Consider the following 54,059-nt stretch of genomic DNA (forward strand, 5'->3'; position numbering starts at 1 on the left):
CGGCGATCCTGAGCTGCGCGGGATAGTCGCGCCGGATCAGCACCTCGGCGGTGGCGATATCGCCGACGTAAGCGTCGACCTTGCCGGAGGCCACCGCAGCCAGACCCTCGGCCGTGCTGGAGACCGGCATGACGTCGACCGACGACATGGGCGCGACCGCCGCCGAGACGGCACCCTGGGCAAGATTGGCGGCGATCCGGTGACCGCCGAGATCGTCGGGACCTGTCACCACGAAGGCATGCTCGCGGGTGACGATCACCACCGGAAGATCCAGGTAGGACACCGTGAAGCCGAAGCGTCTCGCCAGCGTGAGGTTGCTGGGTGATGCCGCAGGCAGCACATCGATCTCGCCCGCGGCAGCGCGTTCGATGGTGTCATGCCAATCGGAGGTGCTCACCGTCTCGGTACGTAGGCCAAGCACGCGGGTTGCTTCGCGCAGGTAGTCGATCGCCAGGCCTTCGGCGTTACCGCTCCGATCGATGAGCGAGAGGGGTGCGGCAGACGGATCGATACCGATGCGCAGCACGGGAAGTTGCTTCAGCCAGGCGCGCTCCGCGGCGCTCAGTGGCACGTCGACGGGGGTCGGTGCGGAACTTTCGTGTGGAACCTCGCGCGCCGTGGTCGACATCGCGAGTGAGTCCGTGGCGGCATGAAAGATCGCGACTTGCTCGTGCTGTCCTGTCTCCTCACGCGTCGTGTCGGCTGCGCTCGCCCCGGCGTGTCGTGTACACAAAAGGCCGCAAAAAATGGCCAATATTCTCAATAGCTTCATGGTGTTCCTTCAGCCACGAGCGGACGATTACTGTAATCTCCACGATGGTATGAATGAGTAGCACATCTCATGGAGAGCGGCTGCACACATCCGCTTGCGAGGGAAGACATGGTTCTGCGAACGATCATTGCCGACGATCACCCGGTAGTCCTGATGGGGGCTCGCGCCGCCCTGGAGGCAGGCGGTGATATCGAAGTGGTCGGTGAAGCGGCCAACGGCGACCGGCTTGTCGAACTGCTGGCGTCGCTTCCCTGCGATGTGGTCGTTACGGATTTCTCCATGCCGGGCGGGCGTCATGGCGACGGATTGTCGCTGATCGACCTCATTCGCCGGCGCTATCCGCGTCTTCCTGTCGTTGTGCTGACCATGGTCAACAATCCGGCCGTGCTGCAGACCATGCGCAGTCGTGGCGCCCTGGGCCTGTGCGACAAACGCGCACCCCTCAGGGAGGTCGCCGTGGCGGTGCGTTACGCCGCGGCCGGCCGTGCCTACATGAGCGACACGATTCGCCGCCAGTTCGACACCGGCGGCGTGCAGACCTCGGTCGACAGCGTGCGACTGTCGGCCCGGGAGATCGAGGTCGTCCGCCTCTACGTCGGCGGCATGTCGATCTCACAGATCGCCGAGCAGCTCAGTCGGAGCGTCAAGACGGTCAGCCGGCAGAAGCGCGACGCCATGCGCAAACTCGGCATCGATCACGACAGCCGGCTGTCCGAGTACGCACGCGAGCGCGGTATCGCCTCGTAACCCCTGCCGGAAGTCAGGGGGTGACCAACCGCCCATGCATCCCCTCGCCGAACGGACTAAACCATAGGTGCGCCGGGCGCATCGTACCCGGTGAACATCCGTTCCTGGGGAGAAAGGTCATGCGTCACTCGGTCATTGCCGGCACCGCCGCCATCGCCTTCGTGCTTGCTGCCTCGGCGGCGCAGGCCACGGGGATCAACTTCAGCACGGACACCTGTAAGCACGACTACTCGACGCCTTACGATGTCGATGTGACGCCGGCGGGTCTTTCCTTTCATCGCACCGACGGGGTGCCTGCCCAGGTATTCCTTCACGACGGCGCGCTTCGCGTCGATGGCAAGGCTGTCGCTGTGGCGGCGAAGGATGCCGAGGCCTTGCGGCGTTATGAAGCGGGTGTTCGTGCTCTGATGCCACAGGTCGCGGCGATCGCACGCGAGGGCGTGGAACTGGGCTTCTCGGCGATGACGACGGTCACGCTGTCGTTCGCCGACGGCGATCAGCGGGCAAGGATGCTGGAAAAGCTCAAGCGAAAGCAGGTCGACGCCTTGCGCGAGATCGACGAGGGCGTCGGCGCGGGTCACTGGTCGAGCGACCGCATGACCGAGACGGTCGCCGGGTCGGTCTCCGATTCGGTCGGCGAGCTGGTCGGCTCGGTCACCTCGAGCGCGGTGACTGCCGCCCTCTCGGGCGACGCGAGCAAGGTCGCCGCGCTACAGGCGCGGGCCGAGTCGCTGGATAAGTCGATGGATCGCGAGATGAACAAGCGTTCCAAGGCGCTCGAAGCGAAGGCCGATGCCATCTGCCCGCAGCTCAACGACCTCGCCGGGCTCCAGCAGGGCTGGACCGTGCGCCTGGGTAACGGCAAGCCGCTGGAGCTTATGACGATCAAGCCGAAAAGCGAACATCACGATCACGACAGCGATCATCACGGCGATAGCGACGAAAAGGTGGTCAGCTTCTGACGCCGCGGTCGAGCCAGGCGACGACGTTGCTGACGCTGTCGCCGTAGAACGTCCGGTACATCTCCTCGGTGACGTAACCGATGTGCGGCGTCGCCAGCACGTTGGGTAGCGTACGGAAGGGGTGGTCCGCGGCGAGCGGCTCGACCTCGAAGACATCCAAGGCCGCACCTGCCAGCCGGCCGTGTGACAAGGCGTCGATCAGTGCCTGCTCATCGACGATGGGGCCGCGCGAGCTGTTGATCAGTCGTGCCGTCCGCTTCATCTTGGCCAACTCAGCCGCACCGATCAGGCCGAGTGTGCGATCGCTCAGCCGGGTATGGATGCTGAGGAAGTCCGATTGCGCGAGCAGCGCGTCCTTCGATACCCGGCGGACGCCGACGGCATGGGCCGCTTCGTCGGTCAGGTTCTGGCTCCACGCGATCACCTGCATGCCGAACGCCTGGGCGATTCGTGCGACCTCGGTACCGATGCGGCCGAGACCGAGAATCCCGAGTGTCTTCTCACGCAGCTCGGTGCCGAGGCCGACCTGCCAATGCCCGGCGCGTACCGATGCCGCTTCGACGGCGATATTCCGTGCCAGGGCGAGGATCGCCGCCCACGTGAACTCGATCGTCGGCGTCGACGAATAGTTCGTATGCATGACCTCGACTCCGTGCTTCGCGGCGGCATCGAGATCGATCGACGCGTTGCCCCGACCTGTGGAGGCAATCAACCTGAGCCTGGGCAGGGCGGCGATCAGGGTCGCGGTCATCGGCGTGCGTTCGCGCATGACGCAGACGGCATCGAACGTCGCCAGCCTCTGCACGAGTTCGTCGTGCCCGGCGAGGTGGTCGTGGAAGACGACGATCTCTGCCCGGCCCGCCAGCGGCGACCAGTCCGCACTCTGCATCGCCACGTGTTGGTAATCGTCCAGCACGGCCAGTCGAATCATTTGTTCAGTCATTGCAAGTTCCTGGGTCAGGTCGGCTGGATGAGGTCCCAGCCGTTCCCGTAAAGATCGTCGAAAACGACGACGCTGCCATAGGATTCGTGTCGCGGTTCTTCGCGGAAACGGACGCCGTGTTCGCGCATGCGCGCATAGTCACCGGCAAAATCATCGGTATTCAGAAACAGGAAGACGCGACCGCCGCCCTGGCGGCCCACTTGCGCGCGTTGCTCGTCGGTGACCGCGCGTGCCAGGAGCAGGCGCGTGCCGTCCGAACCACGAGGCGCGACGGTCACCCAGCGCTTGCCGTCACCCATGTCGGTGTCTTCGATCAGCTGGAAATCGAGGGCGCCCGTGAAGAAGGCGATGGCCTCGTCGTAATCGTGGACGAGGAAGGCGATGGCACCGAGGGAAGGCATGGGAATCTCCGGAGTCGATTCCCAAGCATCCGCGCTCGACGCGACGTAGGCAAGGGAATCGTTCCGCGTCAGAGCGTCACGACACCGATCTGCGCTCCGCTCGCGTCGCGGGTTGAGCTTGAAGCGTCTTCTCAAGGCATTCTTGCAAGGATCGAAACAATCCTCAGGGTGCGGCGGCGTGCATCCGCCGGATCCGGACTGTGGAGCCCCCGGCGAACGTGATCACGAAGGTCGAGCCCTCGTGCTCCTGCTTGGTGACAGGCAGGGGATCGGCATTGGCGGCCGCCTCCAGTTCACTGCGGTGGTAGCGCACTTCCTCGCCATTGGGCGTGATGGTCATCGGAGGCCCGAGTCGCACGAAGCTGGTGAAGTGGGTAGCGCAGGTGTCGCAGTCAGGATGGCTGATTTCCGGCAGGCGCTTGGCCCAGATCCAGTATTTGTTCTCGTGGGGAATCTGGATGCGGCGGTCGTTGCCGCCGCCGATGGGGTGGCCCTCAACGGACGACCAGACGCGAACGATGCGCGAGGTGCTGCAGTCATCCGAGGCGCATTCCTGCAGCACGACGTAATCGTTGCCGTTGAGGTACTGCGGTTCGATGCTGAGCACGTCGCCCGCGACCAGCGCGGTCGCTGGAAAGACCACGCCGGGCATGCGCGGATCGGTCCTGAAGTCGCCCGACACGAGGTAGCCGCCGTGACTCTCGGTGTAGGCATCCGCGGTGACGGTGACTCGGGGGAGCTCGACACCGGAGGGCGCCGTAGCCTGTTGTCCCGACGCGGGTAGGGTCACAACGCCGAGAATCGACGAGAGGATGAGTATCCGAAGAAGAGGCATGGACGAATCTCCCTGATGTGCCGTGCGCATCCGTGCATGACACCACCGCACCCGCGAGCAAACAAGTCCGCAGGAACTTTCGAAGTCAAACTTGCAAGTTTGCCTTGTAAGTTGCTTTTCGCGACCCTACCGTAAGCCTATGGCCAAGCAAGCTTCCGTGTTTCCGGGCGTCGATGTCGCCGCCGCCGATCTGCTGACTGCCTGTGGGCAGCTCGTGCGTCGGCTTCGCGCAGAAACCAATAACCAGGAACTCAGCTGGTCGCAGCTGGCCGTGCTTGCGCGCCTCGAGGAGACCGGCCCCACGTCCATCGCCGACATGGCGCGCGCGGAGTCGGTAAAGCCGCAGTCGATGGGCGTGACGCTCTCGGTCATGGAAGACGAGGGGCTGGTCGAACGGACGCCGCATCCCACGGATGGCCGCCAGTTTCTTTTTGCTTTGACCAGCGCCGGCACCGAGGCCCGCCGTCGCGTTCGCGCCGCGAAACAGTCGTGGCTGGCTGGCGCGGTGGCCAACCTGACGCCGGACGAGCAGCGCGACTTGCTCATCGCCGCGGCCGTGATTCGCCGGCTCGCCGATTAGAGCACGCGGGATCCTGCGTGACATCCATCTTACTCCCACCTCCCTAAGGAACTCACCATGCCGCTCAGTCAACTCGATGCCAATGCAGCGTTGATCGTTGTCGACCTTCAAAAGGGCATCGTCGCGCTTCCCACGGTGCACGACACCGCGGACATCGTCGCGCGCTCTGCTTCGCTCGCGCGTGCGTTTCGCGCGTCGGGTCGCCCGGTCGTGCTGGTGCATGTCACCGGCGGCGCGCCGGGTCGTACCGACGCGGGCGCGCGTCCGTTTCCGTCGGATCCGTCGTTCATCGAATTCGTTCCGGAGATCGAGCGCGCACCGTCCGATCACATCGTCGAGAAGAAGCGCTGGGGCGCGTTCCATGGCACCGACCTCGACAGCTGGTTGCTTGGCAAGGGCGTGGAGCAGGTGGTCATCGTCGGTGTCGCCACCAGCATCGGCGTCGAGTCCACCGCGCGTTTCGCCAGCGAACACGGCTACAACGTGGTGGTCGTACCCGACGCGATGACCGATCTGGTCGCCAGCGCGCATGAGAACAGCGTCAACACGATCTTCCCGCGGATCGCTGAAACGACGACGACCGCGGAACTGCTCAAGACGATCGGCTGAGGATCAGCCTCCCCTCACGCTAAACCTGATGATCGTGCTCGTCGTCGGCCGCAAGGCCGGCGCCCGCACCCGCGGCGGCACCACCGGCCATGCCGGCACCCATGCCGCCGCCCATACCGCCACCGCCCATCCCGCCGCCACCGCCCTTGCCTCCGGCACCCTCGCGGCCATCGCCTTTGCCGCCTTCGGCCCGCGATTTACCGCCTGATCCGCTCGACGGGCGTGTCGGGCCCTGCTTGGGAATCACCACGCTCGACGGAATGGCATCCAGGTCGAGCACCTTGCGGATGAAGTCGCGCAGCGAGACCACGAGCTCGGCGGTATGCGTGGTCCGACCTTCGGCCAGTTCGGTCGCGGCACGCGCCGCCAGTTCCACTTGCTGCTCGGTGCCGAGCAGGATGATGTCCGAGAGAGCGGCTTCCACGGCATCGCGCACGCGACGTGCGCGCTCGTTGCCTTGCGCCGCAGCGGCGTCGATGGCCGTCTGTGCGGCATCCAGGCGCTTAAGGTCACGCAGGTGCGTGGGGTCGACGGCGAGATTGCCGGTGAACGAACCTCCCAGCGTCTTATAGGCCGCGATCAGCGTACGAAGACGCTCGTTGATCTGGCGATTCTCCCGCTCCCGTCGTTGCTGGATCGTCTGCATGGCGAGCAGCCGTATGCCCACGCCGATGAGCGTGATGACCGCCAGTCCGAAGAGGGTGGAGAGCAGGCCTTGCCAGGAGCTGAAGTCGAGGTTTCGCATGAGGGAAGCCTGAAATGGCCAGCGCGAAGCTAGCGTGAGTTCGACAGGCGGCTAGAAGGTGGGGACCACGCTTATCCAGCAAGCTGATGACGTGGATAGAGGGCGCGACTGACAGAAGAGCGTATCCATGAGGCCAATACTTACCGTCTCGCAAGAATTGAAAGCGAACAGCGGGTCGGATGCGCACGAACTACATAAGTCGTGATCGTGACCGGGCACTTGCGGGCGATCCTCTAAACCAAATGGAAGTACGCCATGAAATACTCTCTCGCAGTTATCGCACTTATTGCTGCATTTGCATCGCCGTCTGATTCACTTGCGCACCAGGCCGATCAAGCTCAGTCACGGGCAATCTCAGAACGTTTGCAATCCCCGCTTCGTAATCGTCACCAGCTTGATGCCTACTTGAAGACATCACCTGCATCGCCGTTGCACAAGCTTGGCCCGGCGAAGACGAAGGCGTTCGTAAACTCGCTAGTGTTCACAAGCAGGGGTGTTGGTTCTTATTCGAACGTCGATCTCGCTGGCCTGCCATCCGCCGATGCGCAAGAAATTCTCGGCCTGTTTGGTCTTCAGGACGACGTGGTCTCCGGAAGGTCGAAACGGTCGGTTGGAGCGGCCAGCGGCCGAAGCTTCATGAAGCGCCCGCCCCCGCGTTGGGGTAAGTCCTGCATCGTATTCCCAGGGGGTGCTGGCCCCCGATGCATTAATTCTCCGGGTTATCGTTGTTCGTATCTTTGTCACTGAGTGTGAGGTCGCGACGATGTGCCATCGAAAGCGCCTTTCAATCATCGCGTCAATTTCGTTCTCAGTTTCTACGACGTCGGGTATGGCGAGTGCGCTGGAAGATAAGCCAGGCTTTTGGTCGGACGTGTCAAAGATTACCGCAAGCGACTCAGGAAGCTCGGAGAAAGCATCGTCGATACGGTCCTTATTCAGCCAGAAGCTTCAGCCCGAACTCGCTGATAGGGCGGCTCAGCCCGATGACGCCCTTCATGATCTCTACCGTGCGGTTGAGACGGCGTACTTCTATGCCAGGACCAACGACTACGCAAGTCGATTGATTTATCGGAATGGGATGGAAGCTGTCCTCAGCGAGCTACATCGAAGGGGGGCTCAGGAGCCTGAAGAAGTGGACTCCTATCACGACGGCTTAGTAGTGGCGAGAGACTTTAAAGCAGCCGAGAAACTGAAGAATGATTTTGCTGGCCTCTCACTCCGCGACTATCGCAGGTTCAATCCACCAGCAAAGATTGATCGCTTGAGACCCTCGGCATTCACCGCTGATGGGGAGGGGCGGCTCGTTCTCTCGAATATCGATCTGCCTGACGACGGAGCCTACGTCGTGGTGGTCATCGGTTGCCACTTCGCAGAGGATTCTGCCCGCGAAATCTTGAAGAGCGAAGAACTGGCAACTTTTATGGGTAGCGATCGCGTCCTTTGGGTGTTCAGCGATCTGGAGTTGAATCAACAAGCCCTGAATGAATGGAATAAGAAGTTCCCTCGATTCAAAGCGATGATTGCCTTTGACAATGCGCTTTGGACCGACGTGGACTTTAGCGCGGGGCCCACGTTTCACGTCTTTCGCGACAGGAAGTTGGCTGGAACCCAGGAAGGCCTGGATGGAACCATTGGTACATCGGGCCTAGCCAAATTATTGAAAGCCACGGGCCTCATCGAATAGGCATCAAGCGTTAGGAAGCCGGTCTGCAGGTCCAGGGTGCTGCGGACGGGCGACTCGCCTACTATCGGTTAAGTCCTCATGGCCCCAAGGCGTCGCCATTGTCGGCTTGACTGGTCCGTTGTCGGGATCGATGTGCCGTACAATTATCGGCCTACATCGACGCACCGAACCTAGTGGTGTCCGTCCGTCGATACAGTTGTTACTAGCTAAATCAATGATTTAGGCCAGATATGCTTCTGATGATCGACAACTACGACAGCTTCACCTTCAACCTCGTCCAGTACCTCGGCGAGTTGGGTCAGGAGGTCAAGGTGGTGCGCAACGACGCCCTCACCGTCGCGGACATCCGCGCCATGGCGCCGTCCCGCATCATGATCTCGCCGGGGCCGGGCACGCCGGACGATTCGGGTGTGTCGATCGACATCCTTCGCGAGATGGCCGGCGAGTTGCCCATCTTTGGCGTCTGTCTCGGGCATCAGGCCATTGGCCAGGTGTTTGGCGGCAAGGTGATCCGGGCGCGCGAGATCATGCACGGCAAGACCTCGCCGGTGAAGCATCGCGGCCAGGGCGTCTTTGCCGGCCTGCCGAATCCGTTCGAGGCCACGCGCTACCACTCGCTGGTGGTGGAGAAGGACTCCGTGCCGGATTGCCTCGAAGTCACCGCCTGGACGGAGCGCGAAGACGGTTCGCTCGACGAGATCATGGGGCTGCGCCATCGCACGCTCGATATCGAAGGCGTGCAGTTCCACCCGGAGTCGATCCTCACCCAGCACGGCCACGACCTGCTGCGTAACTTCCTCGGCATGCCGTTGCCGCTCGCCGCGTAAGAAAGGATCCCGTTCCATGCCGATGACTCCCTCCGAAGCGCTGCAGCGCACGATCGAGCACCGCGAGATCTTCCACGACGAGATGATCGAGCTGATGCACCAGATCATGCGTGGCGACGTGAGCCCGCTGATGACGGCGGCGATCCTCACCGGCCTGCGGGTGAAGAAGGAAACCGTCGGCGAGATCACCGGCGCGGCGCGTGTCATGCGCGATCTGTCCGCGAAGGTCGACGTCGGCCCACATGCTCATTTCATCGACATCGTCGGCACCGGCGGTGACGGCGCGTCGTCGTTCAATATTTCCACGGCATCGATGTTCGTCGCGGCAGCGGCAGGCGCTCGCGTCGCCAAGCACGGCGGTCGCAGCGTGTCGTCCAAATCGGGCAGTGCGGACGTGCTCGAGGCACTGGGCGCGCGCATCGACCTGCTGCCGGCCCAGGTGGCGGTGTGCATGGACGAGACCGATATCGGCTTCATGTTCGCGCCGAACCACCATCCGGCGATGAAGGTGGTCGCGCCGGTGCGCAAGGAAATGGGCGTACGAACCCTTTTCAACATCCTTGGGCCGCTGACCAATCCGGCAGGCGCGCCCAACATTCTCATGGGCGTGTTTCATCCGGACCTCGTCGGCATCCAGGTGCGTGCACTGCAGGCCCTGGGCGCCAAGAACGCCCTGGTGGTCTGGGGGCGGGACGGCATGGACGAGATCTCCCTCGGCGCCGCCACCCTGGTGGGTGAGCTGCGCGACGGCGTGGTGCGCGAGTACGAAGTGGAGCCGGAGGATTTCGGCCTGTCCATGGCCTCCAGCCGCAACCTCCGCGTGGAAGATGCGGGCGAGTCGAAAGCCATGCTGCTGGACGCGATTTCCGGCGTTCAGGGCGTGCCGCACGACATCGTCTGCCTGAATGCCGGCGCGGCCCTTTACACTGCCGATGTGGCTTCCTCGATCCAGGAAGGCATCGATCTGGCACGGGCAACCATCGCAAGTGGCGCCGCTCGTGTAAAAATGGAAACGTTCGTGGCCGCTACGCAGCGGCTCGGCGCCTGATATCGTCGGGCATCCCCAGCCCCGACCTTACCCAAGGAAGCGCTTCGATGCCCGACATTCTCCATCGCATTCTCGACCGAAAGAAGGAAGAGGTCGCCGAGCGCATGCGTAAGCGGTCGCTTGGCGACCTCATGGCCCGTGTGGGGGATCTGGAAGACACGCGTGGCTTTGTCGCCGCTATCGACGCGAAGCTGCACGACGGCCATCCGGCGGTTATCGCCGAGATTAAGAAAGCCAGTCCGAGCAAGGGCTTGATCCGCGCGGACTTCAATCCCGCAGACATTGCACGCAGTTATGAAAAGGGTGGTGCGACCTGCCTATCCGTGCTGACCGATGCCGATTTCTTCCAGGGGCATGAGGACTATCTGCGCGAAGCACGCGAGGCCTGCTCCTTGCCCATTCTGCGTAAGGACTTCATTGCCCACGAATACCAGGTGTACGAATCCCGTGTCATTGGCGCCGACTGCATCCTGCTGATCGTGTCTGCCTTTGCCAGCAAGGAGGGCGACGACGTCATCTATGACGATGCCGCCCTGCTCGAGCTGTCGATGCTGGCTGCCGAGCTCGATCTCGACGTCCTGGTCGAGGTGCACAACGAAGATGAGCTCGAGGTCGCGCTGGACCTTCCGGTACCGCTCATCGGCGTGAACAATCGCAATCTGCGCACCTTCGAGACCTCGCTGGGGACCTCGCTGACGCTGAAAGACCGGGTGGGTGCGGATACCGCCATCGTTGCCGAGTCCGGCATCCATACGCTGGAAGACGTACGCAAGCTGCGCAGCGCGGGTATTCATACGTTTCTCGTCGGTGAAGCCTTCATGCGTGCCGCCGACCCCGGCGCCGAACTGCAAAAGCTCTTCGGCGCGCCCCCGCACAGCCCTTCGCACAAACACTAGAAGCCGAATGAATCAGGGGATAGACGCGGCGGTTGTCGACGACACCGCCGCTGACGCACGACGCGTCGTCTTGTTCGACTTCGACGGCGTCATCGTCCGTCACCAGACGCTCGAACTGTTTTTCCGCGAGCGCCTTTCGGGCGCCGGTCGCTGGCGCATGCTGCTTGCGCTACCGTTGTTGCCGTTCATTCCGCTGCTTATCGGCACGGTTGCCGGCAACCGACTGCTCGGGCGCGTGTTTCTCCGCGTGGTGACCTTCGGTCGTCGCGAAGCGACTTATCGCCGCCAGGTGGCCGCCTACGCACGCACGTATGCGCGGCGTCCCGGGGTGTTCCTGCGCGATGCCGTCGCCACGCTGCGCCGTCACGTGGACGCTGGCGACCGGGTCATCATCATCAGCGGTAACGACCTCACCATGGTCGAGGCAATCCTGGACGAGGTGAGCCTCACCGGTTACGAACTGATCGCCTCGCAGACCCGTGGCGGGCTGTTCGGCGTGCATTTCACCCGGCACAACGTGGATGGAGTGAAGGTCACGACGCTCGACCGCGCGGGAATACCCAGGCCCTGGGTCATCGCCTATAGCGATTCCCTGTCGGATCTGCCCATGCTGCGGGCCGCCGAAGCGGCGAAGCTGGTCAATCCCAGCCCGAAGGTCGCGAAGAAGGCGGCGCGCGTCCTCGGCGACAAGCTCGAGGTCCTCTACTGGTACTGATCGCGCCTCGCCGCTTGCGTGGGCCAGCCCGCCGCCGCTAGCCTCGCTATCCGTCCCCGTCCCCCGGATTAGCGATGTACCTGTCTTCCCTGCGCGAGCTCGCCCTCGGCAGTCGCCTCAAGGCGCTGAGCGACCACTTCTACCAGGCCGTCGACGAGGTCTACCGGGCGTGCGGAGCGGACATCGAGTCGCGCTGGTTTCCGGTGCTGCGCTTTCTTCGTGACGTCGGCCCGACCACGGTCACCGACATGGCGACCGCCATCGGGCAGACCCACTCTGCTGTAAGCCAGCTGGCCGACCGGCTGGTCGAGGCGGGCATGGTGGTGCGTCAACGCGATCCGCAGGACGGTCGCCGCAGCGTGCTCGCGCTGACCGACGCCGGCGAACGGGCGCTCGGTGCGCTCGGGCCGGTCTGGCTGGCGATCCGGCGAGGCATGGCGGAGTCGATGGGTCCCCGTGGGCTTGCCCTCCTCGATGCCATCGACGGTTGCGAGCAGGCGCTTGGCGAACGTCCCCTGGTCGACGCGATCCTCGCCCAGCGATCCGCGCTGTCGCGCGAGCAGGTCGAGGTGGTGCCGTTCGAAACGGCCTTGCGCGAGCATTTTCGGCGGCTCAACCAGGCCTGGCTCGAGCGGTATTTCCGTGTCGAGGACGTGGATCGGAGCCTGTTTGCCGACCCGGAGGGCCTGATCATCGCCCGTGGTGGAGCGATCTTCTTCGCGCTCTATGCCGGCGAGGTGGTCGGGACCTGTGCCCTGCTCAGTGAAGGGGAGGGCGTCTACGAGTTGTCCAAGATGGGCGTGGACGAGAACTACCGTGGGCTGGGCGCGGGCCGCAAGTTGCTCGATGCCGCCATTGGCGAGTACCGGAGCCGAGGCGGCTCGCAGCTGTTCCTGGAATCGAACAGCAAGCTGGCCCGGGCGATGGGCATGTACGAGCGGGCCGGCTTCGTGCGCCAGCCGACCATCCGCCCGGGCTCGCATTACGAGCGGGCGGATGTCTACATGATCTACCAGGGCCCCTGAGGGGCTTAGCGGGTACCGCGCACGACGATGGTCTTGCCGGCCACGTCGATCATTCGCTCTTCCTCGAGCTGCTTGAGCACGCGGCCGACCATCTCCCGGGAGCAGCCGACGATCCGGCTGACTTCCTGCCGGGAAATACGGATCTGCGTGCCGTCCGGGTGGGTCATCGCGTCCGGCTCCTGGCACAAGTCCAGCAGGGTGCGCGAGACACGGTTGGTCACATCCATGAAGGCCATGCGACTGACCTGGCGGGAGGTGCGCAGCAGGCGCTGGGTCAACTGGGAGCCGATCGCGAAGAGCAGCTTGGGGCACTCGGCGGACAGCGGCCCTTCGAGCAACTGGAACAGGCGTTCGTAGCTGATCTCGGCCATTTCGACCGGCGTCCGCGTCCGTACGAGCGACTCGCGTTGCGCCTGTTCGACGAACAGGCCCATCTCGCCGATGAACTGGCCGCGGTTGATGTAGGCCAGGATCAGTTCGCGGCCTTCCTCGTCCTCGGTGCAGACGGCGAGCGAGCCCTCGACCACGTAATAGAGCGTGTTGGCTGGATCACCCGGTCGGATGATCGCCGTTTTCCCCGGGTAGCGGCGGCGGTGGCAGGCGTCCAGGAAACGGCCCATCGACGCCGGATCGGGCGCGAAGCCCAGCGGTGCCTGGGAGCGTTCGAATGCCTGTTGCAACAGATATTTAAGTTGAGCCACAGCAGATTCCGTTGAGTCTTACTGGCACGGCGTCCCCTTCAACGACTGGCCGACGGAATTCCGTCAGGTGTCGTTGACTCGCCATGTCTCGGGCGGATTATTGCAGACATCCGGTCGTCAAAATCCACACTTCCACGTGAAAGGTGACCGGTGTGTTCAAATTTTCGCCATCTTGCCTCATAATTTCACCCCCTCGGCGCCAGACCCCCTGTCTTACGCCGTACACAAGGGGAAGGCAGACTCCGGGTTTGCCTGTTCTCCTTATCTCTTTGCGGGGACCCTAGCTGCTAACCCGCGTCTACTGCTGGCCGTCTATCCCTCGGCCTCGGAGAGTCGCTGTGGTCAAACCGCTTCCCCGCCTTCGCCTGCAAGGTTTCAACAACCTCACCAAGGCGCTGAGCTTCAACATCTATGACATCTGCTATGCCGTCTCGGAGCAGCAGCGCCAGAACTACATCGAATACATCGATGAGCAATATGACGCCGACCGCCTGACCCAGATCCTGACGGACGTGGCCGAGATCATCGGTGCGAACATCCTGAACATCGCGCGCCAGGATTACGATCCGCAGGGCGCGTCCGTCACCATCCTCATTTCCGAGGAACCGGTGGTCGAGAAGCTGGGCCGTGACACGATCTCGGGCGCCGTCGTGGCGCACATGGACAAGAGCCACATCACCGTCCATACGTACCCGGAAACGCATCCGCACAACGGTATCGCCACGTTCCGTGCCGACATCGATGTGGCCACCTGTGGCGTCATTTCGCCGCTGAAGGCCCTGAACTACCTGATCGACAGCTTCGAGTCGGACATCGTCATCGCCGATTACCGCGTGCGTGGCTTCACGCGCGACGTGAAGGGCAAGAAGCACTTCATCGATCACAAGATCAATTCGGTGCAGGACTACCTTGCCAAGCACATCCGTCAGAAGTACGAGATGTTCGACGTGAACGTCTACCAGGAAAACATCTTCCACACGAAGATGCACATCAAGGACTTCGACCTCGACACCTATCTGTTCGAGGCCCAGGCCGACGATCTCTCGTTCAAGGAGCGCCAGCGCATCGAGTCGCTGCTCCGTCGGGAGATCGAGGAACTCTTCCACGGCCGCAACCTGATGTGACGAAGAACCCCGCGAAAGCGGGGTTTTTTTATGCCGGCGCGTTCGTCTTGATGAAGTCGATGAAGGCACGCAGTGGTGCGGGTACGAGTCGGCGACCCGGGTAGTAGAGGAAGGGGCCGGGAAAGCTCGGCCACCACGGTTCGAGCACGGGCTCGAGCGCGCCACGGTCGAAGTAGGGGCGGATCCAGTCCTCGAACAGGTAGACGATGCCCGTACCGGCCAGGGCGACATCCATCAGCAGATCGGTGCCGCCGCCGATGCGCGCGATCATCGGACCGGCGGGATCGACGACGACTTCCTCGCCCTCTCGCTCGAACTCCCACGCCGGCATGCTGCCGCTCGGAAAGCGGCCTCGCAGGCAGGCGTGGTGGAGAAGGTCGCGCGGATGGTCGGGGCGYCCATGGCGCGCGAGGTAGGCCGGTGAGGCCGCTGCGGCGAAGCGCTGGACACGCGGCCCGATGGGCACGGCGATCATGTCCTGTTCCAGCCGTTCGTCGTAGCGGATGCCAGCATCGCATCCGGCAGCGAGGACATCGACGAAGCTCTCTTCCGTCGTTACGTCGAGGCGAATGTCCGGGTAGGCCGCCAGGAACGGGGGCACGATGGCCGGCAGCACGAGCCTGGCGGCACTGACCGGAACGTTGAGGCGCAACGTGCCCGCCGGCCTGTCGCGGAACCCGTTGACCACATCGATGGCGGCATCGACCTCGGTCAGCGCGGGGCCGAGTCGAAGGAGCAGGCCTTCGCCGACCTCGGTCGGCGCGACGCTTCGCGTGGTCCGGTTGAGCAGCCTCACCCCGAGCTGGGTTTCGAGCCGGCGCACGGCTTCGCTCAGCGCCGAGGCACTGCCGCCGTTGAGGCGCGCCGCCTCACGGAAGCCATGGGCACGCGCTACGGCGACGAAAGCGCTCAGGTCTGCAAGGTCGACCATGGGGTCCTCAAGAGCTCGATTGTGCGGAAAGGCGCACGACTTGTGCTGATTGTGCACGGTTATCGCGCGAACCCCTAGCGCCTAGGATGCATGTCTACCCACGGAGACCCACCATGTCCCAGATCAATGCAGCCGGCACGTTCACCCTCGGCGATCGCTCGGTTAAGCGGCTTGGCTACGGCGCCATGCAGCTCGCCGGCAAAGGCGTCTTCGGTCCGCCAGATGATCGCGCCGCGGCGCTGGCCGTCTTGCGCGAGGCCGTGGAAAGCGGCGTCGATCACATCGACACCAGCGACTTCTATGGTCCGCACATCACCAACCAGCTGATTCGCGAAGCGCTGCATCCCTACCGCGACGACCTCGTCATCGTCACCAAGGTCGGCGCCGTGCGTGGACAGAAGGGCGAATGGCATCCGGCGTTTTCAGCCGACGAGCTCACCCGGGCCGTCCACGACAACCTTCGCAACCTGGGCAAGGACGTGCTCGACGTGGTGAATCTTCGCGCCATGTTCGATGTACACGGCCCCGCGGAAGGCTCGATCGAGGCGCCGCTCTCGACCCTGGCCGAGCTGCAACAGCAAGGGCTGATTCGCCACATCGGCTTGAGCAACGTGACCGCGACGCAGATTGCCGAGGGCCGGAAACTCACCGCCATCGTCGGCGTGCAGAATCAGTACAACCTCGCCCATCGCGAGGACGATGCCTTGATCGACGACCTGGCCCGCGAGGGTACGGCGTACGTACCGTTCTTCCCGCTGGGCGGTTTCACGCCGTTGCAGTCCTCGACATTGTCCGAGGTGGCAAAGCGTCTCGAGGCCACGCCGATGCAGGTCGCGCTGGCGTGGCTGCTGCATCGTTCGCCGAACATCCTGCTCATTCCGGGCACGTCATCCGTCGCGCATCTTCGCGAGAATCTGGCCGCGGCCTCCCTGACGCTGTCGGCCGAGGTGATCGCCGAGCTGGATGGCATCTGACTAAATGCGGTAAGCCACCGCTTTCATGACCGTCGATGCGGCATGCATCAAGCCGGGCAGGGGCCATGGCAGGTCGATGCCGCCGCGTGCCTGTGCCGCGTCGGCATGTCGGATCTCGTCCGCCTGCATCTGGCGCAGGATGGCGCGGCTGCGATCGTCCTGCGCGGGTAGTCGCTCGAGGTGTTCGGCCAGGTGGGCTTCCACCTGGCGTTCGGTCTCGACGACGAAGCCGAGGCTGATCGGGTCACCCACGGCCGCCGCTGCGACGCCAATGGCATAGCTGCCGGCGTACCACAGTGGATTGAGCAGGCTGGGGCGGCTGTCGAGCTGCTTGAGGCGTTCGGCGCACCAGGCCAGGTGATCAGTTTCCTCCTGGGCGGCGTGCATCAGGTGTTCGCGGGTTTCCGCCGTGCGGGCGAGAGCGGCCTGACCGACGTAGAGGGCCTGCGCGCAGACCTCGCCGACATGATTGATCCGCATCAATCCTGCGGCGTGACGCCGCTCGGCGTCGTCAAGGGGTGCATCGGGAACGGCGTCGCCGGGCGAGCGGCGGGCGGGCTCGGGTGAGCCTGCCACGGCTTCCATGGCGCGCTCCAGGCCGCTCAGGAGGCGGTCGAAGGGGCTCAGGGTGCGAATGGTCATGGAAGACTCCTTACGTACGAATACAGCAGAGGTTATAATGGGCGCCTCCCGAATCCAGATGAAGACGCTGCGGCCGCTTGTCGCGGTAGCCGCTCCGGAACCGGGGACGCTTGTGAACGGGCCCCATGATCCATTATGATTGTCGGCCCGAAGCTCACCTGCACGGTGGGCTTGCGCGATGAGGGAAAAGTCCGCTATTCTCTCGCGCCTTTGCTTTCACCGATTCCGTGTTCCGTCTCAATGGCGGCAAACCAGGTATTTGAAATGAAAACGTTCACCGCCAAGCCGGAAAGCGTCAAGCGCGATTGGTTCGTGGTTGATGCCACGAACAAGACCCTGGGTCGTCTTTCGACCGAGGTCGCGCGTCGCCTCCGCGGCAAGCACAAGCCCGAGTTCACGCCCCACGTCGATACCGGCGACTACATCGTCGTGATCAACGCCGAGAAGGTGGCCGTGACCGGTGCCAAGCTGGACGACAAGATGTACCACCGCTTCACCGGCTACGTCGGCAACCTGAAGACCACGAGTCTCAAGGATCTGCTGGCTACCCACCCGGAGCGCGTGATCGAGATCGCCGTCAAGGGTATGCTGCCGAAGAACCCGCTGGGTCGTGCCATGTACCGCAAGCTCAAGGTGTACGGCGGTGCCGAGCACCCGCACACCGCGCAGATGCCCCAGGCGTTGGAAATCTAAGGAACTCACATGGCTACCCAGCAGAATTACGGTACCGGCCGCCGCAAGACCTCCGCCGCCCGCGTGTTCCTCCGCAAGGGCACCGGTGGCATCGTCGTCAACGGCAAGCCGCTCGACCAGTTCTTCGGTCGCGAGACCTCGCGCATGATCGTGCGCCAGCCGCTCGAACTGACGGAAAACGTCGACAAGTTTGATATCATGGTCACCGTCGCCGGTGGCGGCATCACGGGTCAGGCCGGCGCCATTCGCCTCGGCATCTCCCGCGCCCTCGTCGAATACGACGAAGCGCTGAAGTCGCCGCTGCGTAAGGCTGGTTTCATGACCCGCGACGCTCGCGAAGTCGAGCGTAAGAAGGTCGGTCTGCATAAGGCCCGCCGCGCAACGCAGTTCTCGAAGCGCTAATCACCAGCGCTTCAAAGTTCGACGCTCCAAGGTCAGAGCGCGTCGAGCCCCGGTTTATTGGGAGATCGTCTAACGGTAGGACAACAGCCTCTGACGCTGTCTATCTAGGTTCGAATCCTAGTCTCCCAGCCAAACCACAAAAGCCTCCGAGAAATCGGGGGCTTTTGTCTTTTTGGAGTTTGGCAAGGTATGCCAATGCCTGGGTCGTTCACTGAGAGACTAAAAGCCTTGAAGCCAATTGTCTCAGCCGTCGCCCGTCCGGCCGGCTTCTGTCTCATCGTGGATCAGCCAGTGTCTCGCTAATCCTACACATGTCACCGAAGAGCCCTACGGCGCCAAGTGGTCGACTCGGGCTGCAAAAATATCCCTCTTGACTTATCGTAGTCCTGACTTTAGCTAGACCAGACAGAGAGTTGGGCTGCTGCTTCGGCTGAGTGAGGGGCGGTTACGATCCCTGTTTGTGAGACACTTGCATCGCATTGTTGCGCTCTTGCCCGTCGGTCCCCGATCTGGGAGCGCACGCTGGAGGCTTTCCCGTGGCGTATTCTGCGAAATCCATAGCGAACGGCTTGCTTCTAGTCGCGCAGAACCGTGGCCAGAACATTTCCAACATGAAGCTTCAGAAGCTTCTGTATTTTGCGCACGGTTTTTGGTTGGCCCACACTGGGCAGCCACTGATCGAGGACACGCCTGAGGCCTGGCAGTATGGTCCGGTGTATCCGGAGGTCTACCACCAGTTCAAATACTGTGGGTCGGGGCCGATCAATCAGCCGGCCACGCAGCTGGACTTTGATACGTTCGAACAGACGCCGGTGCCCGTTCCTGATAATCAGGTGATGGGGTTCCTAAACGCCGTCTTTGAAACGTATGGTTCGCAGACAGCTATTGAGTTGTCACGCCTGTCGCATCTGCCTGGAAGCCCTTGGGATCAGGCCCGCAAGCACAGTAGCAGTGTTTTCGGTGCCCAAATCCCGGACACCGCCACGCAGCCCTACTTTAGGAGTTGGGTGGCACAGTCCGGTGCCGCACAGTCGGCCCAGCCCACCGCCGTAGCGTCTTAGTCATGGCGTCATCCACGGATGGGAATCCGAACGTCGGCGACGAGACAACGCTGGGGGAAAAGTCGGTAACGGGATCGTCCGAGCCCGGGGCGGACGAAGGTCTCGCATTTTGGTCCAGCCTGCTACAGGCCTCGCTCAGCGCAAAGACGAAGGCGGTCGAAGACGTTCCCGCCGATACAGTCGTCTCCGATACAACGGAGGCAGAGACCTATCTGGACGCATACCGAAAAGAAGAAGAGCAGAAGCATCGTCAGCGGGAATACATGACGCCGGCACTGCGGAACATTGCCTGCGGCTGGATTCTGGCGGTGATCGTCATCTTGTTCTATCAGGGCCTTAAGGCTTGGGGATTCAACCTTAGCGACAAGGTCCTCATTACCCTGCTGACGACTACCTCGGTTAATGTCCTTGGTCTGTTCCTCATTGCACTCAACTACCTTTACCCGAAACACGGAAGGTGGCGACCGGGTACGCTGAAGCGGGTGCGGCCCAAAGTCTAGAAGACCTCATGCCGATCGATGGTCTTCAATCACGCCGTTTCCAGCAGCATGCGGGCCCGGCTGATGCGCACGGTCTGAAGTACAGCCGACACACTGCGTCTTGGGGCCAGGCAACCCCAGGATCGCGCCCGATACGTGCCACATCGCTTTCCCGAGCTTGCCCTCTCTCATCCCCATGATGCGGGGATGCCCAAGGGAGCAACGCGATGAGGATGTCGAAAGCAGTCTGGTTCTGCCTGCTCGCCAATACCGTCGGTCTTGGCTTCTACCTGCACTTCGTCACCAAGCTCTGGGACGACATGCCAGGCCACGTGTTTTATTCCGATGACGGGCCGAGCTTCATAAGCTGGACCCTGACCGCATTTCCCTTCGAGGCGGCGTGCACGATCATCAACCTGATCCTGATCGTCGGTGCGGTCCGCAGGGTGATCCACGGCAGGGGATGGGGCCTGTTGGTGACGTGGGCGACGGCCCTTGGCGCCTGGATGGTCATGGACCTGTACGTCGACAGCCATATCGTCTGATGCCCATCATCCGCAGGAATGAGCGGATTCGGCAGAGTGGTCGCGGTCGTGCCGCCTATGAGAGAAAGTGGCGTCGGTCCTACGCGATTCCCGCGTGGGCCGTCAACCTCTCATGGGACTTCGACATGCGCACTACGACACAGTTTCTGCTTTCCGCCCTCCTCGTGCTGCCGTTCGGCGTCACGGCCGTCCATGCACAGAGTGCTCTTTCCAGCCTGGGACAGCCGTCGACCAGCGCCGTCGGCGACGTCAGTTCCAGCGCGAACTATCACGTCTACGTGTTCACCCGCGGCGGTACGCGCTACATCCAGGTCAACGACGCCAGCGGTGCCGTGCGTGGTGCATTCGCGGTAACCGCGTACAAGGCGGTGGGTCTGCCTATCGGTTCGGATGCGAGTCGGTTGGCTACGCCGGACGAGCCTCTGCCGGCTCCCGCGGTGACCACGGGCGAGACGGTCTACAGGGACAGCTCGATCCAGGTGTTCTCGGCACCGCAGCCCAATGGCACCATGCAGCTCATGCTCGCACCGGGCGACTGCAAGAACCCGGCGGAATGCAGCTCCCACGGCCCCTGAGCGTCATCGGGCGCCGGGCACGAGCCTGGCGCCCTCAACGGCTCAACCGTGATGCCGCGAGCTGGCGTGGACGACCAGCGGGTGGCTCGCCGCGAGGCGGCGGGCGACCCTGACCCCGAACAACAGGGAGGTCGAGATGACGAAGGCAAGGACGACCTGCGCCTGGATCATGGCCGGGTCGCGGAGTTCGAACGAGGTGGATGCCATGGCGATGCTCGCCAGCATGCCGCCGATGGCGGTGCCGTGCCAGCCGTGGCGGAGCGTGAGCAAGATGACCGGAATGGCCATGGCCATCCTCACACCTTGCAGCGCCATGCCGTCCAGCTGGGAGGCGGCAAGCATCAACAGGGCGAGCGAAGGCAGTGCGATGAATAAGGCATCGCGCGTCAGGGTGCTGTGCCATATCGCTTTCGGCGTCACCACGCCGCCCGGCTGCAGCGCGAGCCGCTCACGCAGGGCGAGGATCATCGGTGTCAGTGTCAGCGCACCCAGGTAGGCACCCAGGAACCACGCCAGGAACAGGGGAATCGTGACCCCCRGTGCATCGGACCCGTCGCCCATGGAGACATTGGCGAGTGCGGCGCTGTTCGCTCCGGCGTTGATCACCGCGCAGACCAGGGTCGCGACCATGATCATGCCCATGTGGATCTGGCCGTCCTCGCGGAACAGGCTGAAGTGGCGACGCAGCCAGCCGATCGCCGGCATCATCAGCGCAATGGGCGGGAACGAAACGATGACCGCCCAGAGCATGCCAAAAGCCGACGCATGGAGCGCGGCCATTTCAGCGATGGGGAGTGTTTCGCCCAAGGCCAGGGCGAGCCAATAACGTCGCGGCACCAGGAACAGGCAGGCCATGCGCAGGCCGGCGGGGAGCATCCAGTGCGAGAACGACACATTGCGGGTGAGCTCGTAGCAAGCGGCATAAGCCCCGGCGACGGCGAGATGCCGTCCCCAGACTGCCGGATCCTTGCTGATTGAGCCCATGGTCGCCCCTCTGCGCCGTTGCGCCTAGTTTGAAGGGTTAACGACCACGCCGCCATCGAATACAGGGCCTATGCCGACATTTGCCGAATCCGCACGCGGATAGCAAGACGGTGACGCAAGTTCTTGCGGACAGGCTTTCAGGGCGCTTTCGGCGCGACCAATTGCGTGCTGAGCTGGGCATCGATCCGGTCGATCCGTCGCACGATGCGCCCCTGTGCATCCGTTACGACGAAGGTCGGCTCATGGGCCACACGGAAGCGACGGAACAGTTCGCCGGTCTCGTCCAGGACGATCGGCATCGCGATGTGTGTCTGCTTGCGATAGTCGACGAGGTCTTGCTGACTGGTCCACAAGCGCGACGCGACGCCTACCCAATGGATATCCGGGCGGGTACGCGAAAGCGCGTCGACCTGTGCGCGCGCCGAGCGGCACTGGGCCGCTACTTCAGGGCGGCTGCCGTCGCGCTTCTGGGCGAGGTAGCTCTCGCACCAGGGCGAGAGGAAGAAGAGGACCGTCGGCCGCCCGGCGGCATCCGTTTTCTTGCCGGGAAGCTCGCTGGCGAGCGCGGGAGCAGGCAGGGCAGGGATCGCGTCGCCGACCGCGAGGGCCGGCAGGTCGGTAAATGTCGTCATGGCGACGGCACCGGCCGTGGGTGCGCGACGCGCGGCGAGCAACGCCGCATCCAATTGGGCGTTCGCGGCATGCCCGACGTACTGGATGCGCCCGTCGCGACCGATGACGATGTGCTGCGGCGTCACCTGCACGTTGAACGCGGTGCCGAGGCTGCCGTCGTCGAACACGATGGGCATGCGCAGGCCGACCTGCTTCTGCAGTTCGCGAACGCGCGCCACGCTGTCGTCATAGCCCACGTCGATAGCGACGACTTCCAGGTCGTCGCCAGCCTGCTCATACACGCGCTCGAGGTGCGGCATCTGCTCGCGACACGGTACGCACCACGTAGCCCAGAACTTGAGGTAGACAGCCTTCTTGCCGATGACCTTGGACAGGTCGATCGTCTTGCCGCCGATGGTGTGCAGGACCACGGCGGGTGCCGGGCTACCGACCAGGGTGCGTGCCGCCACGGCGGCGCGTTGCTGGCCATCCTGGGCGTGTGCCGCCCATGCGACGAACGTGGCGAGGAAGAACATCGCGAACTTGGGCATGAGCGGTCGCTGCGGCGGAAAGGTCGTTTCCATTCTCACCCTCGCCGCGCCTCGCGCCAGACTCAAGTTTCGCTCACACGCATGCACCAAGAATCCGGGGCACTTTCGTCAGTCGGTGTCGCCGGGACCGCCCTTGCCACCGGTGGTGCCGAGGTGGAGTTCCTTGTCGAAAGCCTCCCCGACATCGCAATAGGGTTTCGTGGCCTGGGTGACGCGTGTCTGCCGGAAGGACAGCCAGGGTTCGCCGGGCGCCTCGTCGTCGTTCTTCGCCAGGTCGTACCAGGTGAAATGCACGGCGGCAGGGTCGGCAAAGCTGTCGCCCATGTCGCGCTGGGCCACCACGAGCATCACCCGTTTGTCGTCGTCCGAGCGGAGCAGGCGGAAGTCGTGCAGCACGCAATCGGCGCCGCCACCGATGGTGATCTCGAGCCGCTCGGACAACTCGCCCTTGCCGACTTGTCCGAACACGGGAACGAGGTTCCAGAACGCCTTCTCACCCGCGGCCTTGTCACGGACGTAGAAGCTCACGACATCGAAGCCATGCGCGTTGTAGTTCTCGCGCCAGGCACGCACGGCCATCGCCGGTTCGCCCAGCAACGTGAGTGTGTTGACTCCGTTGTCGACGGGAACCACCTTGAGGCCCGCACCGTCGGCAGCGACCGCGGAGGTTGTTGCGAGGGCGAGCAGGGCCAGGAAGCGAAGCGGTGTCGAACGAAGCATGCGCGAAGCACCCGGAAGCGAAGCGCGCAGTGTAAAGAATCGGCGTGGCCGCCGGGCTACCAACGGAAAACGCGTGGGCCGATCAAGGCGCCGACGGCAGCGGGGATGGCCATGCCGAGCAGATACCACGTCGACCAGAAGGCTGGCGACATCTCGGGGCAGTGCAGGCAATAGGCCACGGTGGCCGTCGCGCCAGCGAGCAGTCCCACGGCAGCACCGGTAACGCGGGGTCGTACCGGCGCCATGCCGCGTACGGCCCAGAGCATGGCCAGGAAGGTCGGTGTCGAGAGGACGGCGATCAGGATGGCGCAGACGTGCCACGTATGGCCGAGCAGCAAGGGCAGGCGGGCGTCCGCGGGTGCCTGGACGAGCACGACCGCCATCCCGGTCCAGCCTGCGGCGACGGGTGCCGCCAGYCCGGCCCAGCGTGCACCGATACGAAGGCCCGGGCGCGACAGTCGCAGCGTGAGCCACAACGCCGCGGCGCCGATGCACGCGGCGAAGCCTAGGCGCATCCAGAACATCGGCAGGTGGATCGCGGTAGCCATGTCCGGGCGCAATCCCAGTCCGGCCGCCATGAGCAGCGTGGCGGCGGCAAAGCCGATCAGGAGGGCCAGTGCGAAACGACGGCCCGGTGCCCGGCGATCCACCGGCGGCGCCTCGTTCGCCAGCATGGCGATGAAATCGTCGGTCTTCATGCGCTGCCTCGGAGTCGGGCCGCAAGGGCCTTCAGGCCGCGATGTACGCCTACCTTTACCGCGGATTCGGAGATGCCGCAGCGTTGCGCGGCTTCGGCCACCGACAACCCCTGCAGCTTGACGAAGACGATGGGGAGGCGATGCCGGTCCGGCAGGGCTTCGAGCAAACGGCCGACGTCGCGGCGCGCGTCGGCCGGTTCCACATCGGATTGGACGAAAAGGCTGCCATCGTCTTCAAACGGTTCGTGAAGTGCCTCGCGTCGCGCATGGGCACGGAAAAAGTCCATCAGCTTGTAGCGCGCGATCGCATGCACCCAGGCGGTGAGTGGCTGGTCGTCCCGGTAGGTGTGGCGCGCGTTGTGCACGGCGAGCAAGGTCTCCTGGAGGATGTCTTCGACGTCGGCCTGCGCGCGCGGCAGACGCCGGCGCAGGTAGGCACGCAAATGCGCGCCGAGACGGTCGAGAAAGTGCCGGTACTGCGTGGCATCGCCCGCGAGTCCGCGGACGAAACGCTCGCGAAGTTCGATCTCGGTGGCCGACAGCCCGTCAGTGGCCCGATCCGTGGGAGATGTCGCCGTGAATGCGGGGCTGCTCATGGACAGCGATATAGCCATGTCGGCCTCACGATCGCAAGAGCGGCGGCCCGAGCCGGGCGATGAGGTCGTAGGGGCCATATGTCGGTAGTTCGTTCGCGGGAGGCATCGGGTTACACCGGCGCGAAAAAAAAGAAACGGGCGATGTGTAACCGATACGACCGCGTGCGCGAACTCTTTCGTGAAGCCGGACATCGTGTCCGTCCCTCCCCCCGAAAGGAGTTCCCATGAACCATCGTCACGTTGCCTCGCTCGCCTTCAGTCTCGCCACCCTGGTCGCCGGTGTCGCGCATGCCGACGCCCAGAAGGACGCACCGAAGGCCGCCGTCGAGAAATGCTGGGGCGTCGCCAAGGCGGGCCAGAACGATTGCGCCGCCGGCCCGGGTACCACCTGCGCGGGCACGGCGAAGGCGGATTACCAGAAGAACGCGTGGAAGAACGTGCCCGCCGGTACCTGCACCGCGATCCAGACGCCCAAGGGTCATGGTTCGCTGACCAAGGTCGGCTGAGCCGTCTCATGAGCCTGTCGCCCTTCGCCGGCATCGGCTTCAAGCCGCAGCATTTCGACGACGCCGTTCGCTCGGCGCCCACGGATCTGTGGCTTGAAGTGCACCCCGAAAACTATATGGTCGACGGTGGTCCGCGACTGGCGATGCTCGACGCCCTTGCCGATCGCTTTCCGCTTTCCCTGCATGGGGTGTCGCTTTCGCTCGCTGCCGCTGCACTGCCTGATGCCGTGCAGCTGCAGCGCCTGAGGCGCCTCATCGACCGGGTGCAGCCCGGACTCGTGTCCGAGCACCTGGCCTGGTCGAGTTGGGCAGGCCGATACGTGCCAGATCTGTTGCCGTTCCCGCGCACGCACGAGGCGCTGGAACATGTCGTCCGCAACGTCATGCATACCCAGGAGCGGCTGGGACGGCAGATCTCGCTGGAGAATCCCTCGCATTACCTGGTACTGGACGGGCATGACTGGAGCGAGACGGACTTCCTTACCGAACTGGTTCGTCGCAGCGGCTGTGGCCTGCTGCTCGACATCAACAATGTCTACGTCAGCGCGCACAACCTGCGCAGCGACCCGCTCGACTATCTGGACGCCTTCCCGTTACATGCCGTGACAGAAATCCACCTCGCCGGCCATGCCGTGGACGAGACCGACACCACGCTTCTCATCGACTCGCACGATGCACCGATCGCCGATCCGGTGTGGTCGCTCTATCGTCACGTGCTGTCGCGTGGCGGTGCACGGCCGACGCTCATCGAGCGCGATGGCGAGGTGCCCGTCTTCCCGGTCCTTCTCGAAGAACGTCAGCGGGCGAATGCCTTGCTGACGAACGAAGCGGTACTGGCATGACCACGCTGGCACGCTTTCAGGACAACTTCGCGGAAGCGCTCTACGACGATGCGGGTTCCTTTTCGCTCGCTGGGCACGCCGCTTTCGCGATCTACCGCAATACGGCGATGCGTGCCTGCCTGGATGCGCTGGAAGCCAATTACCCCGCCGTCGTTTGCCTGGTCGGACGTGACTGGTTTCGTGCCGCCGCCGCGGTCCATGTCGTGCAGTCGCCGCCACGGGATGCACGCCTGTTTGTCTACGGCGACGACTTCGCCGATTTCATCGAGGCGTTTCCGCCAGCCGTCGGGCTGCCGTACCTGGTGGACGTCGCGCGTCTTGACCGCCTGTCGCTGGAAAGTCTCTTCGCTGCCGATGTCGACGCGCTTCGTACGGACGGACTCACCGGCCTGGATCCGGGTGCGCTCGGTGCACGCCGGCTGCCGTTGCATCCTGCGACGCGCCTGTTCGCCGCCACCACGCCGGCTGTGACGATCTGGCAGGCGAGCCGGGCCGGCCTCGCCGTGAACGATGACCTGGTGTGGCAGGCCGAGTTCGCCGTCGTCACTCGGACCGATCTCGAGGTTGTCGTCACGCCGGTGAGCGCGTCGGCCTTGCGTCTCCTTGAGGCCATCGGCGCCGGGGCTTCGCTGGCCGATGCGGCGTTGTCGACGCTCGCCATGCATCCCGATGCTCCAATCGATCTCAACCTGGCCAGCCTGTTGCAGGTTGGCGCATTCGCACCCTGAAGGATTCACCATGGACTTGCTCACCCAGCCCCTTGCCCGCCGCCCTACGCTCATTTCGCGCTGGAACGCGTTGGCGGATCGCGTCGGCGCACTCGTGGGTCATTCGTTCCTCGCCCTGGTGGCACGACTCTCCATCGCGGCGATCTTCTTCCAGTCGGGCCGGACCAAGGTGGAGGGTTTCCTCACGATCACCGATGGCACGTACGAACTGTTCCGAACCGAATACAAGCTGCCGCTCGTGCCGCCGGAGATCGCGGCGCACCTGTCCGCCTACGTCGAGACGTTCGTGCCGGTGTTGCTCGTGCTTGGCCTCGCGACGCGACTGTCGGCTTTTGTCCTGCTCGGCATGACGACGATCATCGAGATTTTCGTTTATCCCGATGCGTGGCCGACGCATTTATCCTGGGCCGCGATCCTGCTGTACCTCATCGCGCGCGGCGGTGGTCGCTTGTCGGTCGATCGTGCCATCGGCCTGCACTGAAAATAAATCGCGCCGTCGTGTAACCCACGGCGTCACTGACGCGAATCCATTCATGCCACTTCGGCAAACCTCAACCCCCGGAGAACGACCATGCATACCGCCACCCACAGCATCGCCGCTGCCGCCGCCCTCTTCGCCGTCTCCGCCGCGGCGATCTCCGTCCCCGCGCAGGCTGCCGAGCAGGCCGCCGGCAAGACCGTGCATTGCTACGGCATCAACACGTGTAAGGGCACCTCGGACTGCAAGTCCGGCAACCACGCGTGCAAGGGCCAGAACGACTGCAAGGGCCAGGGCTTCAAAGCCGTTTCGATGAAGGAATGCTCGGCGCAGGGTGGCAGCACCACGCCGCCGGCTCAGTAACGACACCTTGCCCGGTCGCATCGGCGACCGGGCCCTTTCCGGAGTACGCCATGCCTGCTAAATCGCTTCCTGCTTTCCATGGTTTCGGTCTGGGCCTGCGCGTGCCGCACTACGACGCGTTCCTGGCGACGCAGCAGCCGGTGGACTTCGTCGAAGTGGTGTCGGAGAACTTCATGGTCGACGGTGGTCGCCCGCTCGACATCATCGACCGCGTTCGCGAGCGCTATCCCGTCGCCCTGCACGGCGTGTCGATGAACCTCGGCTCGGTCGACGAGGTCGACGCCGGTTATCTTCGCCGCCTGCGTCGGCTGGCGCAGCGTGTCGATCCACTATGGATCTCCGATCATGTCAGCTGGACAGGCATCGACGGCTTCCAGTCCCATGACCTCCTGCCGCTTCCGTACACGGAAGAAGCCCTCGATGTGCTGGCGGCGAACGTGTCGATCGCCCAGGACGTGCTCGGTCGGGCGCTGGTGCTGGAGAATCCGTCGACCTATCTCGCCTTCGCGGACGCGAGAATGACCGAGGCGTCGTTCCTTGCGGCGCTGTGCGAACGTACGGGCTGCTATCTGTTGCTCGACGTCAACAACATCTATGTCAGCGCCACGAATCACGGCCTGAATCCCGATGACTGGCTCGAAGGCCTTCCGCTGGAACGCGTTCGTCAGGTGCATCTGGCCGGGCACAGCCAGGGCCGCGACATGTTGATCGACACCCACGATGCACCCGTGCCCGACCCGGTCTGGAAACTGTATGCGCGATTCGCGTCGCGACTCGGTCCGGTCGCCACCATGATCGAGCGCGACGACCACTTTCCGCCGCTGGGCGATCTGCTCGACGAGCTGCAGCAGGCTCGCGACATCGCCAGTGCTGTGGCGTGTTGCGCCGCATGAACCTCGACGCGTTGCAACGTCGCTTCGCGAGCGCCGTGACCGGCGTCGGTCATCCTGACGACTTCGAGGCGCGGGGCATGCGCGTTTACGCCAACAACTATCGTGGGCAACTGGTGACGGCGCTGCGCGATACCTATGCGAAAACGCGTCTGTGGCTGGGCGACGACGACTTTGATGCGGCGGCCGGTCGCTACGTCGATACCCATGCGCCGTCGTCGTGGACGCTCGACGCCTATGGTCGGGCCTTCCCTGACATGCTCGAGGCAGACTATCCGGACGATCCTGATGTGAGCGAGCTCGCGTGGCTGGATAGCACGCTGCGTGACGCGTTCAGTGGTCCTGATGCCGAAGCGATCGATCCCGCCATGCTTGCCGCCGACGACTGGGATGCCGTCGAGTTCGTGTTTGTCCCGACCCTGCGGTTTCGTTCGATGCGCAGCCAAGCGGTGGCGATCTGGAAGGCGCTGGCCGACGAGACGATGCCACCGGGTCCCATGCGGCCCGACGACCAAGGCGAAAGCGGCGTGCGCGTCTGGCGTCGAGGCCTTTCCCCCCAATTCGCCAGCATGGACGCCCATGAGTGCGCCTGTCTCGATCTGGCCCTGGCCGGCGCGACGTTCGGCGAGATCTGCGCCTTGCTCATTCGACGGCACGGACCGACGTCCGTCGCCGCCGAAGCGGGAGCCTTGCTGCGCGCCTGGGTGGCGGATGGATTGATCCTGCGCCTGCGCCAGGGATAAGCCGGCCGGGCTGACCAAAAAGGTTGACCCGTCCCGCGGACGCGCCGACAATCCGCACACTTCAAGCTCTGCGAGACCACGATGGACGACGACCCCAGGCACCCGTTTCGACGCCGCTAGTGGGCTCCCCGTTCGTGTTTCGCGGCCGGTAGCCAGTCTGGCCACCGGCTGGTCATTCCGTGACCCGCCTCCCTCTACCCTGGCCGCAGCGTTCGGCAGGGAGGTATGCACCATGCGCAACATGCTCCTTTTCCTTGTCGGGACGATCCTCGTCCTGGTCACCTCGCCGTTGCTGGCTTCCGGCGGGAGCTATCTCGTCGATGATGCGTCGACCGCGACGCCCGGTCGCTGCCAGCTGGAAAGCTGGCTGCAGGTATTTCGTGGCGGCACGCATACCGCATGGACGGTGCCCGCCTGCGGTGTCGGGCCGGTGGAATTCGGTCTTGGCCTCGGCGGCCAGTCCCATCCGGGATACAACCTGCAGAATCCCTCGATCAAATGGCAGCTCCGCAACGGCGACGACGCCGGCATCGGCCTCGCCGTTGCGGCAGACACGACCCTGCAGAACGGCCACCGCATCGGCTCCAACGTGTACGCCGCGAGCAACTTCGGTATCGACGACGAGCGCCGCCTGATGGCGAACGTCAACCTCGGCATGACGCGGGTGGAGCAGGGCGCCTGGCATCGCCTGGCGGGTGTCGGCTTCGAGTTCGCTGTCACGAAGGAGGTCGCCCTGCTTGCGGAGCGACTGTGGGCGTCACGCCTGTCGCAGACCACGCAGGCCGGCGTGCGTTACTACTTCGGCAAGGATGACGGCAACAGCGTCGACCTGGTCGTCGGGCGTGAGCGCGAACATGCGTTGCCGGTGTCGCATTGGGCCACGCTCGGCTTGAACCTGGCTTTTTGAAAGCAGCGGTTAGACTGCGGCGATGAACGACGATACCCACCTCACCCACGGTCTGGCCGGCGACGAATTGCCGCCGGACTGGCCACCGCTGACGCTGACCGAGGTCGAGGTGCTGCTGGCGCGCTTTCCTCGCCTGGGTGGCGTAGCGGCGGTGAGCTGGCGGAGTCCGCGGCCGTTATCGGCCGCGGCCCTCGTGGTGACGTTCAACGGGGAGGTGTTCGTCAAGCGTCATCATTGGAGCGTGCGCTCCGCAGCGACACTGGCGGAAGAACACCGGTTCGCCGGGCATCTGCGGGAGCGTGGCATCCCCGTGCCGGAGGTCCTCGAAGATATCGACGGCCAGTCGGCGATCGCGATCGATGCGTGGGTCTACGAAGTGCATCGGCCGGCCGTGGGCGCGGATGTCTACCGTGACGCGTTTTCATGGTCACCGATCGGCGGTGTCGCCCACGCGCGAGCCGCGGGCGCGATGCTCGCGCGGCTGCACCTTGCGGCCCGCGACTATCGGGCACCGCAGCGTTCGACACACGTCCTGGTGGCGCGCGCAGAGGTCCTTTCAGCGGCGAATCCGCTCGACGCTATCAAAGCGTCGTTTCCGTCGCGTCCTTCGTTGGGCGTCTATTTGCGCGAGCGTGACTGGCGCACGGAGATCGGCGAGGCGATGGCCCCCTGGCATGAACGTGCCGTTGGCGGCATCGCGCGGCAGCCGCGTGCCTGGACCCACGGCGACTGGCACGTATCAAATCTGTGCTGGAGCGATGCGAGTGATGAGGCGCGTATCACCGATGTCCTCGATTTTGGCCTGTCGGCGATGACGTTCGGGCTGTTCGATCTGGCCACGGCGATCGAACGCAACGCGATCGCGTGGCTCGATATCGCAAAGGGCGATATCGGCCGTACCGACCTGGCGCTCGCGCTGATCGGAGGCTACCGCGAGATCTGCCCCCTGTCGGCCGACGACCTGAGACTGCTGGCGGACCTCCTGCCGATCGTCCATGTCGACTTCGCCCTGTCCGAGATCGAATACTTCGAGGGGGTGACGCGACGTCGCGACCACGCCGACGTGGCTTACCACACCTTCCTGCGCGGGCACGCCGCCTGGTTCGCCGGAGCGCATGGACAGGCGTTGCTGGACGCCATCCGCGACGCCGGCGCGCCAATCGTGGTTCAATAGCGGTTCTAGAAGCGGGGGTGCCTGGCGTTGCCAGGCTGAGAGAGTCCCTTGGAACCTGACCCGGTTAGTACCGGCGTAGGGAGCTTGCAGAACCACGGACGTCCCCGGACGACGTGGTTCGCCGTCGCTTCGTCCGTGAACCTGAAGACGACGATGACTTTTCCCCGCACTCCGCTTGCCCTGGCCCTGCTTTCGATGCTCGGCGTGGCGCATGCCGCCGACGATACGGCGCCCCAGAAGGCCCGCACCCTGTCGACCGTGGATGTGAACGCCACCACGACCACCGGGTACCAGGCGGCCGACTCCCAGCTCGATACGTTCGGCAGCTTCGGCAACGCGCCGCTGCACGACACGCCGGCGGCGATCACCGTCATTACCCGCGCGCAGATCGACGACCGCCAGCCGCGGACGCTCAGCGAGCTGGTGCGCGGCGATTCGGCGATCAACGACAACTACGCGCCAGCGGGCTACTACCAGGACGTCTCGATACGCGGTTTTCCGCTGGATCTGGCGACGGGCTTCCGCTTCAACGGCATGATCATGTCGGCCGAGCAGCTGCCCGGACTGGAAGGCAAGGAACGCGTCGAGGTGCTCAAGGGTCTCGGCGGCCTGGAAGCCGGTGTCGTCGAGCCCGGCGGCCTGATCAACTACGTAAGCAAGCGCCCGGCCGACGTGCACACGGTGACGATCGGGACGGACTCGCACGGTTCCAACTATGAGGCCGTCGACCTGGGTGCATGGTTTACCCCATCGTTCGGCTTGCGCGTCAATGCGGCGAACGAGAAGACGCACGCGGCGATCGAGCACACCGATGGACGGCGCAGCTTCGTATCGATCGGTGCCGACTGGAAGATCAACGAACAGGCCACCGTGCAGCTGGATACCGACTACCAGACCAGCGGCCAGCGATCGGCGTCGGGCTACCAGTTACTCGGCGGCACGCAGATCCCCGAGCACCCCAGCCGCACGCGCCTGCTCGGCTACGAGCCCTGGCAGCGTCCGGTCGGCATCCATGCGAGCAACACGACCCTGCGCTTCAACTATCGCTTCAATGACAGCTGGAATGCGCAGGTATCGGCTGGCCACAGCCATACCGTGATCGACGACAACGTCGCCTTCGCCTATGGTTGTTTCTATGCCGCATCCTGCGCTTCCGGCGCGACGCCGGGCTACTTCTTCGCGCCCAATGGCGACTACGACGTCTACGATTTCCGCAGCCCGGACGACACGCGACAGAACGACGAAGTGCGCGCGGTGCTCACCGGAAGCTTCGCGACGGGTGCGATCGATCACGAGGTGAACGTCGGCGCGAGTGCCTTCCGGCGCACCGTGGACCAGCGCGCCTATGTGTACGACTACGTCGGCACGGCCAACATCGACGATCGGACGCCGCCGTACTTCGACCCCTCGCCAAACGAGCCGGGCCCGTCGGAACGACGCCTCACCAGTTGGCAGCGCACGCTGTTCGCGATCGATCGCATCCATCTCGGCGACACCTGGCAGGTGCTCGCCGGCGCCCGCCTGGTGAAGCTCGACGAGCGTGCTTACGACGACACGGGCGCCCTCGAACGCGATACGCGGATGACGAAGACCCTTCCGCAGGCGGCCGTGCTTTGGCAGCCGACGGCGCCCCTGACCACGTACATCAGTTATGGTGAAGGTCTGTCGCTGGGACGCGAGGCGCCCTACTGGACCTCGAACGGCAGCACGACGCTGGCGCCGCTGCAGTCGCGCCAGGTCGAGGCCGGCGTGAAGTACGCGCTCAGCGATGCCCTGGACCTGCAGGCGGCGGTATATCGCATTCGCCAGGCGTATCAGTTCGCGCGCCCTGACGATACGGCGGAAGGCTTCACCTTCGTCCAACAGGGGCAGGAGGTCCACACCGGCATTGAGCTCAACCTCGCCGGGCGGGTGACCGACAACCTTCGCCTCACGGCCAGCGCCAACGTGATCCGTGCCCGCGCCGAGAACACCGGGACGCCTGACTACGAGGATCATCAGGTCGTCAACGTGCCGCGCTGGCGGACGGCCGTGTACGCCGATTACACCTTGCCGTTCGCGCCGAAGTGGGCGTTGCTCGGCGGCTGGCGTTATGCGGGCACGAATGTGGCGACGCCGAACGGTGACACGCGCGTCCCGGCGTACCATGTCTTCGATGCCGGCCTTCGCTTCATCACGGCGGTCGGCGGCCATGCGATGACATGGCGGCTCAACGTGGACAACGTGTTCAATCATTTCTACTGGCGCGATACCGGCACCTCGGGCGGTGACAGCTACCTGTTCCCCGGCATGCCGCGCCTCGCCCGCCTTTCGATGACTTATGACTTTTGAGCTGTCGCCGTTCGAAGTGTCCGCCGCGCTGGTCAGTGCGGCGGGCGTGTGGCTGACCGCGCGGCGCAGCCCCTGGTGCTGGCCGGTGGGCCTGGTGTCGGTGATCGCGTACGCGTGGATCTTTGTCGACGCCAAGCTGTATTCGGACACGATGCTGCAGGTGATCTTCGCCTTCCTGATCCTCTATGGCTGGCAGCGCTGGTCGCGTAACCTCGACGGTAGCGGTCATGTCCGCGTCGCATCGCTGGATACACGAAGCGCGACGCGGCACCTCGCGATCGGCACGGCCGCGGCGCTGGCCCTCGGCTACGCCATGCACCGGTACACCGATGCCTCGTTGCCGTGGCTCGATGCAGCGCTCACGGCCTTCAGCCTCGTCGCCCAATGGTGGCAGGCGCGGCGACACGCCGCTGCCTGGTGGCTATGGATCGCCGTCGATGTCATCTATGTGGGCGAGTACGTCTACAAGTCGCTGCCCGTCACGGCGGTGCTGTATGCGGGTTTCGTGGTGCTTGCCGCGATCGGCCTGCGTGCCTGGCGACGGGAGAGGGTCGTTATAGCTTCGGAATGCGGAGTCGGCTGACCATCAGGGCGCCGGAGGCAGCAAACATCAGCGACAGCGGATGCAGGCCCAGCGAGGCGATGCGGACGCTGCCGAACCAGAGGTTCTCGTGCAACGCGCCCGTCGCCGCGGCGGCGCAGAGTATGGCGACAAGGACGATCGAGGTCGGGATGGGCGTGCCCTCGAAGTAGGTGACCTTGCCCTCGTCGTTCGAGTGGGACTCGGCGGTGACGTTGTAGCGTGCCAGGCGCGAAACGCCGCAGCAGACGAAGATCAGCAGGATCGCCCGGTCGAGGCCGCCCTGCATGCCGCAACCGTAACCGATGACGGCCGGTGCGACACCGAACGAGATCACGTCGGCGAGTGAGTCCAGTTCGCGGCCCAGGAGCGATGCCCGCTGGCGCCATCGGGCGATGCGACCGTCGAGGACGTCGAAGATGAGCGCCAGAAGGACCAGCCCGCACGCCATGTACAGGTGCCAGACGCCGCCTTCTTGCAGGTAGGTCATGGTCGAGAACAGGGCGCCGACCCCGCTGGCCGCATTGCCCAAGGTGAACCAGTCCGCCAGGGCGAAGTCGCGGATCATGGAAAACGGTCGCGGTTTCGTGGTCATCGGCTCGCTCGGGCGGGTGGTCGCGGCAGTTTACAAGGGACGATGGTCGGGAAGACGCGAACGGTGGATCGCGCTAGCCTCGGTGGCCCCACCTTGCACGATGGCAGGCCCATGACCTCACGCGCTTCCGAACTCGCCGCGCGGCTCATCCGCAACTTCCATGACGCGTCCACCGAACGCCTCGTTCGCGAACCGCTGTACGACGCGCTCGGTGCTCGCCTCGGTACCGGCACGGCCGCGGAGAAGCTCGGCGCCTCCTTCGATATCGTCGCACCGGGCAAGATCTCCTGCCCTTACCACTTCCACTATGCGCAGGAAGAAATGTTCGTGGTGCTGGAAGGGGAGGGCACACTACGGGTGGCGGGCGAACGACTGCCGGTGCGCGCGGGCGACGTCGTTTTCATTCCACCGGGGCCCGACTATCCGCACCAGTTCATCAACACGTCGGATGCGCCACTGAAGTATCTGTCCATCAGCACGAAGGAGTCGCCGGAGTTCGTCGAATACCCGGACTCGGGAAAGCACTCGACCATCGTCAGGAAGGCGGACGGCTCGCGCTTCAGTTTCTTGCAGCGCATGGAGAACGGCCTGGATTACTGGGACGGCGAGCCCTAGAGCGCACCGGCCGGTTGCACGAGGACGTCGAGGAAGGCCTGGGCGAGGCGGCCTGCTGCTTCGCCGCTGCGGGCGCGATGGCCCACGACGATCTCCCAGCAGGGTTCCTCGCTCTCGGCGATATCGGCAAAGGCGATAGGCCGCGCATGACGGTCGTCGCGACGGATCTTCGCGATCGATTCCGGCACCAGGGCAAGGCCGAGACCCTGCGCCGCGAGCTCGAGCAGCATGCCCATGTCGTTGACCTCGAAACGCGTGCGACGATTCAGTCCCGCGTCGGCGAAGGCGCTGTCGATGAGCTGGCGCATGCCCCAGTCGGTGCGCAGATCGACGTAGCTCTCCTGTGCAAGGTCGGCCAGCGTCACGTCGTGGGCGCCGGCCAGCCGATGCTTGGGCGGGCACACGGCTACGAGACCTTCGCAGACCAGCAGCTTGGTAACGACGTCGGCCACCGGTGCCGCAGGTGGCTGGGTGAAGGCGATATCCAGATGACCATCGCGGACCTCTTCCAGCAGATTCGCCGATCCGTCGAAACGAAGCTCGATGTCGATGCCGCCAAAGGCTTCGCGGAAACGGCCGAGGGTGGTCGGCAGATCGATGAAGGGAGCGAGGCTCTGGATGGCACCGATGCGCAGCCGCCCCCGCGCGAGGCCGTGCACCTGGGTCACCGCCATGCGCGCCGAACGCGCTGCGTCGAGCACCCTGTGGGCTTCCTCGAGCAGGACCGTGCCTGCTGCGGTCAAGGCGACACTGCGCGTCGTGCGGACGAACAAAGGGCCGCCAAGCTCTTCTTCCAGGCTGCGGATGGTTTGCGAAAGGCCGGACTGGACCACGTTGAGTCGCTGGGCGGCCCGCGTGAAGTGGCGTTCTTCGGCAACGGCGATGAAGTATTCGAGCTGCTTGAGGTCCACGGCGTATTGAGTCTCTTGAATGCTTAATTCGATCAGAATTTTCCATTTTACAGATGAATGGCCGGGAGGCTAACGTGGGTCGGTTCACTCCCCACAAGGAATCCCCATGGAATACCGACTGCTTGGCCGCTCCGGCCTCAAAGTCTCCACCCTCACGATGGGCACGATGACCTTCGGCGGCCAGGGCAAGTTCGCCTCGGTCGGCAACTCCGGCGTCGACGAAGCGCGCCGGCTGATCGATATGTGCATCGATGCCGGCGTCAATCTCATCGATACGGCGAACGTCTATTCCGACGGCCGTTCGGAAGAAATCATCGGCGAAGTACTCGGTGGCAAACGTCCGAAAGACGTACTGATCGCGACCAAGGCACGCTTTCCGATGGGCGACGGCCCCAACAACGGCGGCCTGTCGCGCTACCACCTGATTCGCGAATGCGAAGCCAGCCTGAAGCGCCTGCGCACCGACGTGATCGATCTGTACCAGGTTCACCAGTGGGATGGCCTGACGCCACTGGAAGAAACCCTGGAAGCACTCGACACCCTGGTTCGCGACGGCAAGGTGCGTTACCTGGGTTGCTCCAACTATTCCGCGTGGCATCTGATGAAGGCGCTCGGCATCAGCGAGCGCGAGCATCGCCAGCGGTTCGTCAGCCAGCAGATCCACTACACACTGGAAGCGCGCGAAGCCGAATACGAGCTGCTGCCGATCTCGATCGACCAGGGCCTYGGTGTCCTCGTATGGAGCCCGCTCGCCGGTGGCCTGCTTTCGGGCAAGCACCGTCGCGATGGCAAGGCACCGGAGGGCTCGCGTCAGCTGGAGGGCTGGACCGAGCCGCCGATTCGCGACGAAGAGCGTCTTTGGCGCATCGTCGACGTGTTGGTATCGATTGCCGAAGCGCGCGGCGTGTCGGGTGCGCAGGTCGCGCTGGCTTGGTTGCTCGAGCGTCCCGCGGTGACCTCCCTGGTTATCGGTGGTCGCACCGAGGCGCAGTTCAAGGACAACCTCGCCGCCGCCGAGCTGAAGCTCACGGCCGAAGAGCGTCAGCGTCTGGACGAGGTCAGCGCGCCGCCGGTGCTATACCCGTACTGGCACCAGCTGATGACGGCGTCGGACCGTCTGGGTCCGGCGGACATGCCGTTGCTGGCGCCGCACCTGAAGGGTTGAGGAGAGGGGCGGGAGCGACGCCCGTCGCTCCCACGTCAGGCCACTCAGCTCGCCGGTGGCAACAGCGGAACGCAGTCGGCGGCCGTGCACTCGATGTGCAGCTTCTGTGGCCGGCCTTCGCACTGAGTGAAAAACAGGGCGTGCTGCCCATCGACTTCGAGCACGCGAATCATGCGGTCGCACTGCTGGATTGCTGCGACGTTCTGCGCCGAGTTGAACATGGACGTACCGATGCGCGGATCGAGACTGGCGGGACCGCCCGGCTGGAACGCGGCGGCGAGCTGCTGCTCGTGCGGCTGGGCATCGCTGCCCGCTGGCGCAGTAGACACGACCTTCTCATCCACGGCGCTCACGGACGCAACCGGCGCGCCGGGCAGACCCGCCGAGGAGGCGACGCCGCCCATGTCGGTACCGACCAGATTCAGCCGGTTCGCGTAGTGGTGAGCCGCGCCATTGGAAAAATCGACGACGATGCCGATCAGGCCGCCGAACAGGATGTTGCCCCACACCATCCCGCGCACGGACGACGGGAACGACTGCTGGGCGACCGTTGCGCCGTCCTTGCGGCAGTTCACGTCGAGCGGTGAGGACGAGCGGTGCACCCGGGCAATGCCGGGCGCCGTGACATTGACCGAACCTTTGTCGTTCGACAGGCGGCACGTGGCACCAGAGATCGTCTCACCTGAGGGTGTGTGCGGCTGGACGTCGATTTTCTGATACTTGCCTCCGGTGATGGACGCGCAGGCGGTGATGCTGGCGACACACGCGATGACCAGACCGCTCTTCGCTAACGTATGCATGGTGCTGTCCTTGATCCTGGAAGCATGCAAAGGCGGTCCGCGTGTCCCCCGACACGAACGGCTCCGGCGGGAACCAGCCCCCTGACGGTTCCGCGGGCGGAGTTTGAGATATTTCGTAGGCCTGCGCCCGCCCAGTCACGCGCCTTGCCGAATATGCGTCGCCTTTTTCAGATTTCTTCCATAGGCGACGAGGGCTGGCTCACGCCATCATGCCCCTGTCGATGCAGGTCGGCGGCTTCCCCGTAGACACCTGCGCGGCAACGGCCGGGGCGTGGGACGCGTCCCGGCCGTTCTTCACTTATGGCTTTCCCGTCGAACCCCAGTCGCCCGGCATGAACGACAGGTGCAGCACCGTGCGGGTGCCGTCTTCCAGCGGCGGATGGTAATCGAGCGTGGTGCAACCGCTGGCGATCTGCCGCTTCGACGCCAGGGCCATCGCCTTCGCCATCTGCGCGCCGTACGCCGGCGTGCCTGCCTTCGTCAGCTTCAGCGCCATGCGGTAGCCGTCGGCACTCACGCCGTCGGGAAGATCGCCCGGCAGCGATTCCCCGGGTTGAATCGCCACGATGTCCATCGTGCGGCCGCAGCTACCCGCGCTGACCACTTCAACGCCATCGAGCAGGCCGCTGATAAAGGGATCGGCATTTTCCGCGAGCGAATCGACCGCATCGACCGTGGTGGTCAGCCGGATCTTCACGAAATAGAGCTTGCGGTAGAACACATAGGTTCGCGAGGTCAGCATGTCCTGCTGTGCGTCGAACACGATCGGCAGGAAGCGCCCTTCGATCTTTTTTCCGCCACTGAGGGAAGCGGTGTACGCACCTTCATCCCCCCACCAGACGTTGCGATAGATTTCCTGGCGCTCGGCGTAGGCCACCGACTCGCGAAAATCGTCGGTCGCCTGGCGCAGCATCTTTGTGTTGTCGCCTTGACCGGCGGGGTAAATGAAGACGTCGGCGATGATCCACTCGGCGTGGTCGATGCGATAACGCAGTGACACGCCGGCGGCGATATCGCCCTCGTCGGCGTAGTTCTTCACGGCGGACAGCGTGGCGTCGGGTAGCCGTTTCGGCGCGATGATCCAGGTGTCATCCACCACGCCGCGATGACTTCCGGCGGCCGGAAGAGCGAAGGGCGGCGCTGCTGGCGCCTCCTGCGCATGCACCTCCAGGCCTGCCGTCAGGCCGATCAAGACGGGAATCACCTTCCACCGCAACATCGTCAACACAACCCCTGGAAAATCGAACGCGAACCCCGTGTGCGCACTATAGCCACCCGTTCGTCTCAACGGGAGCGTCGGGTTACATGGAGCCGACGACGGAGAAAAGCCAGGGTCGATGTTTCCAATTTTCGGGGGAAGGCGACGCCCGATTCCGGCACGCGACGATGCAATTCGCCGTCGAGCCAGCCGGCGAAGACCTCCGGATGGATGTAGGACGCACGGCACACCGCTGGCGTATTGCCGAGCACGGCGGCCACCTCTCTTACGGCCTCCGCCAGCGTCGCCTTCACGGCACGTTCGCCGCCCTCATCGGGCACTGGTCTGGCAGCCAGCACGGCGACCGCGTTGATCGTGCCGCCCCAGGTCCGGAAGTCTTTCGCGGTGAATTCGCCGCCGGTCACCTCCCGCAGGTAATCGTTGACCATGCCGGAATCGACGGGCTGGCGTTGCCCGTCGTCGTCCAGGTACTGGAAGAGACGCTGGCCGGGCAGTTCCTGGACCTTGCGTATGGCCTTGACCAGACGGCGGTCGTCGAGCGTCACGTCGCGCCACTGGCCGCTCTTTCCGCGGAAGTGAAACTCGATGCGGCCCTGGCGCGCGGCGACGTGTCGCGAGCGCAGCGTGGTCAAGCCGAACGAGTTGTTCTCCCTGGCGTAGGCATCGTTGCCTACGCGGATCATGGTTTCCTCCAGCAGGCTGACCACCAGCGCCAGCACTTTTTCCCGGGGCAGGCCAGGCTGGGCGAGATCCTTGCGCAGCCGGCGACGCAGTCGGGGCAGCGCCTCGCCAAACTCGAGGATCCGTTCGAATTTGTCGCGGTCGCGCACGCTACGCCATTTGGCGTGATACCGGTATTGCTTGCGCAGACGGGCATCGCGTCCGGTCGCCTGGAGGTGACCGCGCTCGTTGGGACAGATCCACACCTTCGTGTAGGCCGGCGGGATGGCCAACGCACGGATGCGCGTGAGCACGTCCTCGTCGGTCACCCGCTTCCCGTCGATACCCAGATAGTGAAATGCCCGCCCGCGCTTGCAGCGCGTGATGCCGTTGTCGGTGTCGCAGACGTAGATCAGCCCCGCCGCTTTCGCGTGGGCCCGTTCCACATCGGGCACTTCAAGAGCGGCGTCGGGCGGCTTTCTGGACATGGCCGGCAGTGTGTGCCGGCCCGCGATCAAGACATGGTGAACGCGGCGTCAGTCGACGCGGCAGTACACGGCCTTGAGGTAACGGTTTTCCGGAACATTGCTCGCTACCGGATGGTCCGCGCCGGCGCCATCGACGTGAAGGACCTGGATGTTGCGGCCGGCATTGAGAGCGACCCGGCGGATCATTTCCAGGAAGTCGTCTTCGCCGACCAGGCCCGTGCACGAGCAGGTGAGAAGGATGCCGCCGGGGGCGACGACATCGAGCGCCGTCCGGTTCATGGCGAAGTACTTTTTCAGCGCATTCACGACCTGGTTGCGGTCACGGGTGAGCTTGGGCGGGTCCAGCACGACGGCGTCCCAGGTCTCCCCGCGTGCGATCGCCGCGCGCAGCCATTCGAAGACGTCGCCCTGTTCGAAGGTCGCCTCGACATCGTTCAGGCGGGCGTTCTCACGGGCGACCTCGAGGATGGCGGCATCGGCATCGACGCCGGTGGCGTGGCTCGCACCAGCCTTCATCGCATGCACGGCAAAGCCGCCGGCATTGCAGCACAGATCGAGCACCCGGCGTCCGCGCGCGAGCTGGGCAAACCGCCGGCGGTTGTCGCGTTGATCGGCGAAGAAGCCGGTCTTGTGACCAAGGCCCGGTGCGGCGTGGAACGCCAGGCCATGCTCATGGACGTCGACCGCGGTGGGCGCCTCGTTGGAGCGGACGTCGAACGATTCCTGCCGCTGCACGTGCTCTTCGGCGAACCAATAGAGGGACGCACCGGGGAAGTGGCGCTGAAGTTCGGTGTGGATCGCTTCGCGGAAGCGCCACATGCCGGCGGCGAAGTATTCGACGACGAGATGGTTCGCATAGCGATCGACGACGAGGCCGGAGAGGCCGTCGCCTTCGCTGTGGACCACGCGCCAGGCGTCGCTCACCTCGTCCAGGCGAAGCAGTTCGCGACGCAGCTCGACGGCCCGGGCCAGTCGCGAGGCGATCCAGTCGTTGTCGATGGCTTCATCGGCGTCCGTGGTGAGCAGGCGCAGCGCGACGCGCGCGTGACCGTTCCAGAATCCGCGCCCGACGAAGCGGCCCTTGGCATCGAGCACGTCGACGACGCTCCCGGGTGGCAGGCGTTCTTCGGGCTTGACGATCTGGGCCGACCAGACCCACGGGTGGCCGGGGACGCGGTCGGTTTTCAGGCGGATGCTGGGCAGGGCAGGGCTATTCATCGGTGAATGATACCGGGGCTCAGCGGCCGAAGCGCAGGATCAGCCAGGAAACCAGGGCCAGCAGGTTGATGCCCAGGTGCGCCGGCGAGGGTCCACCCAGGGAGAGCAGCCAGCCATGCGTCGCGATGGACCAGTCGAAGCCGAGTCGCGGCGAGTGCTGCAAGGTGATGAACAGATTGACGAACGCGCCGCTCGACAAGGCATAGCTGAAGACCGGCGTCGCGATGAGCGGCCCCTGGAGAAACTGCGCCCAGATCGACATCTGCGTGCCGCGCCCGTCGTTGCTGGCCAGCAGGATGCCGGCGACGAGAATGAAAGCGAACAACAGCACGCCGAGTACGGCGACGATGGCATCCACGCCGCTGAAGCGGCCGCCGAGCAGTCGATCGAACTGATGGACCAGGCCGAACAGGCCACCGGCGATTTCAAAGACGGCAATGACGCGGGTAAAAAACGAATGCATGGGTTCTCCGTGGTCTATAGGTCGTCGGCGATCTCATGGAGATCGGCGATGTGCTGTTCCCACCAGCGCGCCTCGGCGGCGAAGGGAAACGCAGCGGGGAAGGCGGGATCGTGCCAGCGCTCGGCGATCCAGCCGGCGTAGTGGACCTGGCGCATGGCACGCAACACCGGAATCAGGGCCAGTTCGGTCGGATCGAAGTCGCGGAACTGGCCATAGCCTTCGAGCAGCGCGGCCATCATGGCGTCGTCGCCCGCCAGCATCCACAGGTCCTGCACGGCCGGCCCGGTGCGCGCATCGTCGAGATCGACGAAGTGCGGGCCGGCGTCGGTCCACAGCACGTTGCCGGGATGGCAGTCACCGTGCAGGCGGATGCGCTGCACCGGGCCGACAGCTTCGATCCGGTTGGCGACAGCGTCATCCACGCGGCCCGCCGCATGGCGGTAGGCGTCGAACAGGTGAGCAGGCAGCAGGGCGGAGCCCAGTGTCGCGCGTATGGGCGTTTCGATCATGGTAGGTCGGTCGAGGGCGCCCCGAGCCTGGAAACGGCTGCGCGCGCCGACCGCATGCATGCGTGCCAGCAGCCGACCCAGCCATTCGAGCTGATCAGCCGATTCCAGCGATGGCGCGCGCCCGCCGCGCCGCGGATAGAGCGCATAGCGGTAGCCAGCGTGACGCAGCATCGTCTGGCCGTCGAAGGCCAACGGCGCGACCATCGGCAATTCGGTGGCCGCCAGTTCGAGGGCGAAGGCGTGCTCCTCCATGATCGCGGCGTCCGTCCAGCGCCCCGGACGGTAGAACTTGGCGACGACGAAGCCGCCATCCTCGAGGCCGACCTGAAAGACGCGGTTCTCGTAGCTGTTGAGCGTCAGCAGGCGGCCGTCGCTCCAGGAGCCGGCTTCATCCACCGCGGCAAGGACGACGTCCGGCGACAGCGCCGCATACGGCGCACCTTCCGTCACGAGCGGAGATTTCCCGGCGCGCCACCCGGTGAGGGGATCACGGCCATCGTCAGGCGCGCGAGGCAGACCAGCTTACCGGCTTCGTCCTCGATGCGGATTTCCCAAACCTGGGTGGTCCGCCCCAGATGGATGGCCTTGGCGGTGCCGGTGACCAGCCCGCTGCGCGGACCACGGATATGGTTCGCATTGATATCCAGGCCGACGGCCACTTCCTTCTCCACATCCAGCGTGAGCAGGGCGGCCGTGCTGCCGAGCGTCTCGGCCAGGACCACGGATGCGCCACCGTGCAGCAGGCCGAACGGTTGCTGCGTGCGGTGGTCGACGGGCATCGTTCCGCGAAGCCAGTCGTCGCCGGCGTCGATGATGCGGATGTCGAGCGTCTCCATCATCGTGCCGCGGCTCCAGCCGTTGATCCGCGCGAGATCGATGGGTTGCTTCCAGATGGCCATGGGCAGGCGTCGTTTAATGGATCAGCCGTCATTGTCCTACAATGCGCGGGTGCCCACCGTAACCCTGACATCGTCCGGCAAGCGATTCGACGCCGCTGCCGACGAAACCGTGCTCGAAGCTGCCCAGCGCGCGGGAATCGCCCTCCCGTATTCGTGCCGGGGCGGCGCGTGCGGGAGCTGCAAGGCGACCCTCGTCGAGGGCGAGTGTTCGTACCCGCGCAATCCGCCGACGGCCCTCTCCGGCCCGGCGCGCATGCGTCACGCGATCCTGCTCTGTCAGGCCGTTCCCCGTGGGGATATCACGATCCAGGCGCGCGAGATCGCCTCGGTGGAAGACATCCCGCACCGCCGCGCCGAGACGGTCGTCATCGAACGTCGCATGCTGGCGCCCGACGTTGTCGGCATCTGGCTGAAGCCGCTCGGCGCCGACCGGCTCAACTGGCTGCCCGGCCAGTACCTCGACGTCATTCTCGAGGATGGCAAGCATCGACCCTTCTCGATCGCCAGCGGCCCGCGCGCCGACGGGGCGGTCGAGCTGCACGTGCGCCACGTCCCGGGTGGCGGCTTCACCTCGTGGGTGTATGAATCGCTGAAGGTCGGCGACCGGCTGACCATCGAGGTCCCGCTGGGCACCTTCGTGCCGCGCGAGGATTCCGAGCGGCCGATGCTCTTCATGGCCGGCGGTACGGGGTTCGCGCCGGTGAAGGCGATCGTCGAGCACTTCATTGCGCTCGGCACGCGGCGGCCCATGCACATCTACTGGGGCGCGCGGATCGCCGAAGACCTCTATCTGGCCGACCTCGCCCGGGGGTGGGCGGCGGACGTGCCGACGATCACCTTCACGCCGGTGCTGTCCGATCCGGAAGCGGCGCGCGCCAGCGGGCTGCGCGAAGGCCTGATCCACGAGGCCTTGCTGGAGGATTTCCCGGACCTGGCGGACTTCGATCTTTACATGAGCGGCCCGCCGGCGATGGTCGCCGCCGGGCGCCAGCTGTTCATCGATGCGAACCTGCCGGAGGACCGGCTGTACTTCGATTCGTTCGATGTGGCGCCCGACGTGCTGGATGCGATTTTGCGTGGGCGGGCGGGGATTCACGGGCTTTAGGTGATTTATTTTTTGCCTTTGGCGACGGGGAACTGGGCGGTCTGCCAGGCGTAGGTGCCGCCGTCGAGCACGAAGACCTTCTGGAAGCCGGCCTTGATCAGGCGGTTGGCTGCCTTGCCGACGCCGCGGCCGTCCTTGTCGATCAGGACGACCGGGAGGTCCTTGGCCTTGCTCAGGTCCTTCTGGGTCTCCGGGTCGAACTGGCTCATGGCCACGTTCTTGGCGCCGGGAACGTGCGCCTTTTCGAAGTCGGCACTGGCCGAGAGGTCGATGATCAGCGGCGTATCGCGGTTGATCAGCTGGGTGAGGCCGGCCGGGGTGAGGGTCTTCCATTTGCGGAAGAGGGTCATCACTTCGCCGCCCAGCAGGGCAAGCAGGATCGCTACGAACAGCGCGACCAGCGCCAGGTGGTTGCTCGCGAATTCGGGCAACTTGTGCAGTACGTCGTTCATCGTGTTCTTGCGCGTCCCAGTGGGGATAAACGGCCGATTATATAGGGTTTACTTCGGCGAGAAGTCGGGCAGGCCCGTGGTCAGCCACCACTTCTTCTTTTCCGTGTCGTAGCGCCAGCGCTGGTGGTCGACCACGGTGCGTTCGGCCTGGGTGTTGATATTGACCACGTTGATCTGGACGACCTGGACCACTTCGTTCTCACCGTCGGGACGGGGACCACCGCCCTCGTCGTAGCCAGTGATGCGGAGCTGGCCCAGACGCCCCGTCTCGATCGAGCTCAGCGGGTGGTCCTTCGCGTAATCCTTGTCGATGAAGCTCTGTGCGCCTTCCCAGTCGCCCCAGCGGATCGCCGACGCGTACGCGTTGGTGGCATTGGTGAGTGCATCGTTGCGGACATTGGTGGCACAGCCGGACAGGAGCGAGACGGCAAGAGCGAGCAGGAGCAGGGCGATACGGCGCATGGCGGGTTCCATCGTGGCGTCGGCCGGCATTATGCCCGGCGTTTGGCGACGAAACGCGCATCCAGGCTGGCCATCGGCTTTCCGTCCGCGCCGGGGACCACGCAGGTGAAGTCCCCACGAGCCCGTCCCCGGGCCTTCAGCATCCCGAAGAAGCCCTTCCAGTTGGCACCAGGTGCCAGCGTAGCCTCGGCACGCAGGTCGTTCCAGATGGGATCCAGGTAGCGCACCGTGGAGTCGGCGACGAAGACGTCGCAGTCCTCCCCACGCTGGCGCAGCACGGCTTCGACCAGGGCCCAGCAGGTCAGCGTCATGAGCGCCACGATGCTGCCGCCGAAGGCGCAGGCCTTGTCGTTGATGTTGGGCAGCAACGGTGCCGTCATGACCAGACGCATGCCATCGAAGCTGTCGATGCTCACCGCCATGGCCCGCGCGAGGGGAATGCCATCGAGGATGAAGCGCTCGAGATCGGCGAGGGAGATGTCGTTGGGAGTCATAAGCGACGAAGTCTACGAGGCAAGGCAAACCGTTCGCACCCGTATGGCTGAACCACGACCTTCGGCAGTGGTCCGAACAGGCGTCGCTTCCTATCCTGAGCGCTCAGTAGCAGGATGCTTCCGTGAGCCGTAGCCACCCTCTTCGCAACGTTACCGTCGTCATCACTCGCCCTGCGGGTACCGCGGGCCCGCTTTCCCGGCGGGTCCGCAAGCTGGGCGGGATACCGGTCAGTGTGCCCGGCCTTTCGCTTCGCGCTATCGAAGACGCTTCGGCGGTCGACGCCGCGCTACGCAGCGCGCTGGGGGGCGATCTATTGATCTTTACCAGCCCGGCTGCCGTGCGCTTCGCGGCGGACGTGCTGCCCCTGGCCACGCGGGCCACGGTGATCGCCGTGGGCCGTGGCACGGCACGCGCCTTGCGAACGGCCAATCTCACCGATGTGCGCTTCCCCGAGACCACCCAGGACAGCGAGGGCGTACTGGGCCTTCCGGAACTGGCCGGGGTGGAAGGCAAGCGTGTCGCCCTGATCGGGGCGCCGGGCGGTCGCGGACTGCTGCGCGAACAACTCGTCGCCCGTGGCGCCCTGCTTGACGAAGTACACGTCTACCACCGGGTGGCCCCGCGGATCGACCGCCGCCATATCGATCCCCTGCTGAAGTTGAGCCGCCGCTCGGCCGTGCTCCTGTCCAGCGCGGAAGCGCTCGACCACCTGCATCGGGCCCTGATCGCGCCAGCCTGGCGCCGGCTGGTCCAGGCCGTCGCCGTGGTCAGTAGCGAACGACTGCGGGATATCGCCCTGGAGACCGGTTTCGAGCGGGTCGTCGTGGCGCGCTCGGCCCTTCCGGGCGACCTGCTCGCAGCGGCCGCCGGGGTTTCGTTCACGGGCCGTTGAGCGATGTATTCCATGCGTTCGCGTATGGCCTGCTAGCATGCTGCGCATGACGACCGAGACCCCACCGACCGCACCCATCCCGGCGACGCCGGCCCCGGCCGCCGCGCCCGCCTCCGCCAGCCCGCGTCGGCCTGCCGACCCGGCGCCGCGTCGTGGGGGTGGTGCACTTGCCGTAGCCATCCTGATGTCGCTGGCCGCGCTCGGTGCCGCGGGCTACACCGCTTACACCGTCTGGGTCATGCGTCAGGACGTCGGCGCGGCCAACGGTCTTCGCGGTCAGGTCGACACGCTGCAGGGCACGGTCGATGGCTTGCGCGACGACAACGCCAACCTGCGTCGTCGCATCAGCGACGCCGATGGTGTGAACCGCTCGGCGCGTGAAGAGATGCTTGGCGTGTCGGAACGTACGAAAAATCTTGAAGATGCCGTCGCCAATCTCTCCGAGCGCAGCCTCAGTGGGCACGATGCGATGCTGCTCGACGAAGCGGAATCCCTGTTGCGCATGGCCAAGGAGCGATTCGCGTTGTTTGGCGATGCCAGCGGGGCGCTTGCCGCCTATGACCTTGCCGACACGACGCTGGCCGCCGTGGGCGACAGCGCCTTTGCCGTTGTTCGCCAGAGCCTGAAGGCGGAGCGTGAAGCGCTGGCCGCCGTGGCGCCCTCGGCTCGCGCGAGCGATCTCGCCACGCTCGCCGATCTGCGTGCGCAGATTCCCAGCCTGCCGCTCAAGGATATCGATGCACCGGTGGGCGAGAACGAAACGCGTGGCTTCTGGCAGCGTGCGGGTGACGCACTCGGCAGCATCGTCAAGGTAAGCCACGACGACGGCACGCCACTGGGACTCGCCGACGATCGGATCGCGCGCGAACTGGCCGCACTGGATGTCGCTCATGCGGAGGCGGCCGTGCTGGCCTACGACGACCTGGGTCGTGCCGCCGCGTTGAAGCGCGTCGATGCCACCCTCACCGCGCGTTTCAATCCGGCGTCGCCCAGCGTGCAGTCGGCGCACGCCCGCCTTGTCGCCTTGCTCGGCAGCCAGGCCAAGGGGCCCGAGCCGAAGCTGGGCGCCGCGCTTGCCGAGCTGCATGACCTGCGTTCCGTGCATGCGCTGCGGGCCGGCGCGGCAGCGACGCCCGCGCATGCTGTCTCCGCCGGGCACCCGGCATCGGCCACGTCCGTCGCGCCGGCTGCTGCGACCACGCCGGCGCCGTCGTCCTCGTCCTCGTCCGCTGCGAAGGCGACGCCATGAAGCTCTGGCGCTGGATCGTCGGCCTGATTCTCGTCGCGGTGCTCGCGGCATTCGCCTGGCACTGGGTGGCGGACGATCCGGGCTCGGTCCTGATCCGCCTTCGCGGCACGACCCTGCAGATGACCGTCGTCAGCGCCGTGGTGTTGCTGCTGCTTGCCTGGGCCGTCATCGCCGCGCTGGTCACCCTGATCCGCTGGCCGTTCGGCGCGCTGAACCGTCGTCATCGCCGGCTCAGTCGCCGACGTCTGGCCGACGGCCTCGTGGCCTTGATCGAAGGTCGTCACGGCGAAGCCGAGCGCGACCTCAACCGTGCTGCGCGCTATCCGTCGGTCCGCGGGCCTGCGTTGCTGGCCGCCGCGGAAGCCGCCGAACGCCACGGCGAATCCGCGCGCGCTTTGGAGACCCTGGACCAGGCGGCCCAGGAAACCCCACGCGCCGCACGCGTGTTGCGTGCTCGTCTTCTTCGCCGGGCGGGTCGTGCGACCGAAGCGGCCGCGCTGCTGGCGCCGGAAGCGAACAGTACGTCGCTCACGCCCTCGGGCTGGATCGAATACGCCGAGGCGTCGCTCGAAGCCGGCGACGCCCGTAACGCCGTGCGCGCGCTCGATCCTTTGCAAAAGAGTGGCGAACTCGGCACGCGTGCATTTGCCGATCTAGAGAGCCGGACGGTAGCGGCGCACATCGCCAGCGCACCGGACGGTGCGTCGCTTTCCACGCTGTGGTCGCAGTTGCCGAAGGGTCAGCGCCGCCTCCCGGCTGCGGTCGATGCGTACGCACGCCGTGCGTCGCGGTTCGGTCAGAGCATGGCCGCCATGGACGAGATCGAAACAGCATTGCGTCGCGAATGGTCCCCGTCGCTTGTCGCCACCTACGGTGGTTTGGGGGCGGAAGACCTCGAGCAGCGCCTGCGTCGTGCGGAGGGCTGGGTCGATACGCATCCGAACGATGCCGCGTTGCTGACGGCGGTCGGTCGCATGTGCGTGCGTGCTCGCTTATGGGGCAAGGCGAAGCCCCTGCTCGAGCGCGCACTCGCTATCGCGCCGAATGCCGATGCCTGGGAAGCGCTTGGCGATGTCTTCGTCGGTGAAGCTCATCCCGAATTCGCCCAGCGTTGCTATCGCAATGCACTGGCCTTGGCGCGTGGTGAAGCGACCGAGGCCTTGCCCGAGTCGCGCAACCACCGTATCGACACACGTGTTACCGCGGTGGAAGAGCGTGACCAGCACGGGGTGCCGCGACTTTCACCATGAGTCGGTTGCTGTCCACGTACGCGGCGTCGTCGTGGATCGTGCCGTCCGCGGCAACGCGGTAGGTCCGCGTGAACGGTTGCCGGTAACCGATCCAATAGTTGAAGCGCGGGTCCAGGTCGTAGTCGCTGCCGAGCTCGATGCGGTTCGATAGCGACTGGCCGGGCTCGAGTCGAAGATAAAAGCGTGCCGGATCCGGGGTGTCATCCGGGTCGATCGGCTCGACGCCGCGCGCAAAGGCTGCCGGGTGACCGCGGTAATCGTGGACGGTGAAAAGGGGGCGGGCAAGATGCTCCCCCGGTGTCATCGGCGGGGTGAGCACCTTGCTCAGGTAGAGCGTCGCCCGGCCACGATTGGTCAGCGTGACGACGATCGATCCCCTGTCCTGACCTGCTGAAACCGAGGGCTCACTGAGCGTGACCTCCAGATCGCTCGTTTCGACGTTCCGGGCCGCCGCCGGCACGGGCGCCGGCTGCGGTGTCGGTCGCGGGATCGTGGCCGCCGATTCGAGGAGGTAGATCAACCCGCCGACGAAGGCGATGAAAAAAAAGCCCCAGGCACGACGGATCGACTCACGATTCGGCCAGCGCCAGCGCGGCGGTTTCGCCGGTGCTTCGAGGGCCTGCCTCTCCGTTGCGGGTAGTGCGTTATAGGCGGTGGCCCATGCCTGCTGTCGCGGCAGCGCGAGATAGAGCCCGAGATACGCCGGGAATCGCTGGAAGTCGTCACGGACCTCGAACCACCGCCTGACGATCGCCGTCGGCAGGTTCTGCTTCGCCGCGTCGGCCGCTTCGATCAACGAAAGCCGGTTCGCGCGAAGCAGCGGCGGCAGGCTGTTCCACGCCATGCGTTGCGATTCGGCCGCTTCGATCCATATGCCCTTGGGACCCAGTGCGGCGAGATGGCCGATCTCCTGCCAGTGGAAGTGCGCCATGGCCAGGGTGAACACGCAGGGCCGCTTTTCGAACAGGCCCCTGGCGAGGCGATCGATGAAAACATCCTCGAAAATGCCCGGCGCATCGATGTATTGCAGCCGAAGCTCGGCGGTGCACGCCTCCAGCTCGCCACGGATATCGGCGGTTTCGCCGCTGGCGATGCGTGCGGTCATCCGGTCGACGAGCCGCACGGCCTGTTCCTGGGGATTGATCGCCGCGTAAGGCGGCGCCGTGGGGTCTGCAGAGGCGGTGTCGGCGGAGGGAACCGGCTCCATCAAAGGTGGCGGTGGCGCCGCGGCCACATCGTGATCCCCACCGTGATCCTCGTCGGCAGCCCATGCCCGCGCCGCCTCGTAGGCTTCGCGCAAGCGTGCGAAGCCCGCCGGATCGGTTGCCGGATCGATCCGCTTGATGCGTGTCGCGTAGGCACGGCGTACGGCACGCTCGTCCGCATGTAGCGGGAGCGCGAGCAACTCGAGGAACCATGGCAACGGCATGCGGGTTTGCCTCAGTCCGTCATGTCGGGTGCGAAATGATCGTTCGCCTCGATACGTTGCAACGCTTCGCGAAACAACGCAGCGTCACGCGTGACGAGGCGCGCATCCTGCGTCGTCAGCACGTGCTCGAAGCGCAGGATCATCTGTCCGAGATGATCGCGGCTCTCACCGAGCAACTGCTCGTAGAGGCGTTCCGCTCGGGCGAGCAGGGTGCGGTTTTCCAGCGTGTCGCGCGGATGGATCTTCAGCGATGCCAGTGCGTCGAGCCGTCGCGCGATCTCCGCGGGGGCCAGGCTTCCTTCGCTCCCGGCGATCACCAGGCGGCGTGTTTCCGCGGTGGCCACGATCGTCACCTCGACTTCCAGCAAGCCGTTGACGTCGTACGTGAATCGCACGTCCACGCCTTCCGCATGCCCCGGACCGGACGGCAGGGGAACGGTGAGGTCGCCAAGGAGAATGTTGTCGCGAACCAATCGTGACTCGCCCTGGTAGACGTCGATACGAAGGGACGCCTGGCTGGGGTCGATGGGTACGTAGCGTTGCACGCGACTGACCGGCACCACGGTATTGCGCTGGATGATCGGCGAATAAAGGCCGTCGGCCCGTATACCACCATCCATGCGGCGCGAGACGGCGGTGCCAAGGGTGTACGGACAGACGTCCGTCATCACCATCTCGTCGAGTGCCTTGTCCTTCATCTTGAGAGCGGCCTGGACGGCGGCGCCGAGCGCGACGACTTCGTCCGGATTCTGGCCCATGGCAGGGAAGCGGCCGAACATACGTGTCGCGAGGGCGCGGATCATGGGCATGCGGGTCGCACCGCCGGCGAGGACGACGTTGTCGAGGTCCGCAGCGCGGATGCGTGCGTCGCGCAGCGCGCGTTCGATCGGGCGCCACAGTCGCGTCAGCAAGGGTTGCGACAACTTCTCGAAGGCGTCGGCCTCCAGGTCGACGCGTACATCGCTGCCGCGCCAGGACACCTCGAACGCAGTGCCAGACTGGCTTCCGAGCTGGCGCTTGGCGGTCTCCGCACGCGCCAACAGGCGTTGCATGAACACCGCGTCGTCGCGTGCCGCTTCGGGGATGCCTTGCTGGAAGGCGAGCTCGGCGATCAGGGTCACGAAGTCTTCGCCGCCGAGCATGTTGTCGCCGGCGCTGGCGCGGACTTCCATCACGCCGTCGAACATCTCCAGGATCGATACATCGAAGGTGCCGCCACCGAGATCGAAGACGAGGAACTGGGTCTCGCCTTGGGCATCGTGCAGGCCATAAGCCAACGCGGCAGCCGTCGGTTCGTTGAGGAGTCGCTCGACCCGGAGGCCGGCCAGCTCGCCAGCGGTGCGCGTCGCTTTACGCTGCGCATCGGAAAAATAGGCGGGAACCGTGATGATCGCTTCGGTGACCGGTACGCCCAGTGCGGCCTCGGCATCGGCCTTCAGCGAGCGCAGGACTAGGGCGGAAAGCTCTTCAGCCCGATAATCGCGATCGCCCAGGCGGACGGTCCTGGCACTGCCCATGTAGCGCTTGAACAGCGAGGCGGTCTGCGCGGGATGCGTCTGCAGGCGCTCGCGAGCCGCCTCGCCCACCAACACGCTACCGTCCTGGTCGATGCCGACACAGGAGGGCGTGAGAACCGACCCGAGAACATTCGGGATGAGGCGCGGCGCGCCGTCGATCCACGCCGCGACGAGGCTGTTGGTCGTGCCGAGGTCGATCCCCACGATCATGCGTGTCTGTTCCCTGGTGCGGATGGCGCCGCCGCTCGCAGGGCACGCCATGACGCTCCCATGGGAGGGAGCGTGGCGCGTTGGAGCCCCTTACAACGCGGTCAGATTCGCGTAAGCGTAAACCAACCACTTGCTCCCGGCATCCTCGAAGTTCACCTGGAGCCGCATGTGGGCCCCGGCGCCCTCGGCGCTGACCACCGTGCCTTCGCCAAATTTCGGGTGGCTCACGCGCTGACCCAGCGCGATGGGGGAGGCTTCCACCAGCGAACTACTGCCACCTCCACCGGCGTAGCGGTCGGCGTAGGCGGGCCGCGATACCTGCACCCGGGGGCGCAGCTCGTCGATGAGCTCCGGCGGAATTTCTCCCAGGAAGCGCGAAGGCCGGGCCAGCATCTCCGTGCCGTGCATGCGGCGCGACTCCGCGTGGGAGACATACAGGCGCTCGCGTGCCCGCGTGATGCCCACATAGGCCAGGCGCCGTTCTTCCTCGAGGCGATTTTCTTCCTCGGTGGAACGCTGGCTGGGGAACAGGCCTTCTTCCATGCCGACGAGGAACACGATGGGAAACTCGAGCCCCTTGGCCGAATGCAGCGTCATCAGCTGGACGCAGTCGTCCCAGGCCTCGCCCTGGCCTTCACCGGCTTCCAGTGAGGCGTGGGAAAGGAAGGCCGAGAGTTCGTTGAGGCCGGCGTCGACATCTTCGGGTGTCATCTCGAAGCGGCTGGCGACGTTAACCAGTTCGTCCAGGTTCTCGACGCGCGCTTCGCCGTTGCCGCGCTTGTCGTTTTCGTAGAAGTCGCGCAGGCCGGTGTGGAGAATGGCGTGCTCGATCTGCTC

Annotated in this window: 63 protein-coding genes, 1 tRNA gene and 1 riboswitch (2 of these 65 cut by a window edge); of the genes, 36 read left to right on the forward strand and 28 right to left on the reverse strand. The window is 65.0% G+C overall.

The window, feature by feature from the left end:
• On the reverse strand, positions 1-628 hold the 5' portion of the coding sequence (locus tag AC1DYM_RS09510; RefSeq protein ID WP_477337724.1) for an ATP-binding protein. Its footprint begins 2,132 nt before the window's first position; only the first 628 of its 2,760 coding nucleotides appear in the window; its start codon is at positions 626-628; its stop codon lies beyond the left edge, outside the window.
• A gap of 252 nt (positions 629-880) precedes the next feature.
• Between AC1DYM_RS09510 and AC1DYM_RS09515 the strand changes: the two genes are divergently transcribed.
• On the forward strand, positions 881-1,519 hold the full coding sequence (locus AC1DYM_RS09515; RefSeq protein WP_477337725.1) for a response regulator: 639 nt from the start codon (positions 881-883) through the stop codon (positions 1,517-1,519).
• A gap of 119 nt (positions 1,520-1,638) precedes the next feature.
• Positions 1,639-2,481, forward strand: coding sequence for a DUF2884 family protein (locus AC1DYM_RS09520; protein ID WP_477337726.1), 843 nt, complete (start codon positions 1,639-1,641; stop codon positions 2,479-2,481).
• Here AC1DYM_RS09520 and AC1DYM_RS09525 read toward each other — a convergent pair.
• From AC1DYM_RS09525 to AC1DYM_RS09535, 3 genes are all read right to left on the reverse strand, one after another.
• Complete coding sequence (locus AC1DYM_RS09525; protein ID WP_477337727.1) at positions 2,471-3,424, reverse strand: D-2-hydroxyacid dehydrogenase family protein; 954 nt, start codon at positions 3,422-3,424, stop codon at positions 2,471-2,473. The genes AC1DYM_RS09520 and AC1DYM_RS09525 overlap by 11 nt on opposite strands.
• Positions 3,425-3,438: 14 nt before the next feature.
• On the reverse strand, positions 3,439-3,825 hold the full coding sequence (locus tag AC1DYM_RS09530; protein ID WP_477337728.1) for a VOC family protein: 387 nt from the start codon (positions 3,823-3,825) through the stop codon (positions 3,439-3,441).
• Positions 3,826-3,988: 163 nt separating this feature from the next.
• Positions 3,989-4,660 carry a hypothetical protein gene (locus AC1DYM_RS09535; RefSeq protein ID WP_477337729.1) on the reverse strand — a complete coding sequence of 224 codons (672 nt, stop codon included), beginning with the start codon at positions 4,658-4,660 and terminating at the stop codon, positions 3,989-3,991.
• Between the two features lie 139 nt (positions 4,661-4,799).
• Here AC1DYM_RS09535 and AC1DYM_RS09540 point away from each other — a divergent pair, with 139 nt between their 5' ends.
• Both AC1DYM_RS09540 and AC1DYM_RS09545 read left to right on the forward strand, forming a co-directional pair.
• Positions 4,800-5,240: a MarR family winged helix-turn-helix transcriptional regulator gene (locus AC1DYM_RS09540; protein ID WP_477337730.1), complete on the forward strand. Its 441-nt coding sequence runs from the start codon at positions 4,800-4,802 to the stop codon at positions 5,238-5,240.
• 57 nt (positions 5,241-5,297) lie between these two features.
• The gene (locus AC1DYM_RS09545) at positions 5,298-5,849 is read left to right on the forward strand and encodes an isochorismatase family protein (RefSeq protein ID WP_477337731.1); all 552 of its coding nucleotides are present in this window, start codon (positions 5,298-5,300) and stop codon (positions 5,847-5,849) included.
• Positions 5,850-5,868: 19 nt separating this feature from the next.
• On the opposite strand, the gene AC1DYM_RS09550 is transcribed toward AC1DYM_RS09545, so the two are convergent.
• Positions 5,869-6,594: a hypothetical protein gene (locus AC1DYM_RS09550; protein ID WP_477337732.1), complete on the reverse strand. Its 726-nt coding sequence runs from the start codon at positions 6,592-6,594 to the stop codon at positions 5,869-5,871.
• An 829-nt stretch (positions 6,595-7,423) separates the two neighbouring features.
• On the opposite strand from AC1DYM_RS09550, the gene AC1DYM_RS09555 reads away from it, so the two are divergent.
• From AC1DYM_RS09555 to AC1DYM_RS09580, 6 genes are all read left to right on the forward strand, one after another.
• On the forward strand, positions 7,424-8,278 hold the full coding sequence (locus tag AC1DYM_RS09555) for a hypothetical protein (protein WP_477337733.1): 855 nt from the start codon (positions 7,424-7,426) through the stop codon (positions 8,276-8,278).
• Positions 8,279-8,508: 230 nt separating this feature from the next.
• Complete coding sequence (locus AC1DYM_RS09560) at positions 8,509-9,105, forward strand: anthranilate synthase component II (protein ID WP_046966868.1); 597 nt, start codon at positions 8,509-8,511, stop codon at positions 9,103-9,105.
• 16 nt (positions 9,106-9,121) lie between these two features.
• A complete protein-coding gene (trpD, locus tag AC1DYM_RS09565; RefSeq protein ID WP_477337734.1) occupies positions 9,122-10,153 on the forward strand; it encodes an anthranilate phosphoribosyltransferase in 1,032 nt (343 codons plus the stop codon).
• Between the two features lie 47 nt (positions 10,154-10,200).
• Positions 10,201-11,049, forward strand: a complete 849-nt coding sequence (trpC, locus tag AC1DYM_RS09570; protein ID WP_477337735.1) for an indole-3-glycerol phosphate synthase TrpC — start codon at positions 10,201-10,203, stop codon at positions 11,047-11,049.
• Positions 11,050-11,056: 7 nt separating this feature from the next.
• A complete protein-coding gene (locus AC1DYM_RS09575) occupies positions 11,057-11,764 on the forward strand; it encodes a haloacid dehalogenase-like hydrolase (RefSeq protein ID WP_477337736.1) in 708 nt (235 codons plus the stop codon).
• 74 nt (positions 11,765-11,838) lie between these two features.
• Positions 11,839-12,789, forward strand: coding sequence for a bifunctional helix-turn-helix transcriptional regulator/GNAT family N-acetyltransferase (locus AC1DYM_RS09580; protein ID WP_477337737.1), 951 nt, complete (start codon positions 11,839-11,841; stop codon positions 12,787-12,789).
• A gap of 5 nt (positions 12,790-12,794) precedes the next feature.
• Here AC1DYM_RS09580 and crp read toward each other — a convergent pair whose 3' ends face one another.
• Positions 12,795-13,490 (reverse strand): cAMP-activated global transcriptional regulator CRP, encoded by a 696-nt coding sequence (crp, locus tag AC1DYM_RS09585; protein WP_046966863.1) that lies wholly within the window; start codon positions 13,488-13,490, stop codon positions 12,795-12,797.
• Positions 13,491-13,828: 338 nt separating this feature from the next.
• On the opposite strand from crp, the gene speD reads away from it, so the two are divergent.
• Positions 13,829-14,614, forward strand: coding sequence for an adenosylmethionine decarboxylase (gene speD / locus AC1DYM_RS09590; RefSeq protein ID WP_036109987.1), 786 nt, complete (start codon positions 13,829-13,831; stop codon positions 14,612-14,614).
• 28 nt (positions 14,615-14,642) lie between these two features.
• Here speD and AC1DYM_RS09595 read toward each other — a convergent pair whose 3' ends face one another.
• Complete coding sequence (locus AC1DYM_RS09595; RefSeq protein ID WP_477337787.1) at positions 14,643-15,527, reverse strand: LysR family transcriptional regulator; 885 nt, start codon at positions 15,525-15,527, stop codon at positions 14,643-14,645.
• A gap of 131 nt (positions 15,528-15,658) precedes the next feature.
• Here AC1DYM_RS09595 and AC1DYM_RS09600 point away from each other — a divergent pair, with 131 nt between their 5' ends.
• Complete coding sequence (locus tag AC1DYM_RS09600) at positions 15,659-16,519, forward strand: aldo/keto reductase family oxidoreductase (protein ID WP_477337738.1); 861 nt, start codon at positions 15,659-15,661, stop codon at positions 16,517-16,519.
• On the opposite strand, the gene coq7 is transcribed toward AC1DYM_RS09600, so the two are convergent.
• Positions 16,520-17,161, reverse strand: coding sequence for a 2-polyprenyl-3-methyl-6-methoxy-1,4-benzoquinone monooxygenase (gene coq7 / locus AC1DYM_RS09605; RefSeq protein ID WP_046966860.1), 642 nt, complete (start codon positions 17,159-17,161; stop codon positions 16,520-16,522). It lies immediately after the preceding gene.
• A 264-nt stretch (positions 17,162-17,425) separates the two neighbouring features.
• On the opposite strand from coq7, the gene rplM reads away from it, so the two are divergent.
• From rplM to AC1DYM_RS09640, 7 genes are all read left to right on the forward strand, one after another.
• A complete protein-coding gene (gene rplM / locus AC1DYM_RS09610; RefSeq protein ID WP_046966859.1) occupies positions 17,426-17,854 on the forward strand; it encodes a 50S ribosomal protein L13 in 429 nt (142 codons plus the stop codon).
• Between the two features lie 9 nt (positions 17,855-17,863).
• Positions 17,864-18,256, forward strand: coding sequence for a 30S ribosomal protein S9 (gene rpsI / locus AC1DYM_RS09615; RefSeq protein ID WP_036138010.1), 393 nt, complete (start codon positions 17,864-17,866; stop codon positions 18,254-18,256).
• Between the two features lie 58 nt (positions 18,257-18,314).
• Positions 18,315-18,388: transfer RNA gene (locus AC1DYM_RS09620), tRNA-Gln, on the forward strand.
• Positions 18,389-18,867: 479 nt separating this feature from the next.
• On the forward strand, positions 18,868-19,317 hold the full coding sequence (locus AC1DYM_RS09625; RefSeq protein WP_477337739.1) for a Panacea domain-containing protein: 450 nt from the start codon (positions 18,868-18,870) through the stop codon (positions 19,315-19,317).
• 2 nt (positions 19,318-19,319) lie between these two features.
• A complete protein-coding gene (locus AC1DYM_RS09630; RefSeq protein WP_477337740.1) occupies positions 19,320-19,817 on the forward strand; it encodes a hypothetical protein in 498 nt (165 codons plus the stop codon).
• A gap of 212 nt (positions 19,818-20,029) precedes the next feature.
• Positions 20,030-20,341, forward strand: a complete 312-nt coding sequence (locus AC1DYM_RS09635) for a hypothetical protein (RefSeq protein WP_477337741.1) — start codon at positions 20,030-20,032, stop codon at positions 20,339-20,341.
• Positions 20,342-20,466: 125 nt separating this feature from the next.
• Complete coding sequence (locus tag AC1DYM_RS09640) at positions 20,467-20,916, forward strand: hypothetical protein (RefSeq protein WP_477337742.1); 450 nt, start codon at positions 20,467-20,469, stop codon at positions 20,914-20,916.
• A 42-nt stretch (positions 20,917-20,958) separates the two neighbouring features.
• On the opposite strand, the gene AC1DYM_RS09645 is transcribed toward AC1DYM_RS09640, so the two are convergent.
• From AC1DYM_RS09645 to AC1DYM_RS09665, 5 genes are all read right to left on the reverse strand, one after another.
• Positions 20,959-21,900, reverse strand: coding sequence for an MASE1 domain-containing protein (locus AC1DYM_RS09645; protein ID WP_477337743.1), 942 nt, complete (start codon positions 21,898-21,900; stop codon positions 20,959-20,961).
• Between the two features lie 137 nt (positions 21,901-22,037).
• On the reverse strand, positions 22,038-23,096 hold the full coding sequence (locus AC1DYM_RS09650; RefSeq protein ID WP_477337744.1) for a TlpA family protein disulfide reductase: 1,059 nt from the start codon (positions 23,094-23,096) through the stop codon (positions 22,038-22,040).
• Positions 23,097-23,171: 75 nt separating this feature from the next.
• A complete protein-coding gene (locus tag AC1DYM_RS09655; RefSeq protein ID WP_477337745.1) occupies positions 23,172-23,783 on the reverse strand; it encodes a hypothetical protein in 612 nt (203 codons plus the stop codon).
• 56 nt (positions 23,784-23,839) lie between these two features.
• Positions 23,840-24,481: an NrsF family protein gene (locus AC1DYM_RS09660; protein WP_477337746.1), complete on the reverse strand. Its 642-nt coding sequence runs from the start codon at positions 24,479-24,481 to the stop codon at positions 23,840-23,842.
• Positions 24,478-25,077 carry a sigma-70 family RNA polymerase sigma factor gene (locus tag AC1DYM_RS09665; protein WP_078023453.1) on the reverse strand — a complete coding sequence of 200 codons (600 nt, stop codon included), beginning with the start codon at positions 25,075-25,077 and terminating at the stop codon, positions 24,478-24,480. The genes AC1DYM_RS09660 and AC1DYM_RS09665 overlap by 4 nt, the downstream gene beginning before the upstream one ends.
• 224 nt (positions 25,078-25,301) lie before the next feature.
• Here AC1DYM_RS09665 and AC1DYM_RS09670 point away from each other — a divergent pair, with 224 nt between their 5' ends.
• The 11 genes from AC1DYM_RS09670 to pnuC all read left to right on the forward strand — a co-directional run bounded on the left by AC1DYM_RS09670 (position 25,302) and on the right by pnuC (position 34,622).
• Positions 25,302-25,583, forward strand: a complete 282-nt coding sequence (locus AC1DYM_RS09670) for a BufA1 family periplasmic bufferin-type metallophore (protein ID WP_046966849.1) — start codon at positions 25,302-25,304, stop codon at positions 25,581-25,583.
• 8 nt (positions 25,584-25,591) lie between these two features.
• Positions 25,592-26,425: an MNIO family bufferin maturase gene (bufB, locus tag AC1DYM_RS09675; RefSeq protein WP_477337747.1), complete on the forward strand. Its 834-nt coding sequence runs from the start codon at positions 25,592-25,594 to the stop codon at positions 26,423-26,425.
• A complete protein-coding gene (locus tag AC1DYM_RS09680; RefSeq protein WP_477337748.1) occupies positions 26,422-27,153 on the forward strand; it encodes an HvfC/BufC family peptide modification chaperone in 732 nt (243 codons plus the stop codon). The genes bufB (AC1DYM_RS09675) and AC1DYM_RS09680 overlap by 4 nt, the downstream gene beginning before the upstream one ends.
• 10 nt (positions 27,154-27,163) lie before the next feature.
• Positions 27,164-27,634, forward strand: coding sequence for a DoxX family protein (locus tag AC1DYM_RS09685; RefSeq protein WP_477337749.1), 471 nt, complete (start codon positions 27,164-27,166; stop codon positions 27,632-27,634).
• 90 nt (positions 27,635-27,724) lie between these two features.
• Positions 27,725-27,994 (forward strand): BufA2 family periplasmic bufferin-type metallophore, encoded by a 270-nt coding sequence (gene bufA2 / locus AC1DYM_RS09690; RefSeq protein WP_477337750.1) that lies wholly within the window; start codon positions 27,725-27,727, stop codon positions 27,992-27,994.
• Positions 27,995-28,044: 50 nt separating this feature from the next.
• Positions 28,045-28,887 (forward strand): MNIO family bufferin maturase, encoded by an 843-nt coding sequence (bufB, locus tag AC1DYM_RS09695; RefSeq protein ID WP_477337751.1) that lies wholly within the window; start codon positions 28,045-28,047, stop codon positions 28,885-28,887.
• Positions 28,884-29,627 carry an HvfC/BufC family peptide modification chaperone gene (locus AC1DYM_RS09700; RefSeq protein ID WP_477337752.1) on the forward strand — a complete coding sequence of 248 codons (744 nt, stop codon included), beginning with the start codon at positions 28,884-28,886 and terminating at the stop codon, positions 29,625-29,627. Before bufB (AC1DYM_RS09695) ends, AC1DYM_RS09700 begins: the two co-directional genes overlap by 4 nt.
• A 232-nt stretch (positions 29,628-29,859) precedes the next feature.
• Positions 29,860-30,534 carry a hypothetical protein gene (locus AC1DYM_RS09705; protein ID WP_477337753.1) on the forward strand — a complete coding sequence of 225 codons (675 nt, stop codon included), beginning with the start codon at positions 29,860-29,862 and terminating at the stop codon, positions 30,532-30,534.
• 22 nt (positions 30,535-30,556) lie between these two features.
• Positions 30,557-31,708, forward strand: a complete 1,152-nt coding sequence (locus AC1DYM_RS09710; protein ID WP_477337754.1) for a phosphotransferase enzyme family protein — start codon at positions 30,557-30,559, stop codon at positions 31,706-31,708.
• A gap of 3 nt (positions 31,709-31,711) precedes the next feature.
• A riboswitch (TPP riboswitch) is annotated at positions 31,712-31,807 on the forward strand.
• A gap of 54 nt (positions 31,808-31,861) precedes the next feature.
• Entirely contained in the window at positions 31,862-34,039 is a 2,178-nt protein-coding gene (locus tag AC1DYM_RS09715) for a TonB-dependent siderophore receptor (RefSeq protein ID WP_477337755.1), read from the forward strand.
• Complete coding sequence (pnuC, locus tag AC1DYM_RS09720) at positions 34,029-34,622, forward strand: nicotinamide riboside transporter PnuC (protein WP_477337756.1); 594 nt, start codon at positions 34,029-34,031, stop codon at positions 34,620-34,622. Before AC1DYM_RS09715 ends, pnuC begins: the two co-directional genes overlap by 11 nt.
• Here the strand turns inward: pnuC and pssA are convergent.
• Complete coding sequence (gene pssA / locus AC1DYM_RS09725) at positions 34,594-35,214, reverse strand: CDP-diacylglycerol--serine O-phosphatidyltransferase (RefSeq protein WP_477337757.1); 621 nt, start codon at positions 35,212-35,214, stop codon at positions 34,594-34,596. The genes pnuC and pssA overlap by 29 nt on opposite strands.
• A gap of 111 nt (positions 35,215-35,325) precedes the next feature.
• On the opposite strand from pssA, the gene AC1DYM_RS09730 reads away from it, so the two are divergent.
• Positions 35,326-35,829: a cupin domain-containing protein gene (locus AC1DYM_RS09730; protein ID WP_477337758.1), complete on the forward strand. Its 504-nt coding sequence runs from the start codon at positions 35,326-35,328 to the stop codon at positions 35,827-35,829.
• Here the strand turns inward: AC1DYM_RS09730 and AC1DYM_RS09735 are convergent.
• Complete coding sequence (locus AC1DYM_RS09735) at positions 35,826-36,740, reverse strand: LysR family transcriptional regulator (RefSeq protein WP_477337759.1); 915 nt, start codon at positions 36,738-36,740, stop codon at positions 35,826-35,828. The genes AC1DYM_RS09730 and AC1DYM_RS09735 overlap by 4 nt on opposite strands.
• Positions 36,741-36,846: 106 nt before the next feature.
• On the opposite strand from AC1DYM_RS09735, the gene AC1DYM_RS09740 reads away from it, so the two are divergent.
• The gene (locus AC1DYM_RS09740; RefSeq protein WP_477337760.1) at positions 36,847-37,905 is read left to right on the forward strand and encodes an aldo/keto reductase; all 1,059 of its coding nucleotides are present in this window, start codon (positions 36,847-36,849) and stop codon (positions 37,903-37,905) included.
• Between the two features lie 44 nt (positions 37,906-37,949).
• Here the strand turns inward: AC1DYM_RS09740 and AC1DYM_RS09745 are convergent, their stop codons facing one another.
• The 7 genes from AC1DYM_RS09745 to AC1DYM_RS09775 all read right to left on the reverse strand — a co-directional run bounded on the left by AC1DYM_RS09745 (position 37,950) and on the right by AC1DYM_RS09775 (position 44,161).
• Positions 37,950-38,705 carry a hypothetical protein gene (locus tag AC1DYM_RS09745; protein ID WP_477337761.1) on the reverse strand — a complete coding sequence of 252 codons (756 nt, stop codon included), beginning with the start codon at positions 38,703-38,705 and terminating at the stop codon, positions 37,950-37,952.
• A gap of 298 nt (positions 38,706-39,003) precedes the next feature.
• Entirely contained in the window at positions 39,004-39,924 is a 921-nt protein-coding gene (locus AC1DYM_RS09750; RefSeq protein ID WP_477337762.1) for a hypothetical protein, read from the reverse strand.
• Between the two features lie 65 nt (positions 39,925-39,989).
• Positions 39,990-41,072, reverse strand: a complete 1,083-nt coding sequence (locus AC1DYM_RS09755; protein ID WP_477337763.1) for a DNA topoisomerase IB — start codon at positions 41,070-41,072, stop codon at positions 39,990-39,992.
• A gap of 48 nt (positions 41,073-41,120) precedes the next feature.
• Positions 41,121-42,290 carry a class I SAM-dependent rRNA methyltransferase gene (locus tag AC1DYM_RS09760; RefSeq protein ID WP_477337764.1) on the reverse strand — a complete coding sequence of 390 codons (1,170 nt, stop codon included), beginning with the start codon at positions 42,288-42,290 and terminating at the stop codon, positions 41,121-41,123.
• A gap of 19 nt (positions 42,291-42,309) precedes the next feature.
• Positions 42,310-42,753, reverse strand: a complete 444-nt coding sequence (locus AC1DYM_RS09765; RefSeq protein ID WP_477337765.1) for a hypothetical protein — start codon at positions 42,751-42,753, stop codon at positions 42,310-42,312.
• 14 nt (positions 42,754-42,767) lie between these two features.
• On the reverse strand, positions 42,768-43,712 hold the full coding sequence (locus tag AC1DYM_RS09770) for a serine/threonine protein kinase (RefSeq protein ID WP_477337766.1): 945 nt from the start codon (positions 43,710-43,712) through the stop codon (positions 42,768-42,770).
• A complete protein-coding gene (locus tag AC1DYM_RS09775) occupies positions 43,709-44,161 on the reverse strand; it encodes a hotdog fold thioesterase (protein WP_477337767.1) in 453 nt (150 codons plus the stop codon). The genes AC1DYM_RS09770 and AC1DYM_RS09775 overlap by 4 nt, the downstream gene beginning before the upstream one ends.
• A gap of 16 nt (positions 44,162-44,177) precedes the next feature.
• Here AC1DYM_RS09775 and AC1DYM_RS09780 point away from each other — a divergent pair, with 16 nt between their 5' ends.
• Positions 44,178-45,266 carry a 2Fe-2S iron-sulfur cluster-binding protein gene (locus tag AC1DYM_RS09780; protein ID WP_477337768.1) on the forward strand — a complete coding sequence of 363 codons (1,089 nt, stop codon included), beginning with the start codon at positions 44,178-44,180 and terminating at the stop codon, positions 45,264-45,266.
• 5 nt (positions 45,267-45,271) lie between these two features.
• Here AC1DYM_RS09780 and AC1DYM_RS09785 read toward each other — a convergent pair whose 3' ends face one another.
• Genes AC1DYM_RS09785 through AC1DYM_RS09795 form a run of 3 tightly spaced genes read right to left on the reverse strand, consistent with a single transcriptional unit; the run spans position 45,272 to position 46,674 of the window.
• Positions 45,272-45,718 (reverse strand): rhodanese-like domain-containing protein, encoded by a 447-nt coding sequence (locus AC1DYM_RS09785; protein WP_477337769.1) that lies wholly within the window; start codon positions 45,716-45,718, stop codon positions 45,272-45,274.
• Positions 45,719-45,766: 48 nt separating this feature from the next.
• Positions 45,767-46,180: a hypothetical protein gene (locus AC1DYM_RS09790; protein WP_477337770.1), complete on the reverse strand. Its 414-nt coding sequence runs from the start codon at positions 46,178-46,180 to the stop codon at positions 45,767-45,769.
• A 29-nt stretch (positions 46,181-46,209) separates the two neighbouring features.
• Positions 46,210-46,674: a YiiD C-terminal domain-containing protein gene (locus AC1DYM_RS09795; RefSeq protein WP_046969175.1), complete on the reverse strand. Its 465-nt coding sequence runs from the start codon at positions 46,672-46,674 to the stop codon at positions 46,210-46,212.
• Positions 46,675-46,796: 122 nt separating this feature from the next.
• On the opposite strand from AC1DYM_RS09795, the gene AC1DYM_RS09800 reads away from it, so the two are divergent.
• The 3 genes from AC1DYM_RS09800 to AC1DYM_RS09810 are packed head-to-tail and all read left to right on the forward strand — an operon-like array spanning position 46,797 to position 50,066.
• A complete protein-coding gene (locus AC1DYM_RS09800) occupies positions 46,797-47,567 on the forward strand; it encodes a uroporphyrinogen-III synthase (protein WP_477337771.1) in 771 nt (256 codons plus the stop codon).
• A 46-nt stretch (positions 47,568-47,613) separates the two neighbouring features.
• Complete coding sequence (locus AC1DYM_RS09805; protein ID WP_477337772.1) at positions 47,614-48,816, forward strand: uroporphyrinogen-III C-methyltransferase; 1,203 nt, start codon at positions 47,614-47,616, stop codon at positions 48,814-48,816.
• Positions 48,813-50,066, forward strand: a complete 1,254-nt coding sequence (locus AC1DYM_RS09810) for a heme biosynthesis HemY N-terminal domain-containing protein (RefSeq protein ID WP_477337773.1) — start codon at positions 48,813-48,815, stop codon at positions 50,064-50,066. Before AC1DYM_RS09805 ends, AC1DYM_RS09810 begins: the two co-directional genes overlap by 4 nt.
• Here AC1DYM_RS09810 and AC1DYM_RS09815 read toward each other — a convergent pair.
• The 3 genes from AC1DYM_RS09815 to uvrD form a co-directional block, all read right to left on the reverse strand.
• Positions 50,014-51,495, reverse strand: coding sequence for a hypothetical protein (locus AC1DYM_RS09815; protein ID WP_477337774.1), 1,482 nt, complete (start codon positions 51,493-51,495; stop codon positions 50,014-50,016). The genes AC1DYM_RS09810 and AC1DYM_RS09815 overlap by 53 nt on opposite strands.
• A gap of 11 nt (positions 51,496-51,506) precedes the next feature.
• On the reverse strand, positions 51,507-53,222 hold the full coding sequence (locus AC1DYM_RS09820; protein WP_477337775.1) for an Hsp70 family protein: 1,716 nt from the start codon (positions 53,220-53,222) through the stop codon (positions 51,507-51,509).
• Between the two features lie 90 nt (positions 53,223-53,312).
• A protein-coding gene (gene uvrD / locus AC1DYM_RS09825) for a DNA helicase II (protein WP_477337776.1) crosses the window boundary here: on the reverse strand, positions 53,313-54,059 show its final stretch. It continues 1,470 nt past the right edge of the window; only the last 747 of its 2,217 coding nucleotides appear in the window; its start codon lies off the right edge, out of view; the stop codon is at positions 53,313-53,315.

This window comes from Luteibacter sp. P1_D3, from assembly GCF_056406135.1.

Coding starts and splice junctions, on each gene's coding strand:
- AC1DYM_RS09515 (WP_477337725.1), top strand. CDS start 881: ATGGTTCTGCGAACGATCATTGCCGACGATCACCCGGTAGTCCTGATG.
- AC1DYM_RS09520 (WP_477337726.1), top strand. CDS start 1,639: ATGCGTCACTCGGTCATTGCCGGCACCGCCGCCATCGCCTTCGTGCTT.
- AC1DYM_RS09525 (WP_477337727.1), bottom strand. CDS start 3,424: ATGACTGAACAAATGATTCGACTGGCCGTGCTGGACGATTACCAACAC.
- AC1DYM_RS09530 (WP_477337728.1), bottom strand. CDS start 3,825: ATGCCTTCCCTCGGTGCCATCGCCTTCCTCGTCCACGATTACGACGAG.
- AC1DYM_RS09535 (WP_477337729.1), bottom strand. CDS start 4,660: ATGCCTCTTCTTCGGATACTCATCCTCTCGTCGATTCTCGGCGTTGTG.
- AC1DYM_RS09540 (WP_477337730.1), top strand. CDS start 4,800: ATGGCCAAGCAAGCTTCCGTGTTTCCGGGCGTCGATGTCGCCGCCGCC.
- AC1DYM_RS09545 (WP_477337731.1), top strand. CDS start 5,298: ATGCCGCTCAGTCAACTCGATGCCAATGCAGCGTTGATCGTTGTCGAC.
- AC1DYM_RS09550 (WP_477337732.1), bottom strand. CDS start 6,594: ATGCGAAACCTCGACTTCAGCTCCTGGCAAGGCCTGCTCTCCACCCTC.
- AC1DYM_RS09555 (WP_477337733.1), top strand. CDS start 7,424: ATGGCGAGTGCGCTGGAAGATAAGCCAGGCTTTTGGTCGGACGTGTCA.
- AC1DYM_RS09560 (WP_046966868.1), top strand. CDS start 8,509: ATGCTTCTGATGATCGACAACTACGACAGCTTCACCTTCAACCTCGTC.
- trpD (WP_477337734.1), top strand. CDS start 9,122: ATGCCGATGACTCCCTCCGAAGCGCTGCAGCGCACGATCGAGCACCGC.
- trpC (WP_477337735.1), top strand. CDS start 10,201: ATGCCCGACATTCTCCATCGCATTCTCGACCGAAAGAAGGAAGAGGTC.
- AC1DYM_RS09575 (WP_477337736.1), top strand. CDS start 11,057: ATGAATCAGGGGATAGACGCGGCGGTTGTCGACGACACCGCCGCTGAC.
- AC1DYM_RS09580 (WP_477337737.1), top strand. CDS start 11,839: ATGTACCTGTCTTCCCTGCGCGAGCTCGCCCTCGGCAGTCGCCTCAAG.
- AC1DYM_RS09600 (WP_477337738.1), top strand. CDS start 15,659: ATGTCCCAGATCAATGCAGCCGGCACGTTCACCCTCGGCGATCGCTCG.
- coq7 (WP_046966860.1), bottom strand. CDS start 17,161: ATGACCATTCGCACCCTGAGCCCCTTCGACCGCCTCCTGAGCGGCCTG.
- rplM (WP_046966859.1), top strand. CDS start 17,426: ATGAAAACGTTCACCGCCAAGCCGGAAAGCGTCAAGCGCGATTGGTTC.
- rpsI (WP_036138010.1), top strand. CDS start 17,864: ATGGCTACCCAGCAGAATTACGGTACCGGCCGCCGCAAGACCTCCGCC.
- AC1DYM_RS09625 (WP_477337739.1), top strand. CDS start 18,868: ATGAAGCTTCAGAAGCTTCTGTATTTTGCGCACGGTTTTTGGTTGGCC.
- AC1DYM_RS09630 (WP_477337740.1), top strand. CDS start 19,320: ATGGCGTCATCCACGGATGGGAATCCGAACGTCGGCGACGAGACAACG.
- AC1DYM_RS09635 (WP_477337741.1), top strand. CDS start 20,030: ATGTCGAAAGCAGTCTGGTTCTGCCTGCTCGCCAATACCGTCGGTCTT.
- AC1DYM_RS09640 (WP_477337742.1), top strand. CDS start 20,467: ATGCGCACTACGACACAGTTTCTGCTTTCCGCCCTCCTCGTGCTGCCG.
- AC1DYM_RS09650 (WP_477337744.1), bottom strand. CDS start 23,096: ATGGAAACGACCTTTCCGCCGCAGCGACCGCTCATGCCCAAGTTCGCG.
- AC1DYM_RS09655 (WP_477337745.1), bottom strand. CDS start 23,783: ATGCTTCGTTCGACACCGCTTCGCTTCCTGGCCCTGCTCGCCCTCGCA.
- AC1DYM_RS09665 (WP_078023453.1), bottom strand. CDS start 25,077: ATGAGCAGCCCCGCATTCACGGCGACATCTCCCACGGATCGGGCCACT.
- AC1DYM_RS09670 (WP_046966849.1), top strand. CDS start 25,302: ATGAACCATCGTCACGTTGCCTCGCTCGCCTTCAGTCTCGCCACCCTG.
- bufB (WP_477337747.1), top strand. CDS start 25,592: ATGAGCCTGTCGCCCTTCGCCGGCATCGGCTTCAAGCCGCAGCATTTC.
- AC1DYM_RS09680 (WP_477337748.1), top strand. CDS start 26,422: ATGACCACGCTGGCACGCTTTCAGGACAACTTCGCGGAAGCGCTCTAC.
- AC1DYM_RS09685 (WP_477337749.1), top strand. CDS start 27,164: ATGGACTTGCTCACCCAGCCCCTTGCCCGCCGCCCTACGCTCATTTCG.
- bufA2 (WP_477337750.1), top strand. CDS start 27,725: ATGCATACCGCCACCCACAGCATCGCCGCTGCCGCCGCCCTCTTCGCC.
- bufB (WP_477337751.1), top strand. CDS start 28,045: ATGCCTGCTAAATCGCTTCCTGCTTTCCATGGTTTCGGTCTGGGCCTG.
- AC1DYM_RS09700 (WP_477337752.1), top strand. CDS start 28,884: ATGAACCTCGACGCGTTGCAACGTCGCTTCGCGAGCGCCGTGACCGGC.
- AC1DYM_RS09705 (WP_477337753.1), top strand. CDS start 29,860: ATGCGCAACATGCTCCTTTTCCTTGTCGGGACGATCCTCGTCCTGGTC.
- AC1DYM_RS09710 (WP_477337754.1), top strand. CDS start 30,557: ATGAACGACGATACCCACCTCACCCACGGTCTGGCCGGCGACGAATTG.
- AC1DYM_RS09715 (WP_477337755.1), top strand. CDS start 31,862: ATGACTTTTCCCCGCACTCCGCTTGCCCTGGCCCTGCTTTCGATGCTC.
- pnuC (WP_477337756.1), top strand. CDS start 34,029: ATGACTTTTGAGCTGTCGCCGTTCGAAGTGTCCGCCGCGCTGGTCAGT.
- pssA (WP_477337757.1), bottom strand. CDS start 35,214: ATGACCACGAAACCGCGACCGTTTTCCATGATCCGCGACTTCGCCCTG.
- AC1DYM_RS09730 (WP_477337758.1), top strand. CDS start 35,326: ATGACCTCACGCGCTTCCGAACTCGCCGCGCGGCTCATCCGCAACTTC.
- AC1DYM_RS09745 (WP_477337761.1), bottom strand. CDS start 38,705: ATGCATACGTTAGCGAAGAGCGGTCTGGTCATCGCGTGTGTCGCCAGC.
- AC1DYM_RS09750 (WP_477337762.1), bottom strand. CDS start 39,924: ATGTTGCGGTGGAAGGTGATTCCCGTCTTGATCGGCCTGACGGCAGGC.
- AC1DYM_RS09755 (WP_477337763.1), bottom strand. CDS start 41,072: ATGTCCAGAAAGCCGCCCGACGCCGCTCTTGAAGTGCCCGATGTGGAA.
- AC1DYM_RS09760 (WP_477337764.1), bottom strand. CDS start 42,290: ATGAATAGCCCTGCCCTGCCCAGCATCCGCCTGAAAACCGACCGCGTC.
- AC1DYM_RS09765 (WP_477337765.1), bottom strand. CDS start 42,753: ATGCATTCGTTTTTTACCCGCGTCATTGCCGTCTTTGAAATCGCCGGT.
- AC1DYM_RS09775 (WP_477337767.1), bottom strand. CDS start 44,161: ATGGCCATCTGGAAGCAACCCATCGATCTCGCGCGGATCAACGGCTGG.
- AC1DYM_RS09780 (WP_477337768.1), top strand. CDS start 44,178: ATGGATCAGCCGTCATTGTCCTACAATGCGCGGGTGCCCACCGTAACC.
- AC1DYM_RS09785 (WP_477337769.1), bottom strand. CDS start 45,718: ATGAACGACGTACTGCACAAGTTGCCCGAATTCGCGAGCAACCACCTG.
- AC1DYM_RS09790 (WP_477337770.1), bottom strand. CDS start 46,180: ATGCGCCGTATCGCCCTGCTCCTGCTCGCTCTTGCCGTCTCGCTCCTG.
- AC1DYM_RS09795 (WP_046969175.1), bottom strand. CDS start 46,674: ATGACTCCCAACGACATCTCCCTCGCCGATCTCGAGCGCTTCATCCTC.
- AC1DYM_RS09805 (WP_477337772.1), top strand. CDS start 47,614: ATGACGACCGAGACCCCACCGACCGCACCCATCCCGGCGACGCCGGCC.
- AC1DYM_RS09810 (WP_477337773.1), top strand. CDS start 48,813: ATGAAGCTCTGGCGCTGGATCGTCGGCCTGATTCTCGTCGCGGTGCTC.
- AC1DYM_RS09815 (WP_477337774.1), bottom strand. CDS start 51,495: ATGCCGTTGCCATGGTTCCTCGAGTTGCTCGCGCTCCCGCTACATGCG.
- AC1DYM_RS09820 (WP_477337775.1), bottom strand. CDS start 53,222: ATGATCGTGGGGATCGACCTCGGCACGACCAACAGCCTCGTCGCGGCG.